A 57671-nucleotide genomic window follows, 5' to 3' on the forward strand; every position below is an offset into this window, starting at 1 on the left:
AGACGAGGCAGATCCGGTCACGCGTCGACGTGATCGTGCGGTGCGCACGGGCCTGGCACGGCGTGCCGGCGGGGGAGTACGTGCTGACGTCCAGCGTCTTGGTGGTCCTGAGCTGCACGGCGTCGCTGTAGACCTCGGCACGGGCCCTGATCGTGACGGCGCGGGAACGGCCGAACGTGAGCTGCCGCGTCTCGCCGTCCGCGGTGACGGTCACCTGCTCGACGCGGACCGGCCTGGTGCCCATCAGGTTCGACAGGCGCACCCGGACCGAGGTGCCGCCCGCCGCGAGGTCGACCGTCGTGCGCACGCTCGGATCCGGCACGGCACCGGAGAGCGTCGGCACGGCCTGCCACACGGGCAGCCAGCGGATCACCTCCGACCGCACGGGCACGCCGGAGGCACCGCAGGCCAGCAGCAACGCCAGCACGATGATCACCCTCACGGGTGAAGTCTGCGGCGGATCAGGCCCTGGTTGCTACAGCCCCGCGGAGGAACTTCAGATCTTCGTGGTCGTCCTCGGTGACGTCCCGGGACTTGAGGAACACCACGAACAGCGCCAGGAGCAGCGCGGCCCGGCCCCACACGCCGATCATCACGGCCTGCGCGGAGAAGCTGTCGTAGATGCCGGCGGGCTGCCCGAACTCGATCGCCCAGAACCAGCGGAAGATGCCGATGCCCATGGCCAGGTCGACCACGAAGTACGCGAAGGCCCACACCAGCCGCACGCGCAGCAGCACCAGGAACGGCACCAGCCACAGCGTGTACTGCGGCGAGTGGACCTTGTGCAGCAGCATGAAACCGCACAGCATCGCGCCGGACACCGCGATCCACGGGTAGCTGCCCTCGCGCCGGAACCGCATCCAGCCGTAGCCCGCGGCGATCCCGAACGACAGCAGGATCGCGATCGGCGAGAGGACCCCGACCAGCGACTGCATCGCGTCGTCGCCGATGAACGGCCGCAGACCCCAGTACCAGATCGAGTTCGTCGTGATGTCGACCCGGCGCAGCTGCTGGAACTCGAACGACGCCGCCCAGCCGTCATAGCCCGCGATCGCGAACGGCAGGTTGACCAGCACGACCGTGATGATCGAGGCGAGACCGACCTTGACCGCGCCGGCGACGTCGACTTTCTTGCCGTCAGGCATCTCCTGGCCGCGCCAGCCACCGGTGGCGACGAAGAGCATCAGCGGCAGCACGAAGGCCGCCGGGTAGACCTTGAACGCGAACCCGAGCCCCAGCAGCACGGAGGCCACCACGGCTCTTTCGACCAGCGGCCGGTTCCAGCGGTGCACCACGAAGACCGCCGCGACCGAGCAGAGCACGACGGGCAGGTCCCAGTTGTGGAACGCGTAGAGGATCAGCGGTGGCCCGATCGCCCACAGCAACGCGCGCCACCGGGCGAGCTTGCCCAGCAGCCAGCCCGTGAGCAGGCCGAACGGCGCCATCAGCAGCGACGAGTAGAGCAGGTACTCCGCGTCGTTGTGCGCGAAGATCGCGCCCGCCCAGATGAGCAGGCCGGAGAGCACCGGGTACTCGACCGTGCCCCCGATGAGGACACCCTTGTCGTTGATGTTGCCGTCGACGTACGGGAAGACGTGCCGGTCGATGTCGCGACCGATCCAGAGGTGCTGGATGTCGGAGTAGCAGACGTCCTGCTTGTTGCGTTCGTCGTAGTCGGGCTGCGTGCGGCCCCACTGGTCGAACGCGGGACCGGTGCAGCGGTCCTTGTTGATGAAGCCCAGCAGCAGCGTGAGCCCGCACAGGAGCACGAGCACGACAGCGGCGGGCTTGCCGAAGCGGGTCGTGAACCGCCCGGAGTCGCCTCGCTCGGGCGTCACGCTCACCACCTCGTGCACGGTGTTCACCGGCCGGCGTGGTCGCGCAGGAAGGCGATGTCGTCGGCCTGGCCCTCGTCCGGTGTCTCCACCACGACGGGACATCCGGCGCTGGCGACCACGGCCGCCAGCTGGTCGGCGTCGATGGTGCCAGTCTTGATGTTGTCGTGCCGATCGCGAGAGGAGCCGAACTCGTCGCGCGAGCTGTTGAGGTGCACGAGGTCGATCCGGCCGGTGATGGCTTTCACCCGGTCGACGATGCCGACCAGGTCCTCACCGGCGGCGAACGCGTGGCAGGTGTCCAGGCAGAAGCCCGCGCCGAACTCGCCGACCGCGTCCCAGAGGAGCTTGAGGGAGTCGAACGTGCGGGCCATGGCGCCGTCGCCGCCCGCGGTGTTCTCGATCAGGACCGGGACCGCGAAGCCGCCCTCGGCGACCTGGCGCTCGAAGAACTTGCGCCAGTTCGCGAAGCCCTCGGCCGGGTCCTCGCCCTTGGTGACGTGGCCGCCGTGCACGATCAGGCCCTGGGCGCCGACGGTCGCGGCGGCCTCCGCGTGCTGGATCACGTTCTTCCTGGACGGAATCCGGATCTTGTTGTTCAGCGACGCGATGTTGATCAGGTACGGGGCGTGGACGAACACCTCGAGATCGGACGCGAGCAGGGCTTCCGCCTGCGGATGAGGTTTCGGCTTCTTCCAGCCCTGGGGATCCGAGAGGAAGAACTGGACGACCTCGGCCCCGCGTTCGGCCGCGGCGCCGACCGGGTCGTCGTCGCGTACATGGGCCCCGATGCGCATACGCAGGAGGGTAGTCGGCGTCCATAACGCCATCGCAGCCGCCGCCGATAGGAGTAATTGGAAAAACTGGGGATGGTCTACGTCACCACCAGGACCTACGGTCGTTACTAGAGAGTAGGAAAGGGGTTCGCATGAGGCTGTTGAGCGTCGCCGCCACGGCGTTGCTGGCCCTGGCGTCCGCGTCGGTGGGCGGGGTCGCGCACGCGGCCGATCCCATCGTGGTCGGCAGTTGCGCCACCACCGTGCAGGGCGCGCCCGGCACCCCCGTCTCTCTGAGTCTTGGCGCAGTGCTCCAGCCTGTGACGGACCTCGTTCGCGCCGTGCCGCTTCTCGGCCCTGAGATCGTCAAGGGTCTTCAGCCGGCGTTTGCGCAGGCCAAGCCCGTTCCAATCGGTGCGATACAGGTAGGTACGACAACCATCAGCGGCGGCACGATCGCCAACGCGGTCATGCCGGAACTGCAGAAACTCCCCTTGCTGGGCCCCGTCCTCGGGGCCATCGACAAGAACCTGCGCACCACGCTCACGGCGGGTTGCCAGCTGACCGTCGTCGGCGTCAACCAGGTCGCCGCGCCCGTTCAGGACGGCGCCAAGGCGGTCGGTGACGCCTCCCAGCAGGCCGTCGGGGGAATCATTCCGGGAGCGCCGAAACCGCCTGGTCAGCAGCCCCAGCCGGGCACGCCGCCCGGTCAGCCCGGCACGCAGCCGGGTGCTCCCGGCGTCCCCGGCGTGGGTGCCGGCGCCCCGAGCAACCGCGACTTCTCGCTCTACCCGATCGGCTCGAACTTCGGTCGCGTGCCGCTGTTCAGCTACGGCTCGCTGCCGTTCGCGATGCCCGGCCTGTACTCACCGTCGCCCGGTGTGCGGTACGGCTCGCAGGTACCCCGCGCGTCCAACGGGACCGGCGTCGAGGGCGATCTGGTGCAGGCCGCCGGTCGCGCCACGGCGTTGCCCAGGCTCAGCGGTCCCGGCGGCGTCGGTGCCCCGGTGCTGGTCGCGGTGCTGATGCTCGCCCTGGTGACGGGCGCGCTGGTGCGGACCTGGGCGCTGCGCCGCACCCCTGCGTAGTCGCCGGACGCGCTCTGTTAACCTTTGTCAGTTGCTGACGCGACGACCCTCCTGCCACGGAAAGCCCGTGGCCGCGAGTCCACAGGAGGTGAGTGGTCCTCATGCGTCATTACGAAGTGATGGTCATCCTCGACCCCAGTCTCGACGAGCGCACGATCGCGCCGTCTCTCGACACGTTCCTCAACGTCATCCGCACCACGGGCGGAAACGTTGAGAAGGTCGAGGTGTGGGGCAAGCGCCGGTTGAGCTTCGAGATCAACAAGAGCAGCGAGGGCATCTACGCGGTGCTCGACCTGACCTCGACGCCTGACGCGGTGAAGGAACTGGACCGCCAGCTCGGTCTGCAGGAGACGGTGCTCCGGACGAAGGTCCTGCGCCGTGAGCCCGCCAAGGCCGCCAAGTTGGCTGCCAAGGCTGCTGCCCGGTCGGAAGCCAAGTCTGCCAAGTCAGCGGCCCGCGCCGCTGCCAGGGCCTGACGAACCTCGATTAGGGGAGCTCCCAAGACATGGCTGGTGAGACGACGATCACGGTAGTCGGAAACCTGACTGCCGACCCCGAACTCCGCTTTACCCAGTCCGGTGCGGCGGTGGCCAGCTTCACGGTCGCCTCCACGCCCCGCACGTTCGACAAGCAGTCGGGCGAGTGGAAGGACGGCGAAGCGCTGTTCCTGCGGTGCAACGTGTGGCGTCAGGTCGCCGAGAACGTGGCCGAGTCGCTCACCCGCGGTTCGCGAGTGCTCGTCTCCGGACGGCTGCGCCAGCGTTCCTTCGACACGAAGGAAGGCGAGAAGCGCACTGTCGTGGAGCTGGAGGTCGACGAGATCGGCCCCTCGCTGCGCTACGCGACCGCGAAGGTCAACAAGGTCAGCCGTGGAGACGGCGGCGGTGGCGGCGGCTTCGGCGGCGGCGGCGGTCAGCAGTCTCGCGGCGGTGGCGGCGGCGCGCCCGCGGACGACCCGTGGGGTTCTGCCCCGCAGGCCGGTTCCAGCGGCGGCTTCGCCGACGAGCCCCCCTTCTAGACCGACTGCACCGGTCATCCAGTACTTCACACCTCGCGTATTCAGGAGTTAGAGACACATGGCCAAGCCGCCTGTGCGCAAGCCCAAGAAGAAGGTCTGCGCCTTCTGCAAGGACAAGAGCGCGTCCCTGATCGACTACAAGGACACGACGCTGCTCCGCAAGTTCATCTCCGACCGCGGCAAGATCCGTGCCCGCCGCGTCACGGGCAACTGCTCGCAGCACCAGCGCGACGTCGCTGTTGCCGTGAAGAACGCCCGTGAGATGGCCCTGCTGCCCTACACCTCGACCGCCCGCTAAGAGAAGGAGACACTGCGATGAAGCTCATCCTCACCGCTGACGTTTCCGGCCTTGGCGCTCCCGGCGACATCGTCGAGGTCAAGGACGGCTACGGCCGCAACTACCTGCTCCCGCGTGGTCTCGCGATCGTCGCGACCCGTGGCGCGCAGAAGCAGATCCAGGTCATCACCCGCGCGCAGGACACTCGCCGCGTGCGCGACCTGGACCACGCCAAGGAGATCAAGACCGCGCTCGAGGGTCTCTCCGTGACGCTCAAGGCCAAGGCCGCCGCCGGCAGCACCAAGCTGTTCGGTTCGGTCACCGCGTCGGACGTGGCGGCTGCCGTCAAGTCCGCCGGTGGTCCGGTCCTGGACAAGCGCGCCATCGAGCTGCCGGGTCACATCAAGACCACGGGCAAGCACTCGGTCACGGTTCGCCTCCACCCCGAGGTCACCGTCGCCCTGCCGCTCGTCGTGACTGCGGGCGAGTAGCTAGGGCTCCGTCGAGGGGCGAGCCCTGCTCGCCGCTAACGCGGCTTCGCAGAGTTCGCCTCCGCGTGTCTGTTGCGGGGGCGACCCCCGCAGACCCCGCGGGCGACCTTATGGCGTTGCATCGTGCGGTAGTGCCGCCACACGTTGGTGGGGATCGCCCACGGTTCGATTTGCTGAAGCGCTGCTCACCCGGAATGCTCCGGGTGGGTGGCGCTTTCGCTCGTTCGGACCAGTGTCGTTCTGTCCACGTCCTGTGGATAAACCACCTTCTCACCGTGGGCGCGACACGCCGACGAGAGTGTTTTCCGCGACACGCCGACGGCGTGCCGCACAACTTTTTCCACAACTTGTACACAGCCACTGAGCTGCAGTTACTTCTGTCACTCCACTGGTTGTCAACAGGTTGTCCCCAGCTCCGCGACCCCTGTGAGCAACCATCCACAGGTTGTCCCCCAGTTATCCACAGGGCGATCCACACGCTGGTTTGCTTGCTCCGGACGGGTCCCTCTAGCGTCGCTGTCAGGGCAAGGCCATCGCACAGCGTGGCCGCCCGAAATTGTCGGTGCCTCGCTGTACAACTAGGGGACTCAGGCACCGTCTCTCGACTCTTCGCAGGGGTGATTCGGCAGTGGCGCTCGTGGACGACCGGGGCATGGCGGAGCCCGCATTCGAGCGTCAGCCGCCCCAGGACCTCGCGGCGGAGCAGTCCGTCCTCGGCGGCATGCTGCTGTCGAAGGACGCGATCGCGGACGTCATCGAGGCGCTCGCGCCGAACGACTTCTACCGCCCGGCGCACCAGGCGATCTACGACTGCATCCTCGACCTCTACGGCCGCGGCGAACCCGCCGACCCGATCACCATCTCGGCCGAGCTCGAACGCCGCGGCGAACTGCTGCGCGTGGGCGGCGCGCCGTACCTGCACACGTTGATCGCGACGGTCCCCACGGCCGCGAACGCCGGCTACTACGCCGAGATCGTGGCCGAGAAGGCGGTGCTGCGCCGCCTGGTCGAGGCCGGCACGCGCATCGTGCAGCTGGGGTACAACGGTGCCGAGGGCGCGGACGTCGACGAGGTGGTCGACCGAGCGCAGGCCGCGATCTACGAGGTCACCGACCGCCGCACCACCGAGGACTACGTCGCCCTCGAGGACCTGCTCCAGCCGACGATGGACGAGATCGACGCGATCGCGTCCCGCGGCGGCATGTCGCAGGGCATCCCGACGGGCTTCGCCGACCTCGACGCCCTGACCAACGGCCTGCACGGTGGTCAGATGATCATCGTCGCCGCCCGCCCCGGTGTCGGCAAGGCGCTGGCCCTCGACACCCCGCTGCCCACCCCGTCCGGCTGGACGACGATGGGCGCCGTGTCCGTCGGCTCGTACCTGATCGGCGCCGACGGCCGCCCGACCAGGGTCGTCGCCGCGACCGAGGTGATGACGGGCCGCCCGTGCTTCGAGGTGGAGTTCTCCGACGGCACCGTGATCGTCGCCGACGCCGAGCACCAGTGGCTGACGGAGTCGTGCAGCGAGACCGGCGGCTTCTGGGCGATCCGCACCACCGCGCAGCTGTTCGAGCGCGTCGGCGTGTGCCGCATGTTCGTCCGCATGTCCGCGGCCTGGGAACTGCCGACCGCCGCGCTACCTCTCTCGCCCCGCGCGCTGGGCCAGTTCCTCTCGGGCCTGGGCGACCTGGAGCTGACGGACGAGGAACAGCGCGTCGCCAAGGAACTGGACCTGGCCGACGACCCGCACATCCCCGCCGCCTACCTGCGCGCCTCGCACAAGCAGCGCGCCGAACTGCTCGCCGCCCTGCAGATCGATGGCCGCTTCGCCCGCCTGCGCCGCGACGTCGACGAACTGATCGCGGGCCTCGGCCGCCACGACCAGGTGGAGATCGTCGCCGTCCGCCCGGTCGCCTCCGTCCCGGTGCGGTGCGTGGAGGTCGACAACCACGACCACCTGTACCTCGCGGGCGAGACGATGATCCCGACCCACAACTCGACGCTGGGCCTCGACTTCGCCAGGTCGTGCTCGGTCAAGCACGGCATGACCAGCGCCATCTTCAGCCTGGAGATGAGCCGCACCGAAATCGTCATGCGCATGCTCTCCGCCGAGGCACGCATCCGCCTCAGCGACATGCGAGGCGGCACCATGAGCGACGACGACTGGACCCGCCTGGCCCGCCGGATGAGCGAGATCAGCGAGGCCCCGCTCTTCGTGGACGACAGCCCGAACCTCACCATGATGGAGATCCGGGCCAAGGCCCGCCGCCTCAAGCAGAGGCACGACCTCAAGCTGGTGGTGGTCGACTACCTCCAGCTGATGTCCTCGGGCAAGAAGACCGAATCGCGCCAGCAGGAAGTCTCGGAGTTCTCCCGAAACCTCAAGCTGATCGCCAAGGAACTCCACGTCCCGGTCATCGCGATCTCACAGCTCAACCGAGGCCCGGAACAACGAACCGACAAGCGCCCGATGCTCTCCGACCTCCGTGAGTCGGGCTCCCTCGAGCAGGACGCCGACATGGTCATCCTGGTCAACCGCCCAGACGCCTGGGAACGAGACGACCCGCGCGCCGGCGAGGCCGACCTGATCATCGCCAAGCACCGCGCGGGCCCGACCGCGACCATCGTCGTGGCGCACCAGCTGCACTACAGCCGCTTCACGGACCTGGCTCAGACGTAAGCCGAGGCGGTGCAGGGTCTGGAACACCGCTGCACCTTCTCGAGAGAACTGCACCTTCCTGTAGTGACCTCGCCGAGGGAGCAGGCGGTCTCACCGGACCTCACGAATGTGGTCTACACGACGGACAACGAACTGGTGTGCGTGGACCGCGCCAGCGTCGTGCGGTGGCGGCACGCGTTCGGCACATTCCAGGAAAAGGTGCGACACCTGGCATGTGCTGGACATGATCACCGGGGCGGTGCTCGCCAGCGCCGAACTGAGCACCGTCGGCCACGGCGGGAACCAGCACCTGATCGACGTCCGCACGGGGGCGCACCTCGGCACCTTCGACGCGCACACCGAGGACGCGTACGCGTGATTCCGGCCGGTGATGGTGCGTAGCTGACGTTCTACGACGGCACGTTCCGCCACCACGTCCGCTGACAGCGCTCGTCAAGCCGCATCGGCCTGTGCGCGGCTACGGCTTGCGGGGTTCGAGCCCTCGCAGCGCCGTGTCCACCACCTGATGCGCGTATTCGCTGGTCAGCGGCGTCGTCCGGTGCAGCCACCGGTTGAGGATCGGGCCCCAGACCAGGTCGACCGCCACCTCCAGGTCCACGCCCTCGGCCAGTTGGCCGGCCTCTTGGGCGGCGCGGAGGCGGGCCTTCTTGATCTCGCGCATCGGGTTGTCGAGGCGGGTCGCGTACTCGGCGGCCAGGGCCTGGTCCAGAACGATCTCGGTGTGCAGGGCGCGCATCGCCTGGTCGAAGCGCGGGTTGTTGAGTTCGTCGACGGTGGCGGCCAGGACCAGTTTCAGGTCTGCCGCCAGGTCGCCGGTGTCCGGGAGGGCCGCTGCTTCGCCGTCGCCTGCCAGGTCGAGGAAGGCGTCGAAGAACAACGCGCCCTTGGAGGGCCACCAGCGGTAGATCGTTTGTTTGCCGACCCCTGCTGACCGGGCGATGCGCTCGATGGTGAGTTTCGCGTAGCCCACCTCACCGACCTGGTCGATGGCGGCGCTGAGGATCGCGCGGCGCACGCCGTCGTTGCGCCGGTTGGGGTCTGGGGCAGCTGTCAGGGACACGGGGGCAATCTAACGCATGACGAGACGAGACGTCTCGTCTTGACACGGGATCGCAGGTCGGGGCATGCTCGCCCTGTCGACGAGACGAGACGTCTCGTCTCGTCTCGTCAGAGCCACAGGGGGAACGAAGATGACTGCCTCAGCCTCATCACGCGTTTGGTTCGTCACCGGTGCGAGCCGCGGCCTCGGCCGGGCCTTCACCGAGGCGGCGCTCGCCGCGGGTGACCGGGTTGTCGGGGTGGCACGCGACCTGTCGCCGCTCGACGAGTTGGCCGCGGAACACCCGGAGCGGCTGCTGCGCCTGCCGCTCGACGTCACGGATCGGGAGGCCGTTTTCGCCGTCACGCAGAAGGCTGTTGAGCGCTTCGGGCGGCTTGATGTCGTGGTGAACAACGCTGGTGCGTTGTTCACGGGGATGGTGGAGGAGTTCACCGAAGCTGAGGCTCGGGCGCAGATGGAGCTCAACTTCTTCGGGGCGTTGTGGGTCAGTCAGGCGGTGTTGCCGCATCTGCGCGCCGGCGGGGGTGGGCACGTGCTGCAGATTTCCAGCATCGGTGCGTTGGGTGGGTTTTCGAGCACTGGGCTGTACAGCGCCAGCAAGTTCGCGCTCGAAGGGATGAGCGAGGCGTTGGCTGCGGAGGCCGCGCGGTTCGGGGTCAAGGTGACCATCGTTCAGCCCGGCGGGTACTGGACCGACCTGTACACCAGCAGTCGGGCGACTGAGCCGAACCCCGTTTACGACGGGTTGCGGGAGGAGTTGCAGAAGCAGTGGGCTGAGGGGTCTGTGGACAGTGAGCCGAAGTTGGCGGCTGAAGCGGTGATGAAGTTGGTCGCCAGTGACAAGCCGCCGTTGAGGCTCCTGCTCGGCAGCATGGTTTACGACGTCGCGTTCGACATCTCTCGGCGGCGGATGGAGACGTGGGCCGCGTGGGAGGAGACCAGTCGTGCTGCGGAGAAGGCTGTTCCGGCGCCTTGACGGAACCGGGCTTGCTTGGATGGTGGCGTGACCGCTTACGACGTGGCTCGTCGCCTGCCTGACATCCCGGAACTGCGCGCGTTGTGCCGTGCGCTGGCCGCGTTGGAGGTGGTGTTGAGTCCCGACCACGATGACCGGTATCACCTCTATGACACCTCTTGGGCGCCTGATGAGGAGTTGGCGTCCATGTACAACGGCTCCGGCGACGAGTACTCGATCGTGTTCACGGCCGCGGGGGCGTACGTGCGCGGTTTTGACCACGAGTCGCCCATGAGTCCTTACGGCACCGACAACGGGAAGCCGTGGCCTGGTGTTCTCGATGCGGTGCCCGAGGTGTTCCGGGCGTGCGTTGAGGAGCCAGCGTTCTCCGACGAGCTCGACGTACCGACGCTGACGGTGTGTCTGTGGCGCGAGCACGGCGACACCGCCTGGCGGCACGGCGACATCGACTTTCCCGGCGATGGTGATGACGGGGCCGACTGGATGTTCGCGTTGCTGATCGACGGCACGCCCGAGGCGTTCCAGAAGTGGGCGCAGGACTACTACGAGATGCCGGTCGACCTCGGCGCGGTGCGGCACGTCTACGCCGGGCAGCCGTTGACCGCCGAGGTCGTGGCCGCGCTCAACCCCGGCACCACCCTGGCCGACGTCGCCGACGAGGTGGCCGAGACCGGCTATCCGGTCCACTGAGGAGAGTCCGAAGAACCCGTGGCGCGCGAGAGCCGGAGCGACAGGGCGCTCACAGCCGCCAAGGTGACTCACCCGAGCGGGTCGCGGTGCTGGTCAAAGGGCCTGGGCTCGGCTAGAACCGGACTGTGCTGCACGACCCGCTGACGGGGCTGCCCGGACACGCGCTGCTGCTCGACCGTCTGGAGCAGTCGCTCATCCGCGCCCGCACGCGCGGCACGCTCGTGACGCTGGTGCTGATCACCGGACCGGACGACGTGCTGGCCGCGGCGAGGGTGTTGCGGCAGAACCTCCGGCCCGACTTCACGGTCGCGCGGTACGGCGACGCGGTGCTGGCGGTGCTGGCCGAGCACGACTTCGGGGACGGGTCGCCGATCGCCGAGCTGATCAGGCAACTGGTCGGCGAGCGGCCGCAGGTCCACTGGGTGACGAGTGACGGTGCCGCACAGCCGGAAGAACTGCTGGTCACAGCACAAACACCCCCCGAACGGCACTGAGCCCCAGCGACACCGTCATGTCGCTGGGGCTCAGTTTCTTACCGGAGGGAGGGTGTTACGTACTGCGGGTGTTGCGGGGGGTGTTGCTTAGAGCGAGCCGGTCACCGTCTGGAACAGGTTGGCCGGGTCGATCATGGCCAGCGCCGGGGCGTTGAACGGCAGCTGCGGCAGCGCGCGCTCGTCGGCCTTCGGGGCCAGGCCCTGGGTCGGGTTCAGGTTCAGACCCGAGATGGAGGCCGGGCCGTCGACGGGCAGCGCGGGCAGCGAACGCTCGGTCGGGAGCGCGGGCAGCTGCACGGGCACCGGCAGGGCCGGGGCGGTCACCGGGAGGGACGGCAGCGAACGCTCGGTGGCGCCGGCCGGGACGAGGTCCTTCGCGGCGTCGAGCAGCTGGCCCAGCGGCAGGCCCTGGACGTTCGGGGTGATGCTGCCGGTGCCACCGTTGATCGGCAGAGCGGAGCGCTCCTGCGCCACACCGGGCAGAGCCGGGGTGGGCAGCTGGCCGGTCAGAGCCGCCAGGTCAGCCGGGTTCGGGAGCTGGTTGACGGGCAGCTTGCCGTCGAGACCGTTGACACCGTCGATGCCGTGGAACGCCGGAACCTCGTTGGCCTTCAGCAGGCTGTCGACACCCTTGGGGAGCTCCAGGCCCTTGAGCTGCGTGGCGCGCAGCGTGCCGTCGGTGTCCTCGCCGGTGAGCTGCGTGTCGTCGCTCGTGCCCAGCGTGGTCGCCTGGCCGACGACCTCGACGGGGATGCGCGCGACCTTGGCAGCCGCCTCGACCGGGACGGTCATCTCGCGGGCGGTCAGCGGTCCGCTGCCCTCCGTGAGCATTTCGCCGCCGGCCTTGGTGTACGAGGCCTTGTCGGTGACCGTCGTCGCGTTGCCGGCGACGGCGACCGCGTCCGCGTACACGCCGGCGAAGGCGTTGGCGGGGACGTGGACCAGGTTGCCGGAGACCGAGGCGTCCTCAGCCGAGGAGTAGCTGTCGGCACCGGACACGACGTTGGTGGAGGACACCACGTCGGAGTTGGTGATGCCGGCCGCCGCGACCGTGTTGCCCGGAACTGCCGGGAGCACGGCCGGCTGCGCGCCGATCAGGTTGCCGGAGACGGCACCCTGGTCACCGTTGCTGTTGACGTCGCCACCGGCGACCGAGCTGAGGTCGTTGGTGGAGAAGGCGTCGACGTTGCTGCCGCCGCCGACCGACCAGCCGAGCACCTGGGTGCCGGTCGCGACCGGAGCCGACACGGCGTTGCCCGCGATGGAGCCCTTTTCGCCGGTGGTGATGGCGTCGCCGCCGGCCTTCATGTCGGTGGCGTTGTCGCCCGTGGTCTCGTTGTTGCCCACCAGGGTGACGCCGTCGGCGAAGACCTGGGCCGGCGTCGAGGTCGGAACCTGGACGATGTTGCCGGACACCGAGCTCTTCTTGCCCGAGGCCAGCGGGTCGTCACCGGCCTTGACGGTGGTGTCGTTCGACGTGTCGGACTTGGTGTTGCCCACCAGGCCGGCGGTGACCGCGAAGACCTGCGGTGCGGCGGCGGTGGGAGCGGTCACGATGTTGCTCGAGACCGTGCCGTTGTCGTCGACGGTGTTCGGCTTGCCGCTGGAGCGGACGTACTTGACCTCGTCGGCCGAGCCGGACGCCTGACCACCGAGCGCCGCCGCGAGGCCGTAGACCTCGGCGGGGGTGGCGAGCGGCGCCGACACGACGTTGCCGCCGACCACGGAGTCGTTGCCGAGCGTGCCCTGGTAGCCGCTGGTCGTCGAGGTGACGTCGTTCTCGCAGGTGCCCGCGGCCTGGCCGGCCAGGGTCGCGCCGTTGCCGCACGCGTCCACGGCGGTGGCCGGCGGGGCGTCGACGAGGTTGCCGGACAGAACCGACTTGTCGCCGTTGCTGTAGACGTCGCCGCCCGCGTTGGACGTCGCGTCGTTCACGTGCTCGGTGGCCGCGTTGCCGACCAGGGACGCACCGTTGCCACCCACGGAAGCGGGGAGCGAGATGGGTGCGCCGGCGATGTTGCCGGAAGCCGTGGAGCCGTAGCCGTTGCTGTTGAGGTCGCCACCGGCGCGCGACGTGTTGGTCGTCTCGCTGACGGCCTTCGAGTTGCCACCTGCGGCGGCGGCGTTGTCGTCGACCGTGATCGGGCCGGCGAGAGCCGGCGCGACGACGTTGCCGGCCAGCGTGGCGGGGTCACCCGTGGTCCACGTCTTGCCACCGGCGTACGCGGTACCGCGCTGGACGGAGTCGGTCGCGGCGTTGCCCGCGGCGGCGGCCGAGTTGCCGTTCACCTCGAACAGCGGTGCCAGCGGGACCGGCACGGCGTTGCCCGAGATCGAGCCGCTGTTGCCGTTGGTCTTGACGACGCCCTTGGACGAGGCGAACGTGTCGGCGGTGGAGTTGGCGTTGGCGATGCCCGCCGCGCCCACACCGTTGCCGGTGATCTGAACCGGGGTCGCACCCTGCTCGGCGACGACGTTGCCGGAGAGCGCGCCCTTCTCGCCGCTGGTGCGGATGTCGCCGCCGGTCGTGGAGACCTGCTCGGCGTCGGTGTTGGTCTCGGCGTTGCCGCCGGCCGCGATCGCGTTGCCGGTCAGCTGGACCGGGAGCACGTGGTTGACGGCGACGACGTTGCCGGCGAGAGCCTGGCCCGCGCCATCCGTGACGATCGTGCCGTCGCGGTGGGTGTGCTGCGAGCAGTCGCCGGACGCCTCGGTGTTCGCGAGGACCGCGATCGCGTTGCCGCAGATGTTGATCGGCACATCGACGTGCGCCTGGATCGTGTTGCCGCGCACCAGGTTCTGGAGCGGGGTGCCCTGCAGGCGCTCGCCGGCCTGACGAACCAGCGGGTTCGCGACGGGAGCGGCGGTGCGGGTCGGCACCGCGCTGGTGACGCGGTCCGTGCTGATCGTGCGGTCCACCTTGGGGACCGTGATCTCCTTGACCGGCGTGGCCAGCTTGTTCTGGTCCGCCTTGAGCGGCACGGAGGCCGCGACGTCGACGGCCGGAGGCGCTGCGTCCGGGTCGACGTTCTCCTGGGCAGAAGCGATGCCCGTACCGAGCATCAGCAAACCACCAGTGACAAACGCGGTCTGAAGTCCGCGCTTTGCCCAGGTCTGCATTAGAACTCCTTCATTGGGTTTCCCGCCAGAAACGACGGGGGCTCAAGGGGGTGGGGCCGAAACGCGCAGGGGAAGGCGCGTCATCACCGGGAGGAGTCGCACGCGGTGATCGACCGAAATGAGCGCAAGAAAAAAGCGCGACGGTCGACTTCCGGACAGCCAGGGGAGGAGGGCTGCCGCGGACCGCGCGCTGGAATCAGTCGGGGTTGATACCGGGCTGCTTGCCCGGCGTCACGGTGACCTCGTCGGTGGACGGCGCGAGAGCGCGCGTCGACGAGATGCCGTGAGCGTCACCGGGTGCAGCGAGAGCAGCGATCAGGCTGCCCTTGGCAGAACCAGAACCGTCGCTGCACGAAGCGCACTGCACCGGCGCGGGGGCCGGGACGGGCAGCTTCGGGAACGGGTTGCTGGGCAGGGACGGACGCTGTTCGGAGGGCACGACAACGTCGTTGTGCTCCAACAGATCCGTCCAACTGCCACCGGACGTGCCGGTGAACTGCGAGACCACCGGTGCCGGCGACTGACCGGCATCGGTGGTGGGGGCCGGGATCTCCGGGAACGTCACGTCCATGGCCCGCTCGGAAGCGGGGCTGCTGGACTGACCGATCCTGGTGACCTGCGGCAGGATTCGAGCGGCGATCGTCTCGACCGCCTGGGAGACCTGCACGTCCGGCAGGGAGGCGCGAGCCTTCTCCTGCTCGGCGCGCAAGGTCTCGTCGAGCTTGTGCACCGCGGTGGCAGCGGGAGCGACGACCGGCAGCTTCTCGTCCGTCTTGGCGACGATCTTGCTGACGACGTCGAACTGCTGCGCGTCCACGGGGGTCACAGCATCCGCCGCGGAGGCGGACGACGTGGTGAGCGCCCAGGCAACGGCCGTTCCCGCGATCGCTCCACCGACGGCGAGCAGCGCTCGGGTGGCGAAGCGGCGCATGCCGTTCGCTCCCGTCTTCGCTCGCTGACCAGTGGAGAACAACGCAGGAAACCTCGCTACTCGGTGCCGCTCAAGGGATTCGCCGACGATCAAGCTGATCAAGTCGACGTCGGCGACTCTGCCAGTCCATCCACCCCGAATGCACGCTCTGAGCGCTCGGTTAACTACATCGTGTGAACGGCATCCCTTGGCTCACACCCGTTTCAGCACGCGTGCGGCACCGGCCGCCGCGGTCGACGCGAGGACCCATCCCACGGCCACGAGCAGCGAAGATATCCATTGCGACGCACCGGTGAACTGCCACTTGCCGTCGTGGCCGAAGTCGATGATCGGGATCAGGAGGTCGAGAGCGAGCAACGCGGCGTTCCACACCGGGTTCTCGTCCTCGTTGAGCTTGACCATGGGGTGCCAGGCGAACCACAGCGCGCCGAAGAGCCAGAAGACGGCGAGCCAGCAGATCGCGAGCCAGGGCCGGTAGCCGTAACCGACCGTCCACCGCTGCACGACGCCCCAGACCCGCCCGGCACGGCCGAGTTCGGAGTAACGACGCCGCTGCTTCTCCAACTGGACCTTCTGCGCGAGCTCCTCCTCACCGCCCTGCTGGTAGACGGCGGCGAGCTGTTCGTACGGTCCGGGCGCGAAGTCGGGCTGCACCTTGAGCAACCACTCGAGCCGGGTCTGCACCGGCACGTCCGGGTCGGCGGTGATGCCGGCGAACTCGAAGTCGTCCACGGCGACGCCGCCCTCGGCGGCCCACAGCCCCGGCCCGTCGGTCACCGACACCGCTTTGAGGCGGCTCAGCACTATTTTCCCCTTGGGCTGCTGGCCCTCGGGGATGTGCAGGCGGAACTGGTGGACGGTGAGCCCGTAGGCGTTGAGCGCGATGTCCGCCGCGGTCGAGCCGAGGTGCGAGTCGCTGAACGTGGCCATCTTGCCGACCTCGCCCAGCCGGATCCGCACGCCGCCGACCGCGGTGAACCCGCGGCTGCACAAGAGGTCCTTGCCGATCGTGATGGCGCGGGCGTCCAGCGACGGCTTCTGCGTGCCGTTCGCCCGGAGCCGCGGGAGGGTCAGCTCGGCGCCGGACATGTCGAGAGTGGAGCCGATGTTCGCGTTCTGCAGCCGGACCGAGCCCTTGGCCTTCAGCTCGCGCAGGAAGAGCGTGCCGCCGACCTGGAGGCGGTCGGCGAACAGGACGTCGATGCCCGGGCCGTGCAACGAGACGCCGGACATGCTGGCGCTGCCCATGATGTGTGCGTTGGAGAGCCGCACCTGGCCGTAGGTGTGCAACGGCTGCGAACGGGCGCCCGCGCCGTTGACCGCACTACGGGCCTCGACGTCGCCACGCACCTGCATGCCGTCCGCGTGCAGGGCGACGGGGATGCGGTTGGTGACGTCGCCGGCGAGTTCCTCGGCGACGTCTCGCGGCCCGATGACCGCGCCGGACAGCCGGAGGTACCCGCCGATGCTCGCGTTGGGCAGCCGGACGGTGCCGGTGCTGGTGAAGCCGTCGTCGAGTTCGAGGTTGCCCTCGACCCGGAGGCGGTCGGCCACGAGCGTCGCGGCCTCGTCGGCGGACCCGTGCGGCAGGACCAGCACCTGGTTGTCGACGCGGTGGGCGGAGTTGAGGCGGGCGCCGGTGAACTCGACGTTCCCGTTGACGCGCGCGCCGTCGAACAGCACCCGTCCGTCCGCGGTGAAGCGGCCGCCCTCGGCGTTGCAGAAGACGTTGCCCACGACGACGATCCCGGACGCGTCGAGCGCGTCCTTGCCGGTGTTGAGCAACCGCGCGCCGCCGAGGTGGACGCTGCCGCCGATCGACGCGCCGCGGAGCCTGACCTCACCGTGCGCGCGCATCGCGATGGCCTGGACCGAGCCGCTGACCCGGATCCGGGCGCCGAGCAACGCGTGGTTCGTGTCGGACCGCAGCACCGCGCCGGCGAGCCTCAACGTGCCGTCGACGGCGGCGTCGGTGAGGTCGACGGTGCCGGTGCAGGTGAACCCGGCTTCGAGAACGAGGTCGCTGAACACCCTGAGGTTGCGGCCTTGGAGTCCGGGCACGCGGGTCCCGCGCAGCCGCAGGCCGATGAGCCGGGCCATGCGGAGGTCGAGCGGCTCTTCGAAGGTGCAGTGGGTGAGGTCGATGACCCGCGTGACGCGGGTGCCCTCGAGTTCGAACTTGCCGGTGATCCGCGCGTTGCGGAGCCTCAGAGCGGGTAGTCCCTTGCGCGGAACGCGGTACAGGCCGGTCAGCAGACCGGTCAGCACCTCACCGCGAGCGCTCTGTCCGGTCAGGTCTATCTCGGTGCCCCCCGCGTAAGCCGCTGCGACCTGGCGCTCGACTTCGGTCAAGTCTTCCGGCTTGATCACTTCGTCCTCCCCTGACGAGTCGGATCATCCCTGGTGGAGTTCCGGCTTGGCGAGGGTCCGAACAGTTAACGTGAGGCACATGAGCACGCCGGAGTCGGAGATCAGCGGCCGCGTCCCGAAGCTGCTGCGCGTGAGTGCGGCGGTGAGCTGGCGCTTCGTCGTCGTGATCGCCGCGTTGTACGTGGTCGCGTACGCGCTGAGCTTCCTGGCGTCGATAGTGATCCCCGTCGCTATCGCGCTGCTGCTGGCCGCCCTGTTCTCGCCAGGTGTGTCGAAGCTCGTCGACTGGCGGGTGCCGCGCGGCGTGGCGGTGACCGTGATGATGATCATCGGCATCGGTGTCCTCGGCGGTGTGCTGACGTTCGTGATCAGCGAGTTCTCCCGGGGCCTGCCGGAGTTGCAGTCCCAGGTGGCGGCGTCGCTCGACACGATCCAGACGTGGCTGAAGGACGGGCCGGCGCACCTGTCGGACGCGCAGCTGCAGAACTACCTCAACGAGATCGTGAAGACGATCAAGGAGAACCAGGCGGAGATCACGTCCGGCGCGTTGACGACCGCGGCGACGTTGGGCGAGCTGCTCACCGGGCTGTTGCTGGCCCTGTTCACGCTGATCTTCTTCTTGCACGACGGTGACGGGATCTGGCGGTTCGTGACGCGTGCGGTGCCTCGGGACGTGCGGCAGCGCGTCGACGTGGCGGGGCGTCGCGGATTCGGCTCTCTCGTTTCTTATGTGCGCGCTACGGCCGTGGTCGCGATCGTGGACGCCGTCGGTGTCGGCGTCGGGTTGGCGATCATCGGGGTGCCTCTGGTCGTGCCGCTGTCCGCGTTGGTGTTCCTCGGTGCGTTCATTCCCATCATCGGCGCGGTGTTCACGGGTGCTGTCGCGGTGTTGATCGCGTTGGTGACCAACGGGCCCATCGCTGCACTGATCGTGTTGGCCGTGCTCATCGGCGTCATGCAGTTGGAGTCGCACGTGCTGCAGCCGTTGCTGCTGGGGCGCGCGGTCAAGCTGCACCCGTTGGCCGTGGTGCTGGCCATCGCCGGTGGGTTGGTGACCGGGGGGATCGCCGGGGCGTTGCTGGCCGTGCCGTTGCTGGCGGTGCTGAACTCCGGGATCCGGTCGCTCGTGTCCGACTCGGACGCCGAGCAGAAGCCGGAGAAGGTGGACGTGCTGAATCCCCAGGACACCGCGCCGAAGGACGACAACAGCGAACGGGTCAAAGAGCTCTAGGCCATCGACACCAGGTTGCGACCGTAGGCCTTCGCCGCCAGCAGCGCCGCGTCGGCCGCGACCAACAGGTCCGGCAGCTCGTACCCGAACCGAGTCGTCGTCGACACCCCTATAGACACTGTCAGCCCGTGCAGCTCGCGGGGCTTCCCGTCCGTGGCCATCGTCGGCACGCGAAGAGCGGCCACGGCCTTGCGCACGCGTTCGGCGACGAACTCGGCCTCGTCCGGTGTGGCCTCGGGCAGCAGCACCACGAACTCCTCGCCGCCGAACCGTCCCACCAGGTCTCCACGGCGCACGGTGCCGCGCAGCAGCAACGAGATCGCGGCCAGCGCGGCGTCTCCTGCCAGGTGCCCGACCTCGTCGTTGACGCGCTTGAAGTGGTCGAGGTCGAGGAGCATGACGGCCATTGGGCGAGTGCGGCCGGAGCCCTTGGTGAGTTCGTAGCGGGCGCGGCTGTCCCAGTGCACCGCGTTGGCCAGGCCGGTTTTGGCGTCCCGCTGGGCCGAGCGGCGCCATTGGGGGAGTTGGGCTGCCCGTTCCAGGAGGGCCAGGGGTGGACCGGCGATCAGGACGTGGATCGCGTTCGACTCCGCCACGCACCCCATGAGGCCGCCGATCGACACCGCGACGATGCCCAGGACGGCGTCGATGGGTTCGCCGACGTTCTCCTCGAAGGTGGCCGAGGGGCTGCGGAGCTTGAGACCGAACGAGATCAGGCCCGCTCGCAGGATCAGGAGCAGGGCCGCGCCCAGGGTGAGGACCAGGAGGTTGGCGTGCGGGTCCGCCCAGCCGAGGACGTAGCGGGTGGCGAAGACGGCCAGGGCGGTGGCGCTCAGGGTGAAGAGCCAGCGGTGGGTCTCCGGGCGCTGGGCCAGCAGGCAGTGCAGGGCCGGGCCGAAGAGCAGCAGGACCAGGAGGTTCGGCGGCAGGGCGAGGATGCCTGCCGTCAGGTAGCAGAGGTGGGCCGCCCACGGGTTGCGCTCGGTCTCGCCCAGGCGGTGGCTGTAGATGGAGCTGCCGATGATCACCGCGCCCGCCGTGCCCGCGATGGCCGCGAACCTGGCGATTTCGGAGGGTGACGGCGTTTCCGACGAAACGATCGCGTGGACGACGGTGGCGAGCGCGACCATGTCGATGAACAACCAGTAGCAGAGCGCGGGCCGCCGCAAAGTCCACACCGGCCAGTGCCGCACCTGCATCAGCCCTCCCCCGAACCCGGAGAGCGTCGCACATTCCTCCGTTCGGCAGAAGACGGCCACCTGGGGGTTAGCCAGCACACGTTCACGCGGCAGGATGGTGTCCGAAGGGAGCACAGAGTGCGCAAAGAGCCTGCCGAACGTGTGACGAAGGTGATCGACGACCCGACCACGCCCCTGTGGCGCGGGACGATTGCACTACGCATAGTCACATTCCTCTTCGCGACGGCGAACATCATCGCGAACCAGTCCAATTACGTACGGCCGTGGCTCGCGTGGACCACGCTCGGGGTGATGGCGCTGTGGTCCGTCTTCACGAGCCGCGCCTACAGCACGACGTGGGGCAGGCGGTGGCCGCTCGTCCTCACCGACCTGGCTCTGACCTGCGGTCTCATGTCCCTTTCGCCACTGATCATGTCCGACCACCAGCTGCTGACCCTGAACGTCCCGCTGATCACGACGATCTGGGCGTGCGTGCCGGCGGTGGCACTGGGTGCGCTGGGTGGGCCGTACGCGGGCTTCGCCGGCGGACTGGCGGTCGGCCTCTCGACCTACCTGTCCAAGGTCAATCCCAGCCTCGACCTCCTGCGTGACGTCGTGTTGCTCGCCGGCGCGGGCATGGTCGTCGGCATGGCGTCGGCCACCGCGCGGCGCAGTGCGGTGCTGCTCGCGCAGGCGTTGAGAGCGGAAGCGGCCACGGCGGAACGCGAGAGGCTTGCGCGCTCGATCCACGACAGCGTGCTCCAGGTCCTAGCCCGCGTGCGCAAACGCGGGATGGAGGTCGGCGGCGAGGCGGCCGAACTGGCCACGATGGCGGGCGAGCAGGAGGTGGCGCTGCGGAACCTGGTCGCCGCCGCCCCTGTCGACTCCACTGTGGATGGAGAGATCGACATGCGGCCGGGGCTGCAGTTACTGGCCACGCCGCGCATCCAGGTGTCCACGCCCGCCACGCAGGTCATGCTGAAGGCCGCGGCCGCGACCGAGCTGACGTCGCTGGTGCGGGAGGCGCTGTCCAACGTGGACAAGCACGCCGGTCAGGACGCACGGGCGTGGGTGCTGCTGGAGGACCTGGGGGAGGAGATCGTGCTCAGCGTCAGGGACGATGGTCCGGGCATCCCGGAAGGCCGGATAGCGGTGGCCGCCGCAGAGGGCAGGATGGGGATCGAGAAGTCGATCAAGGGCCGGGTGGAGTCGCTCGGTGGCACGCTCGAGCTCCAGACCGGGCCGGGGGAGGGCACGGAATGGGAGGTTCGAGTGTTCAGGAAGGGGGCGGCAGGATGACGGTCTCGGTGATGGTCGTGGACGACCATCCGATGTGGCGCGAAGGCGTGGCACGCGATCTGCAGGAGCGCGGCTTCGAGATAGTGGCGACCGCGGGCGACGCGCCCTCGGCCGTGCGGATCGCGAAGGCCGTGCGGCCCAACGTGGTCCTGATGGACCTCAACCTCGGCGAACTCTCCGGGGTCGACGCGACCGCGATGATCACCAGCGAACTGCCGGAGACGCGCGTGCTCGTGTTGTCCGCGTCCGGCGAGCACGACGACGTGCTGCAGGCCGTGAAGGCGGGTGCGTCCGGTTACCTGGTGAAGTCCGCGTCCTCCGAGGAACTGGTCGAAGCGGTGTCGAGGACGGCCGCGGGCGACGCCGTGTTCACCGCGGGCCTCGCGGGCCTGGTCCTGGGTGAGTACCGGCGCATGGCCGCCGCTCCGGACGACTCGGAGGAGAAGCCGCAACTCACCGAACGGGAGACCGAGGTGCTGCGGTTGGTGGCCAAGGGTCTGACCGCACGGCAGATCGCGAACCGCCTCGTGATCTCCCACCGCACGGTCGAAAACCACGTCCAGTCGACTTTGCGCAAACTTCAACTGCACAACCGGGTGGAGTTGGCGCGTTATGCCATCGAGCACGGTCTCGACGCCGATCCGGAGGCAGAGAAATGACAGATGCCAGAGAGTTACGAGTGTCCGACGCGGAGCGTGAGCACGTCGTCAGCCTGCTGAACAAGGCGGTGGGCCGCGGCATGATCACGCTCGACGAGTTCACCGTCCGCACGGACACCGCTCTCGCCGCGAAGACCAGGGCGGACCTCAACGCGGTGCTGATGGACCTGCCCGGCATGGTCAACAACGAGCTGGCCCGCGAGCGCACCGAGCTGAAGAACACGATGAGCACCACGACCCGCAAGGGGCACTGGGTCGTGCCGAACGAGCTCGTCATCCGCAACACCCTCGGCACCACGAACCTCGACTTCACCGCCGCCGAGGTGCCGCCGGTCGTCAACGTCGACCTGGACGTGTCGCTGGGCACCGTGAAGATGCTGCTGCCGGCGGGGGCGTCGCTCAACTTCGACGCAGTCGAGATCACCGCGGGCGAGGTCAAGGACAAGGTCCGCAACTCGGCGGGCACCCCGCACTTCCAGCTCAAGGGCGTGGTGCGCGGCGGGACCGTCGTGGTCAAGCGCAGCAAGCGCTGATCTGCACGCCGACCTGCGAACCAGCAGGATCGAGGCATGCGATGCCTCGTGACCGGCGCGACCGGATACCTCGGCGGACGACTCGTGCCCCGGCTGCTGGCCGAAGGGCACGAGGTCCGCTGTCTGGTGCGGTCGCCGGAGAAGTTGCGCGACGTCCCGTGGGCCGCTGACGTCGAGATCGTGCGCGGAGACGTGCTCGGGGACCTCGACGAGGCGATGCGGGACGTCGAGGTCGTCCACTACCTCGTGCACTCGCTGCAGTCGAAGGACTTCGCCGACGCCGACCGCAAGGCCGCGGAGAACACGGCGCGGGCAGCGGAACGCGCGAGCGTCCAGCGGATCGTCTACCTGGGCGGACTGCACCCCGAAGGCGTCGAGCTGTCACCTCACCTGGCCTCCCGCAAGGAGGTCGGCGAGGTCTTCCTGCGGTCGAGCGTCCAGGCTGTCGTGCTGCAGGCCGCGGTGATCATCGGGTCGGGCTCGGCGAGCTTCGAGATGCTGCGCTACCTGACCGAACGGCTGCCGGTCATGGTCACGCCGCGCTGGGTCCACAACCGGATCCAGCCGATCGCCGTCCGGGACGTCCTGCGCTACCTGGTCGAGGCCACCACGCTGGAAGGCGAGAACCGGACGTTCGACATCGGTGGCCCGGACGTGCTGACGTACCTGCAGATGATGCTCCGGTACGCCGAGGTCGCGGGACTGCCCAAGCGCCGCGTGCTGCCCGTGCCGCTGCTGACTCCGGGTCTGTCGTCGCACTGGGTCAACGTCGTCACGCCGGTGCCGAAGTCGATCGCGAAGCCGCTGATCGAGTCTCTGGTGCACGAGGTGGTGTGCCGTGAGAACGACATCCGCGAGGTGCTGCCGGGCGAGAACACCGGCTACGACAAGGCCGTCGAGCTCGCGTTGTCGAAGATCCGCGACGCCGACGTCGAGACGCGCTGGTCGGGGGCGACGCTGCCGGGTGCGCCGAGCGAACCGTTGCCGACCGACCCCGACTGGTCCGGCGGTTCGGTCTACACCGACGACCGTGAGCAGCGCACGAACGCGACGCCCGAACGGCTGTGGCAGGTCGTGGAGGGCATCGGCGGCGAGCGCGGCTGGTACTCGTTCCCGCTGGCCTGGGCGGTGCGGGGGTGGATGGACCGGCTGGTCGGCGGTGTGGGGCTGCGGCGCGGACGGCGTGATCCGCAACGGCTGTACGTGGGTGAGGCGCTCGACTTCTGGCGGGTGGAGGAGATCGAACGCGGGCAGCTGCTGCGGCTGCGGGCCGAGATGAAGGTGCCCGGCAAGGCGTGGCTGGAGCTTCGAGTGGCGGGCAACGAGGGACACGGGTCCACTTACCGCCAACGCGCCGTGTTCGTGCCCAAAGGGCTCGCCGGGCACCTCTACTGGTGGGCCGTCTGGCCGTTCCACGGCATCGTGTTCGGCGGCATGGTGCGCAACATCGCCAATGAAGCTGAGCTGCACAAGAACTTCAGAAAGTCCTGATGGACTGCACAAGCAGCAAAGGGTGAAACTTCCCGCATGAAGGCTCTCGTCAAGGTCGCCGCTGGGCCCGGCCTCGAACTGACCGACGTCCCGGACCCCACCCCCGGACCGACGGACGTGCTGGTCAGGGTGCTGCGCACCGGTATCTGCGGCACCGATCTGCACATCGACTCGTGGGACGACTGGGCCGCGACCAACATCAAGGCGCCGCTGGTCCTCGGCCACGAGTTCGTCGGCGAGGTCGTCGAGGTCGGCGGCAGCGTCACCGGTGTGAAGGTCGGCGACCTGGTCAGCGGCGAGGGCCATCTCGTCTGCGGGACCTGCCGCAACTGCAAGGCCGGCCGCCGCCACCTCTGCGCGAACACGCGCGGTCTGGGCGTGCACTCCGACGGCGCGTTCGCCCAGTACGTCGTGCTGCCCGAGCAGAACGCCTGGGTGCACCGCACGCCCGTCGACCTGGACGTGGCCGCGATCTTCGACCCGTTCGGCAACGCCGTGCACACCGCGCTGAGCTTCCCCGTCATCAGCGAGGACGTGATCATCACGGGCGCCGGCCCGATCGGCATCATGGCCGCCGCCGTCGCCAAGCACGCGGGCGCGCGCAACGTCGTGATCACCGACATCTCCGAGCACCGCCTCGACCTGGCCCGCAAGGTGGGCGTCGACCTCGCGGTGAACGTCGCCGAGAAGACCATCGCCGACGCCCAGCGCGAACTCGGCATGGCCGAGGGCTTCGACATCGGCATGGAGATGTCCGGCAAGCCGGTCGCGATGCGCGACATGATCGCGAACATGGCCCACGGCGGCCGCATCGCGATGCTCGGACTGCCCGCGGACGAGTTCTCCGTCGACTGGAGCAGCGTCGTGCTGAAGATGCTGCACATCAAGGGGATCTACGGCCGCGAGATGTTCGAGACCTGGTACTCGATGACCGTGCTGCTGCAGCGCGGCCTCGACCTCGCGCCGGTCATCACGCACCGGTTCGACCACACGCAGCACGCGGAGGCCTTCGCCACCGCGCGCGAAGGCAAGTGCGGCAAGGTCATCCTCGACTGGACGGGAGCCTGATGTACGGCGAGCTGAAGAACGACCTCCTCAAGACCATCGAGGAGATCAGGGAGGCCGGGCTCTACAAGTCCGAACGCGTCATCGCCACCCCGCAGAACGCCGCCGTCCGCGTCGGTTCCGGCGACGAGGTGCTGAACTTCTGCGCCAACAACTACCTCGGCCTCGCCGACCACCCGACGTTGATCGAGGCCGCGAAGAAGGCCTTGGACGACTGGGGCTTCGGCATGGCCTCGGTGCGGTTCATCTGCGGCACCCAGGAACCGCACAAGGAACTGGAGCGCAAGCTCAGCGAGTTCCTCGGCACCGAGGACACGATCCTCTACAGCTCGTGCTTCGACGCGAACGGCGGCCTGTTCGAGACGCTGCTCGGCGCCGAGGACGCGATCATTTCCGACGAGCTGAACCACGCCTCGATCATCGACGGCGTGCGCCTGTCGAAGGCTCGCCGGTTCCGCTACAAGAACCGCGACATGGACGACCTGGAGCGCCAGCTCAAGGATGCCGCCGACGCCCGCTACCGCCTCATCGCGACCGACGGCGTCTTCTCGATGGACGGCTACCTCGCGCCGTTGGACGAGATCTGCGACCTGGCCGAGCGCTACAACGCCCTGGTCATGGTCGACGACTCGCACGCCGTCGGCTTCACCGGCCCGACCGGCCGCGGCACCCCGGAGCTGTTCGGCGTGCAGGACCGCGTCGACATCGTGACCGGGACCCTGGGCAAGGCGTTGGGTGGCGCGTCCGGCGGTTACACGTCGGGCCGCAAGGAGATCGTCGAACTGCTGCGCCAGCGTTCGCGCCCGTACCTGTTCTCGAACTCCCTGGCGCCGTCGATCACCGCAGCCGCCATCGCGACGCTGGACATGCTGTCTTCCTCGTCGGAGCTGCTGGTGCAGCTGCGGTCGAACACCGAGCTGTTCCGCCGGCGGATGACCGAGGCGGGCTTCGACCTGCTGCCCGGCGAGCACCCGATCATCCCGGTGATGATCGGCGACGCGGCGGAGGCGGCGAAGCTCGCGGACCTGTTGCTGGAGCAGGGCGTGTACGTCATCGGGTTCTCGTACCCGGTCGTGCCGCACGGCAAGGCTCGTATTCGCACGCAGATGTCGGCTTCACACACGACCGAGGACGTCAACCGGGCGGTGGACGCGTTTATCGCGGCACGCGAAAAGATGTAAAGGTAGGACTTGTACCGGCTCCAAGTAATTACTTCTTTCGAGGAGAAGCTGGAGCCGGTACGAAACTTTCTTCTAGCTTTTCGGTATGCCAAGAAGAAAGTCCAGCGTGGTGGGGCGCGAGTTCGGCGAGGGCGTCCGGTACGCCATCGAGCAGACCAAACTGACTCACCGCAAGATCGCTGAAGAACTCGGCTGGGATGAAGCCGAACTCTCCGATCTCGTGCGGGGCAAGGGCGGCGTGACTCAGGCCGCCCTGGAACGACTGATCGGCTACTGCCACGTCCCACCGCTCGAAGCCAGACACCTGATCTCCAGGCCGCCGACTACACGCGCGCCGTTATCGCCGGAGCCGCTCGCACCAAGTCGACTGCGAGAAAGTGATTGCGGCGAAGCTAGAACGCCACAAGCTCCTCCATGCTGATCTGAGGAGGCGTTCCACGTGTCGACCTGACGCAAGAGTTCCTACAGCGAAGACTCGAGTGACTGCGTCGAGGTCGGGCACGGCATCGGCATCCGGGACAGCAAGGCGCCGGCCACGCACCTCCCCGTGTCGGGCGAGGCGTGGTCCGCGTTCCTCCGCGATGTGACCCGCGTCACTCACCGGTAAGAATCGGCCCGGTCGGCACACTTCTTCACGTGGAGGACTTCTCGGCGGTGTACCGCGAGTGCTACCCGCGGGTGCTCGCTTATGCGGCGAGCCACGCGGGGCTGCGGCTTGCCGAGGACATCACCAGCGAGACCTTCACGATCGCGTGGCACAAGTCCGACCAGATGCCGTCGAACGCGCTGCCGTGGCTGCTCGGCATCGCCCGCAACCTGGTGCGTTCGGCTCGGCGGCAGACGACGCACATCGAGCTCACCGACTTCCCCGCCGAGGACGACTTCGCGGTGATCGAGCTGCGGGCTGCCCTGGCGAGCCTGTCCGAGGCGGACCAGGAGGTGCTGACGCTCATCGCGTGGCACGGACTGGCCGCGGCCGAGGCCGCGCAGGTGCTCGGGTGCACGACCGCGACGTTCTTCGTGCGGCTGCATCGGGCTCGACGGCGGTTGCAGGCCGCTCTCTGGACTCCGAACTTCGACCGTGCGAGGGCGTCGTGGAAGACATCCTGAAAGACCTGGCGCAGGCCAAGCCGCCGACGCCCGAGGTCGACCCCGAGCGGATGGAACGGGACCTCGCACGCATCGTCACGTTGCCGCGAGAGAGGCCGGCGCGGAGGCAGTTCGTGCGGCGGTTCGCGCCGTTGGTCGTCGTCGCCGCTGTGATCGCCCTTGCGGTCGTGGTGCTGCCTGAGCCTTCTCAGCCCGTGCAGCCTGCTGCCGCGCCTCAGTGGTGGCGGGTGTTGCGGCAGCAGTCTTCGTTGATGGTCGTCGGGGAGCCGACGAAGTCGTTCGTCGTGCGGTTCGACTCCAAGACCGATCAGTGGCAGGCCGGGAAGCGCGAGATCGCGGTGGTGCAGAAGGACGGTGAGGTCGAGCCGTTCTCGAGGGACGACGACACCGCGTGGGAGGCCGCAGGTCGACCGGAGGTCGTGCCTCAACTCGGCGGCAGCCGGTCGGTGCGCATCGGTCCGATGGCACCGGCGGTGCAGGAGTCCTACGTCAGCGGGCTCTCGCTGACGTCGGCCTACTGGGAGCGGCTGGAGTCGTTCGACGACCTGCCCGCGGACCCGGCGGGCATGAAGGCGAAGCTGCAGCCCGAGGAGAAGGGCGCCTACGAGCTCGCGGACCTCGTCATGGCCGTCGTGATCGCGGACGTGCGCGACGACCAGCGGCGGGGAGCGTTCGAGCTGCTCAAGTCGCTCGACCGGGCGCGGTACCTCGACCGCGTGCCCCTGCCCAACGGGGGCGTGGGCGTCGGGGTGACGATCCCCGCGCCGCCGCAGTTCCAGTTCAGCGACGTCGAGACCGAGTTCGTCTTCAACCCCGCCACGGGCAAGCCGATCTTGAAGCGGAACGTCATCACGACGGCCCAGCACGGCCTTCCCGCGAAGACCTCGATCGCGGAGGAGCAGTACCTCCTGCTGGAGGGGACGAACACCGAGCCGATCCTGCCACTGGGCGCCGCCGTGAACGGCGGAGTGGAATCCCCCATCATTGAGCGGTGATCGACCCACGACGGCTCCGCGTGCTGCGCGCGCTCGCTGACCACGGCACCGTGACAGCCGCAGCCGCCGCGCTGCACCTCACGCCGTCAGCGGTGTCGCAGCAGCTTGCAGCCCTGGAGTCCGAGGCAGGGCATCCGTTGCTGCTGCGCAAGGGACGGCGTGTGTCGCTGACGCCGGCCGGTTCGTTGCTCGTCGCGCACGCCCACGTCGTGGCCGCCGAACTGGAACGTGCACAGGCCACTTTGGACGCTCTCGCCTCCGGTACGGCCGGACGCGTGGCGGTGGCGGCGTTCGCGTCGGCGATCACGCAGGTCGTCGCACCGGCGCTGGCGGCGTTGAAGGAACGCTCGATCGAACTCTCCGTGCGCGACGCCGAAGGGCACGAGAGCGTCCGGCTCCTGTTGGACGGCGAGATCGACGTGGCGATCACCGAGGAACACCGGACGACGGACCGCTTCACCCGGTTCCCGCTCTACACCGAGCCTTTCGACGTCGTGCTTCCGCCGGAGTACCCGGTGTCCGGACCGGTGGACCTGGCGTCGCTCGCCGACGAGGACTGGGTGGTGACGCTGCCCGGCAACCCGCTGCGGGACGTCGTGGAGATGGCGTGCGCGCAAGCCGGGTTCACGCCGCGCATCAGGCACACCTCTGACGACTTCCGCGCGATCGAGGCACTGGTGGCGGCGGGTGCGGGAGTGGCGTTGGCACCCCGGAACGCCGTCGGCGGGGTGCGGGTCGGTAGCGCGGTGGCGGTACGACGGGCCGTGTCGGGCGTGGCGCCGTTGCGCCGGGTCGTCGCCGCGGTGCGCCGTGGGTCCGAGGACCACCCGCTGATCAGGGCTGTTCTCGACGAGCTTCGCCCGCGTTAGGGATCGTCACGCTCAGCTTGGCCGCGATGCGGGTCAGCGCTTGCCGGTCGGCGGCGGACAGCGGGTCGAGCACGAACTGCCGGACCGTGCGCACGTGCGTGGGCGCGGCGGCCTCGACCACCTCGTAGCCCTCGTCGGTGAGGAAGGCGACGGTGTAGCGGCCGTCGTCGGGATCAGGCGACCGCACCACCCAGCCACGCTGCTCGAAGCGCTTGACCACGTTGGACAGCCGCGACAGCGACCCGTTCGCCAGGTGCGCGAGTTCGCTCATGCGGATGGTGCGGTCCGGCGCCTCCGAGACGTGGCTGAGCACCAGGTAGTCGAAGAGGCTCAGCCCCGACTCCTGTTGCAGCGGCGCTTCCAGCCGGCCCGGCATGAGCAGCAGCATCGAGACCAGCCCGGTCCAGGCGTCCTTCTCCTCGGCGTTCAGCCACTCCATGCGCGGCAGCTTACTTCACGCTTGAAGTCATGTACGGTTGACTTCAAGCATGAAGTCAACGGAGGGACAAGAGATGAGCAAGCCGGAGTTCTTCGCCACCCCTGGATACGGCGAGACGCAGCTGAAGAACATGCGCTACAGCCAGGCGGTCCGCATCGGCGACCGCGTCGAGATCTCGGGTCAGGGCGGCTGGGACGACGAGTTCGAGTTCCCCGCGGCGCTGGAGGACGAGATCGTGCGGGCGTTCGAGAACGTCGAGCGCACACTCGCGACGGCGGGCTCGTCGTGGGCGGATGTCGTGCACGTGAACTCGTACCACGTGCTCGGCGACGACTCGTTCGACGACCACAACCGTGTGATGGTGGAGCAGTTCCGTGCGCGCATGGGCGAGCGTACGCCGATCTGGACCGAGAGCGGGGTCACCGCCCTCGGTCACCCGAAGATGCGCATTGAGATCCGCGTGACCGCGATCGGCTAGTGCGGGGCGCGGGCCGCCAGCTTGGCCGACGCCGGGTCGCCCGCCGCCAGTGCGCCACGGGCCGCGAGCTGGCAGATGTCCATGCTGGACGTCGCGAGCCTCGCGCCGACGCCGGAGAGCGCGGTGTGGTTCATCGACAGCGAAGTGACGCCCATGCCGATGAGCACGCACGCGAGCAGCGGATCGGCCGCCGCCTCGCCGCAGACGCCGACGGGCTTGCCGGTGGCGGTGGCCGCCTCGCCCACCAGGGCGATCAGGCGCAGCAACGCGGGCTGCCACGGGTCGTTCAGGGCCGCGACCCCGCCGAGCTGGCGGTCGGCGGCGAAGACGTACTGGGCCAGGTCGTTGGTGCCGATGGAGATGAAGTCGACGACCTGCAGGATCTCTTTCGCGGACAAAGCCGCGGACGGGACCTCGACCATCACGCCGACGCGGGTGATGCCGGCGGCGCGGGCGCGCTCGACGAACCACGCGGCCTCGGCTGCGGTGGCGACCATCGGGGCCATGACCGAGACGTCGGCACCGGAGGACTTCGCCGCGGCGGCGATCGCTTCGAGCTGGCGGTCGAGGACCTCGGGGCGGTCGAAGGCGACGCGCAGACCGCGGACGCCCAGGGCCGGGTTGGGCTCGGGGTCCGGGCTCAGAAACGCCAGCGGCTTGTCCGCACCCGCGTCGAGGGTGCGCACCACAACGGGTTTGCCCTTAAACGGCGCCAGTACGGCCTCGTAAGCAGCAGTCTGCTCAGCAACGGTCGGTTCCTCAGCTGCGTCCAGGAAGCAGAACTCCGTGCGGAAGAGGCCTACGCCCTCCGCGCCCGCCTGAGCAGCGGCTTTGGCGTCCGCAGGGGAGCCGACGTTGCCGAGGACCTTCACCCGCAGGCCGTCCTTGAGGACACCCACACCGTTCCACTCGGCCTTCTTGCCGGTGCCGGCCGCGCGGACCTTGCCATCCGACTCGCGGACCTGGCCCGTGTCGCCGTCGACGTCGAGAGAGGTGCCTTCGAACGCGAGGATGCCGCGGCACGCGACGATGGCCGGGATGCCCAGCGAACGGGCGAGGATCGCGGTGTGCGAAGTGGGTCCGCCCTCTTCGGTGACCAGGGCGAGGACCTTCGACGGGTCAAGGCCCGCGGTGTCGGCGGGCGCGAGGTCGCGGGCCACCAGCACGGACGGCGACGCGAGGTCGGGCACGCCGGGCGCGGGCAGGCCGAGGAGCTCGGCGACCACGCGGTCGCGGACGTCCTGGACGTCGCGGGCGCGTTCGGCCATGTAGCCACCGGCGGCCTGCAGCGCGGTGATGAACTTCTGGGCCGCCTGGTGCACGGCGCGGGCGGCGGGCAGCGACTCGTCGGCGACGAGCTTCTCGGCGGACTTGATGAGCGACGGGTCGCCCGCCATCGCGGCGGTCGTCTCCAGCACGGCGCGGGCGTCACCCTCGACCGTCTTCGCGCGCTCCATCAGGCGCTGCGCCACGGCTTCGGTCGCCGGACGGATGCGCGCGGCCTCGGCTGTTGTATCCGCAGGTCGCGGACCGACAGGAGGTTCGGGCAAGGCCTCGGCGACCCTGACCACGGGGCCGGAAGCCCGGCCGCTGCTGACACCGACACCGCTGAGCCGCGTGCTCGACATGGTCTAGACCATACCCTCCGACCGGAAACCCAGGACAGTTCAGTGTGACCAATTCAAAGCCTGCGCGCGGACTGGGCCGAACGGAGCAGTACGGTCACCAGCCGTGCACCTACCGTCCGTCCTCACCGCAGTGCTCCTGATCGCCGGATGTTCGGCGGTGCGACCGGACCTCGGTTCCGAGATCGTCGTCCCGGCGCAGCTGAGCACCATCCAGGCCGCCGTCGACGTGGCGCGGGAGGGCACGACCATTCTCGTCGCGCCCGGCGTCTACGAGGAGTCGGTGCAGATCAGGACCAAGGGCATCACGATCAGGGGTGCCCGGCGCGGCAGCGTGATCATCGACGGCGAGGTCAAGCGCGCCAACGGGATCGTGGTCGCCGCGTCCGAGGTGACGGTGCAGAACCTGACGGTCCGCAACCACACGTCCAACGGTGTGCTGATCTCGGCGCAGCGCGACTTCCGCGTCTCCTACGTGACGGCGAGCAACAACGCGTTGTTCGGCATCCACGCGTTCGACGCCCAACGTGGTGTCATCGAACAGAGCTACGCGAGCGGCAGCGCGAACGGCTTCTACGTCGGCCACTGCAAGCCGTGCGACGTCGTCGTGCGCGGCAACGTCGCCGAACGCAACGCCGTCGGGTACGAGGGCGCGCACGCGTCCGGTGGGATGTTCGTGCTGGGCAACAGGTTCAGCGGCAACCGCGTCGGCCTGGCCGCGAACGTCCAGCGGGAGGACGACGTCACGTTCGTCGGCAACCTGGTGTCGGACAACGACGAGGCGTTGTCGCCGGCGAAGGCCGACGGGGCGTTCGGGCTGGGCATGAGCATCACGGCCAGCCCGCGGACCGTGTTCCACAACCTCGTCACCGGCAATCCCGGGGGCGACGTGGTCGTCGGTCCCGTCAAGAAGGCCAAGTCACCGCGCGGAATCCCGTTCACCCAGGTCGCCGCGCCGCCCGTGCAGCCGGAGATGCCGGACGGGCCGTTGCCGGACAGGACGCCGAACGTCGAGAGGTACACGCTGCCGGACGAGGACCTGTTCGACGACCGCGCGGCGGTGCGGACGTAGGTCAGCCGATCTCGGCTGCGGTCGGGTAGGACGGCTGCGCGCCCGCCTTCGTGACGGACAGCGCGGCGACCTTAGCGGCGTAACGTGCGGCCTGCACCAGGTCGTCGCCCTCGGCGAGCCGGGCGGACAGCGCACCGGCGAACGCGTCACCGGCGCCGGTCGTGTCGACCACCTCGTCGACCTGGATCGACGGCACCTCGACGACACCGGACCTCTCCACCACGGCGGCGCCGCGCGAGCCCAGGGTGATGATCGCCGAGGCCGGGCCCAGGTCGAGCAGGCCGTTCCAGTCCGCGGCGAGTTGTGCGGCCTCGTGCTCGTTCACGATCAGAACGCTGAGCTGCCGCAAGGTCTCCGCGGGCAGTTCGGCGACCGGCGACAGGTTGAGCACCGTCCGGACTCCGGCTTTCGACGCCACGCCGATCGCGTGGACCACCGTCTCCAGCGGCACTTCCAGCGAACAGGTCAGCACCCGCACGCCGTCGAACGACAGCGCGTCCACATCGGACAACGCCACGTCGGCGTTGGCGCCGGGGGAGACGACGATCGAGTTCTCGCCGTCCGGCGTCACGGTGATGTACGCGATCCCGGTGGGGCGCTCGGAAGTCTTCACCAGAGCAGTTCCGACACCGGACGACTCCAGCGACTCGCGCAGCAGCGAGCCGTACCCGTCGCCACCGACGGCGCCGACCAGCGAGACGGACGCTCCGACGCGCGCGGCCGCGACGGCGGTGTTCGCGCCCTTGCCGCCGGGCAGCACGACGGTGTCGCCGCCGAGCACGGTCTCACCGCCGGCGGGCCGCCTGCCGACCTCGACCACGAGGTCGGCGTTGGCGGACCCGAGAACGAGCAGAGTCTGTGTCACTTGACGAACTCTGCCACGTTCTTCGCGGTGATGACCTTGACCTCGACGTCCACGACCTGCTGGACCGGCTCGCCCTTGGCGGCGTGCACGGCCTGTTCGACGGCCTTGGACCCGAGCAGCTTCGGCTGCTGGGCGACGGTCGCGGCGAGCGTGCCGTCCTGGATCGCCTTGAGGCCGTCCGGCGTGCCGTCGAAGCCGACGACCTGGACGTCCTTGCCGGCGCGGGCGCCGAGGGCCTTGATCGCGCCGAGCGCCATCTCGTCGTTCTCGGCGAAGAGGCCCTTGAGACCGGGGTGGCCCTGCAGCAGGTTCGTGGTCTCGTTGAGGCCCTTGGCGCGGTCGAAGTCGGCGACGGCGGAGGCGACGACCTTGATGTTGCCGCTGTTCAGGCCCTGTTCGAAGCCCTGGCCGCGGTCACGCGACGCGGACGCGCCCGGGATGCCCTTGAGGTGCGCGACCTCGCCGGACGTGGCGCGGCCGAGCTCGATGGCCGCGAGGCTGCCGCCCGAGACGTTGTTCGAGGCGACCTCGGCGGCGACCTTGCCCTCGACGGCGCGGTCGACCGAGATCAGCGGGATGTTCGCGGTCTCGGCGGCCTTCGCGGCGGGCGCGGACTGCTTGGAGTCGACCGGGTTGAGGATGATCGCCTTGACGCCCTGGGTCACCAGGGTCTGCACCTGGTTGACCTGGTTCGTCGCGTCGTTCTGCGCGTCGACCACGGTGAGCTTGGCACCGAGCTTGTCCGCCATCTCCTGCGCGCCCTGCTGCAGCTCCACGAAGAACGGGTTGTTCAAAGTGGACACCGCGAGGCCGATGGTGATGTCTCCGGACGCCCCAGTTCCGCTGCAGCCGGTCGCCACGAGAGCAGCGGCACCGAGCGTCAGCGCGATCCGTCGGGTCACCTTCATTGGTGTCTTCCTTACCTGTTGCGGGTTTTCTCAGCGACGGCGAAGTGAGTCGAGCAACGCGGCGAGAGCGATCACCGCGCCGATGACGACCTGCTGCCAGAACGGCGGGACCTGCAGCAGGTTGAGGCCGTTGCGCAGGACGGCGAGCACGAGTGCGCCGACCAACGTCCCGGTGGCGCGGCCAACACCACCGGACAGCGACGCACCACCGATGACGACAGCGGCGATGGCGTCGAGCTCGTAGCCGACCGCTGCCTGCGGACCGGCGGACCCGAGCCGTCCCGCGAGCACGAGGCCCGCGGCGGCGGCGAACAGGCCGGAGAGTGCGTAGATCCAGAGCTTGTTGCGGCGCACGTCGATGCCGCTGAGCTTCGCGGCCTCCTCGTTGCCGCCGATCGCGTACATGCGACGGCCGAGGTTGGTGCGCGTGAGGATCAGGCCGGTGATGCCGAAGAACGCGAGCATCAGCAGCAGTGGCAACGGAACCATCGGCGCGAGGTTCGAGCCGAGGAACGTGACCAGCGCGTCGGTCTCGTGCGGCTGGCCCTCGGAGAACACCAGCGTGAGACCTCGGGCGACACTGAGCATGGCCAGCGTCGCGATGAACGGCGGCAGCTTGCCGTAGCTGATCAGCGCGCCGTTGACGAGTCCGCAGAGCGCGCCGACCAGCAGTCCGACCGGGCCCGCGGTGAGCGCGCCGACCATCGCGGCCAGCGCGGCGATGCTGCCGACCGACAGGTCGATCCCGCCCGCGACCACCACGAACGTCATGCCGAACGCCATGATCGCGATGACCGCGGCCTGCACACCGACGTTGAGCAGGTTCTGGGCGTTGAGGAACGCCGGCTGCATGATCGCGATGACCAGGGCGAGGATCAGGAGTCCCGCGAGGGCTCCGTTCTCACTTGCGTACTTGCGGATGCTGATCGTGCTCACGCTGAAATCTCCTGCACGGCGAGTGCCATCACCTGGTCTTGGGTCGCGCCCTTGGGCAGCTCACCGGCTATCCGGCCGTGCGCCATGACGACGACCCGGTCGCTCATCCCGATCACCTCGGGCAGGTCGCTGGACACGAGCAGCACGGCCCGGCCCTGCGCGGTCATGCGGTTGATCAGTTCGTAGATCTCGACCTTGGCGCCGACGTCGACGCCCCTGGTCGGTTCGTCGAGGATCAGCACCTTCGGGTCGGCCAGCAGCCACTTGCCGATGACGACCTTCTGCTGGTTGCCGCCGGAGAGCTCCTTCACCGGCTGCTCGACGCGGCCCTTGATCCGGAGCTTGCCCGCGATGTCGTGCAGGCGTTTCTGGTCGCGGTTGTCGAGCGTCACGAGTTCGAGGTTCCGGCCGACGGTGGCGGTGAGGACGAGGCCCTGGCCCTTGCGGTCCTCGGGGACCAGGCCGAGGCCTGCCCTGATCGCGGCCTGGACGTCGTGGCGGCGCAACGGTGTGCCGTCGACCTCGACCTTGCCGTGGTCGTAGTCGTCCACGCCGAACGCGGCGCGCGCGACCTCCGTCCGTCCTGCTCCGACCAGGCCCGCGATGCCGACGACCTCGCCCGCGTGGACCTCGATGGTGATGTCCTCGAAGACACCGCGCTTGGTGAGGCCCGAGATGCTCAGCAGCGGCTGGCCCGGACGTTGTCGCGCGCGTGGGTACTGCTCGTCGATCGGGCGGCCGACCATCAGCTCGATCATGTGCTGGGTGGTGGCACGCGGGCCGAGGACACCGACGCTTCGCCCGTCGCGCAGGACGGTGATGCGGTCGGCGACGCGCTGGATCTCGTCGAGGTGGTGGGTGATGAAGACGAGGCCGACGCCGTTGTCGCGCAGCTGGGCCATGATCTGCAACAACCGGTCTGTCTCGGTCTCGGTGAGCACGGCGGTCGGCTCGTCGAGGATCAGCACGCCGGCGTTCTTGTCGAGTGCACGGGCGATCTCGATCATCTGCTGCTGGGCGATGCCGAGGTCCTTGACCTTGGCGTCCGGGTCGACGTCCAGGCCTACGCGGTTCAGGAGCTCCGGTGCCCTGCGGCGCATCTCGGCGCGGTCGACGAAGCCGTACTTCCTCGGCAGCCGGTTCAGGAACAGGTTCTCGGCGACGCTCAGTTCCGGGACCAGCGCCAGTTCCTGGTGGATGACGGCCAGGCTGGAGTGGCCCTCGATCGTGCCGGCGTCGTGGCCGTGGATGCCTGCGAGGACCTTGACCAGCGTGGACTTGCCCGCGCCGTTCTCGCCGAGCAGGACGTGGACCTCGCCCGCGTTGATGTCGAGGTCGACGCCGTCCAACGCTTTGGTGGCGCCGAAGTGCTTGGTGATGCCACGGGCCGTGATGAGGGTGTTCACAGCTCGGCCTCCCCGAGGGAACCGCGCAGCACGAGCTTCGCGGTGAGGCGGACGTCGTCGGGCTGCCGGCCGTCGATCAGGGCGAGGAGGCTGCGCGCGGCGGCCTTGCCCATCTCGACGGTGGGCTGCGCGATGACCGTGATCGGTGGGTCGAGCAACGGGAACCACGGCTGGTCGTCGAACACCGCGAACGCGATGTCGTGCGGGATCTGCAGGCCGCGGGCCCGGATCTCGCCCAGCGCACCGAGGCCCATGAGGTTGTCCATCGCGATGAGGGCGGTGACGCCGTCGTCGATGAGCCTCGCGGCGGCCTGGCTACCGCTCTCCTGGCGGAAGTCGCCGTGCACGACCTGCGCGAGGCCGCCGAGCGAGCCCGTGAGCACGTCGGTTCGTTCTCTTCCAGTGGAGGTGTTCGGCGGACCCGCTATCACTCCGATGCGGGTGTGGCCGGCGCCGACGAGCCGCCGGGCGAGCGCGGTCAACGCCTCGCTGCCGTCAGCGCGGACGACGGGGCATGTCGCGCCCCTGACCGTCCGGTCGAGCAGAACCAGTGGCACGCCACCTGCGCTCACTTCGCGAACCAGACTCGGGTCGTCGGTCGCGGGGCACAGCAGGAGGCCGTCCACCCGGCGGTCGAGCAGGGTGCGCACGTAGGTGGCCTCCTGCTCGAAGTTCTCGTCGGCGTTCCCGATCACGACGCAGTAGCCCTGTGACCGGGCTTCGTCCTCGACCGCTCGGGCGATCTCGGCGAAGAAGGGGTTCAGCAGATCGCTGATGACCAGACCGAGGGTCTGGGTGCTGGTGGTCCTGAGGGAACGCGCCAGGGCGTTGCGCCGGTAGCCGAGCTCCTCGATCGCGGCGAGCACGCGCTCACGGGTCTCGGGCGTCGGCGCGGCATGCCCGTTGAGCACGCGCGACACGGTGGCGGTGGAGACGCCGGCGTGCTGCGCAACGTCCTTCATGGTCGTCACAAGGTCGTAGTTAATCGATTACACATGGATGTAGTCAAGCCGAGACCAGTGGATGAGTAGGTGTACGGATGTAACTGGGGGTGCGCTGCCTCACTCTGATCACATGGACGGACAGGATCGCCTCGGAGACGAGCAGCGCCTCGCGCTGGAGCTCGCGGCCATCGGGCAGCGGCTGACGACGATCAGCACGGAGATGCGTGAGCGCTCCGCCTCGACCGCGACGGCGGTCCTCGAGGCACCTGAGGTGGCACGGCCGGTCGCGGTGCCGCAGCCACCGGCCACGACCGTCCCGACTCCGCCGACCGGAGCGCCGCAGCAGGCACCCATGGGTGCGCCGCAGCAGCAACCTGTCGGTGCACCGCAGCAGGCGAACCCCTGGTCACAGCAGGCCGCGGCCTCGTCCCAGCTGCCTCCGCCGCCTCCTCCTGGCCCGCAGTTCCCCGGCCAGCAGCTTCCGCCGCCTCCCGGCCCGCAGTTCCCGCAGCCGGGACCGCAGTTCCCGCCCCCTCCCGGTCAGCAGTGGCCCCACCCGCAGCAGCAGCCGTGGCCCCAGCAGCCGCGCGAGACCCTGTTCGAGAAGCTCGGCAAGGACGGCGCCGGCGCCAAGCTGCTGGCGTGGGTCGGTGGCGCGATCACCGTGCTCGGCTTCGTGTTGCTGCTGGTCCTCGCCGTGCAGCGCGGCTGGCTCGGCCCGTTGCCGCGCGTGATCGGCGGCGCGGTGTTCAGCGGCGCGATGGTCGGCATCGGCATGTGGCTGCACCGCAACCCCTCCGGACGCACCGGGGCGCTGGCACTGGTGTTCACCGGTTTCGCCGGGCTCTACCTGGACGTGCTCGCCGCAACCAGCCTCTACCACTACCTGCCCGAGAGCGTCGGCCTCGTCGTCGGGCTCACCGTCGCGGCAGCCGGTGTCGTGCTCGCGCTGAAGTGGGAGTCGCAAGCGCTCGCGGTCACCGTCGTCGCAGCGTGCGCGGTGTGCTCGCCGATCATCACTGAAGGCTTCACGGTCCTGCTCGTCGGCTTCCTGCTGGTGCTCAAGATGGCCAGCACGCCAGTTCACATCCGGCGCAACTGGCCGGGTCTCGCCATCGCCGGTGGCTTCCCGCCGATCCTCGCCTCGCTGCTCACCACCGCCAACGCCATCCCGCGCTCCTACGAGTGGACCGTGGTCGGCGTCGCGGCGGCCACGACCGTCGTCGGCATCGCGGTCGCGTTCCTGACGATCCGCAAGCGTCCCGACGACTTCGTCGCGGTCGCGTTGATCGCGGGGTCGGCACTGCCGGCGATGTTCGCGACGACGCTGCTGAAGGACCCGGTCAACTCGATCCTCGCCGGTGCGGTCGCCGCCGTGCTGCTGGCGATCTGGATGGTCCCCGACCTGCCCCGCGCGTTCACGACGGCGGCCGGTGCGACGGGCATGCTCGCGTTGTTCCAGACGACCGTCATCGCTCTGGACGGCAACGTGCGGACGGCGATCGTGCTGGCCGAGGCGGTGCTGCTGGCGTTCCTCGCGGCCCGCCTGAACAAGAAGAGCGCGCTCGTGGGCTCGATCGCGTTCGGCTTCGTCGGGTTCATCATGACGATCGGGATCGCCGTGCCGATCACGTGGCTGCTGGACGAGCCGCGCTTCTTCAACAACGTCGAGGCCGGCGACTACGCGGCGGGCCTGGTGACGGCGATCGTGCTCGGCGTGTTCGCGGCCGTGCTGCCGTGGGCCGCGCTGAAGATGCAGGTGCTGCGCGAGCCGGCCAGGCACCCGTTCCCGTGGATCGTCTCGGGGATCGTGCTGCTCTACGGCGCGGCGGGTGCGGTGCTGTGCGCGGCGCTGCTCGTGTCGCCGGACGAGACCGGGTTCCTCTTCGGACACTCCGTCGTCACGGTGTCGTGGACGATCGCCGCGTTGTTCCTGCTGGTCAGGGGGATCAACAACAAGGCGCTGCGGATCTCCGGCCTGATCCTGGTCGCCGCCGCGGTCGTGAAGCTGGTGCTGTTCGACCTCTCCGCGCTCGACGGTGTCGCCCGCGTGCTGGCGTTCCTCGGAGCCGGTCTGGTCCTGCTCACCGCGGGCGCTCGTTACGCCAAACTGGTGATATCCGCGAAGAATCCCCAGTCATATGAATCCAAACCAGTGGCTCCGCCCTCTTACTGATCGTGCTGCCGTGGTCCGCACCGCCGTCGCGGACCACGGCAGTACTACATCCAGGCATAGATTTCCCTCGGTCGAGTGACTGAAGTGGATCGAAGCCACCCGGAAGTGTTCCCATCGGCCGTATGGCAAAGCCACGCCTCGTGGCCGCGGTTCTAGCGCTCTCAGCGGCCTTCGCGGCGATGGGTGTTCACCAAGGGCACGAGTACACGACCACTTCTTCCGCATCGGTGGCACCGCTTGCGTACGTGGTGGGGAAGTCCGGTCTCGTCCAGGTCGTGGACACCCGCAACGGTGCCGTCCTGGTGCAGGCCGACACCGGGGGCCGTGCGACGGGTGTCGCGGTGTCGCCCGACGGGCGGCGGCTCTACGTGATCAACGGGTGGACCGGCGCGATCACCGTCGTCGACCCTCGGAGCGGTGCGATCGTCGACCGGCTCTTCACGCAGGTCCAGCTCTCGCACGCGGCGATGCGCCCGGACGGCCAGCGGCTCTACGTCTCGGCCAGCGGCGGCGTCGCGGTGGTGGATCCCCAGGACTTCCGGATGGTCGCCGTGATCAAGGCGGGCGGGCAGCCGCAGGGCCTCGCCGTCCACCCGGACAACAAGATCCTCTACGTCGCGAACTCCCAGGACGGCACGATCGGCCTGGTCGACACCGCGACGGCGTTCCAGACCACGACGGTGCAGGTCGGCGGGCTGCCGCAGCACGTGGCGATCTCGCCGGACGGCAAACGCCTCTACGTGAGCAGCATGCGCCTCGGCCAGAAGACGCCCGGCACGCTGTCGGTGATCGACACGACCACGAACCAGGTCGTCGGCACGGTGGAGGTCGGCAGGGGAGCGGGCAGCATCGCCGTCACCCCGGACGGTCGCACGGTCTACCTGACGCTGCCGAAGGAACGTTCCGTCGCGGTCGTCGACACGGCGTCCATGACGGTGCGCGAACGTCTGTCCATCGACTCGCCGAGCGTCGCCATCGCGCCGGGTGACACGAGGGTCTTCCTCGCCACCGGCGCGACGACGACGGTCCTGGACAGCACGAACGCGGTGCTCACCACGTACCTGATGAAGACGGGTGAGTTGGAGGCGAGGCCGCGCCTGTTCGACGCGGCCCTGATCGCCTTCCCGCCCGGTCAGCCGACGGAGACGGGCCTGCGGACCTCGTCGTCGAAGTCGTCGAGGTCGTCCACCGGCTCGTCGTGAAGCGCCAGGCGTTCCTGGATCTTCTTGAGCGGGCCGGGTGACCACCACGCGGCGTTGCCGAGCAGCTTCATGACGGCGGGCACGAGCAGCATCCGGACCACGGTGGCGTCGAGCGCCAGCGCGAGGATCATGCCGACGCCGACGAACCGCATCATCGCGACCTGCGAGAACGCGAACGCACCGGTCACCACGATCAGCAGCAGCGCGGCCGAGGTGATCACGCGGCCGGTCTTGGCGAGGCCGGTGGTCACCGCCTCCTCGGTGGTCGCGCCCTGACCGCGAGCCTCGACCATGCGGGACAGCAGGAAGACCTCGTAGTCCGTCGACAACCCGAACACGATGGCGGCCATCAGCACGACGATGCCGGACTCCAGCGGCCCCGGCGTGACACCGAGCCAGCCGGCGCCGTGACCGTCCTGGAAGATCCACACCAGCACGCCGAACGTGGCGGACAGCGACAGCGCGCTCATCAGCACGGCCTTGATCGGCAGCACGACCGAGCCGAACGCCAGGAACATCAGGATCAGCGTCGCGCCGACCAGCAGCGTGACCATCAGCGGCAGTCCGTCGGCGATGGCGTCGAGAGAGTCGCTGACCGTCGCGGTGTTGCCGCCGACCAGCACCTCGGCGCCGGCAGGGGGTTCGAGGGCGCGGACGTCCTTGAGCGCCTGCTTGGACTCCTCGCTCAGCGCGTCGTTGTCGAGACCGGCGGACGCGGCCGTGACGCCGTTGCCCGCACCCGTCGGCTGGACCTCGCCGACGCCCGGGACGTCCTTGACCTTGCCCAGGTAGGCCTGGACCGCGGCCTCGTCGCCGCCCTTGACGACGATCTTGAAGCCGGTGTTGGAGAGCGCCGAGAAGTTCTGGTTGATGTTCTCGGTGGCCACGCGCACGGCGTTGCCCTCGGGCAGGACCTTCTCGGTGACCTGGCCGAACTGCACGCCGAGGAACGGCGAGCCGAGCGCGAGCAGCACACCGACGATCGGCACGGCGATGAGCACGGGCCGCTTCATGACCTTGCCGCTGAGCTTGCGCCAGCCGCGTTCGCTGGGCTCCTTCTTCCGCCACGGCATCGCGAGCTTGTCGACTCGGTGGCCGAGCACGCCGAGCAACGCGGGCAGCAGCGTGATCGAGACCAGCGCCGCGATCGCGACCGAGGCCACACCGCCGTAGGCGAGGGACTTCAGGAAGCCGTGCGGGAAGAGCAGCAGCCCGGCCAGCGCGATGACCAGCAGCGTCGCACTGAACACGACGGTGCGGCCGGCGGACGCGACCGTGCGTCCGACAGCTTGTTCGATCGTGCGGCCTTGAGCGATCTCTTCGCGGAACCGTCCGACCATGAACAGGCCGTAGTCGATCGCCATGCCCAGGCCGAGCAGCGAGGCGACGTTGACCGCGAACGAGTTGACCTCGGTGACGAGGGCGACGCCGTGCAGCACGCCGAGCGCGCCCATGATCGCGAGCCCACCGACGACGACGGGCAGGCTCGCGGCGACCAGGCCGCCGAAGATGATCACGAGCAGCAGCAGGACCAGCGGCAGCGAGAACATCTCCGCGCGCGTCAGGTCCTCCTGGGACATGTCGTTGATGGCCTTCTGGGTGGGCACGAGCCCGCCGACCTGCTCGGTGAAGCCGTCGATCTTCAACTGGGACTGGACGTCCTGGAACTGCTTGATCTGCTCGTTCGAGTCACCACTGCTCAGCGTGATCGCGACGAGAGCCTGCTGCCGGTCGTCGGACGGCACCGGCCCGACGGCCTTGAGCACGTCGTCCTTGGGGAAGCCGCTGATGTGGTCGGCGACCTTCTTGAGCTCGAGCGGGTTCGCGAAATCGCCGCGATAAATGACGATCACGTCACCGTTCTGCCGCCCGAACGCCTCCTCGGCTACTTTGTCGGCCCGCGCAGCCTCACTGGAAGGAGCCTCGTAACCACCCTGGCTGAGCTTGTCGAACACGCCGATGCCCCACACACCGCCGACGACCGCGAGCAGTACGGTCGCGATCAACACCACCCACCGGCGGCGATATGCGATAGATCCCCACTTCGCGAACATCGACGACCGGCCTCCTGGGTTACCGTGCTGTAAATCCCGTGAACTCTTGTAAACACCGTTCACTGAAAACCGTACGGGTCAGTGGGCGGGGTCTACAACCCGATGGAGTGACATATGACCGAGGCCACTCGCCGAGAACGACTCCGCGCCGAGACCGAGCGTGAGATTCGGCAAGCGGCCCGCACTCTTTTGGTGGAGAGCGGCCGCGACGCGGTTACCCTGCGTGCGATCGCCCGCAAACTAGGCATCACCGCACCAGCCCTGTACCGCTACTACGACTCGCACGACGCGCTGCTGCGCCAGCTCTGCGACGACATCTGCGCCGACATGGCGGCAGCGCTGTACGCGGACCTCGCCGCGGACACGTCAGGCCTGGTGGGGTGCAAGGTGCGCGCTGTCTGCCACGCGTTCCGCCGCTGGGCGCTGGCCCACCCGCAGGAGTTCGCGCTGGTGTTCGCCTCGCCGCGCGACCCCCTGGGAGCCGACCAGTTCGGCTCGGTGTTCCTGCAGCTGGCCGGGCCGCTGATCGCGTCCAACGAGGACGCGAACCACGTGGGCGAGGAGGTGCCCGCGGTGCTGCACGAGGACCTGGTCCGTTTCCAGCAGGTGCTGCGGGACGCGGTGGCGGCGCACGGCGTGACGCTGGCGGACGAGGTCCTGAACCTGGGCAAGATCTACCACGTCGTGCAGTCGTGGGTGCGGCTGTACGGGCACGTGGCGCTGGAGGTGTTCGGGCGGTTCCCGTTCGCGGTGAGCAACCCGGAGCCGATGTTCGACAGCATGCTGGACCAGATGTTGACGGACATCGGGTTCCCGGAGGACTCTCCGATCCGCTGATGTAGCGCGGAGCGGGTGTTCGGCGACAAACGAGCATGGTCGACGCCCAGAACCCGGCACCCTCCCCAGAACTGCCTGCCACCGTCGAGGAACCGGAGTCGTCGGGCGGAGCGGGCCAGGCCATCCTCGACCTGGTGGACAAGGCCATCGGCCTGCAGACGGGGATGGTGCGCAAGAACATCGCCCGTGCCCGTCAGCGCAACCCGGAGGCGACGCCGGAAGAGGTCATCGGCACGCTGGAGAAGATGTACGTCAGCGCACTGACGAGCACGGGCGCCGCAGTCGGAGGGGCCGCGGCCGCGCCCGGCGTCGGCACCGGGATCTCACTGGCGCTGTCAGCGGGCGAGGCGCTCTCGTCGCTCGAACTGAGCACCCTGTACGTGCTCTCGGTCGCCGAGGTCCACGGGGTCCCGCTCGACGAGATCGAACGACGCCGGACTCTCGTCCTCGGGATCCTGCTCGGCGAGTCCGGCTCCAAGAGCATCGGCAAGGTCGCCGAGCGCACCGGTCAGCACTGGGCCCGTCAGCTCGTCAGCGCGGTACCCACGGCGACGTTGAAGCAGATCAACAAGGTCCTGGGCAAGAACTTCGTCACCAAGTACGGCACCAAGCAGGGGATCATCGTGCTCGGCCAGGCGGTCCCGTTCGGCATCGGTGCCGTGATCGGGGGCGCTGCCAACGCCACCGTCGCCGCACTGGCCGTCCGTGCCTCCCGGCGCGCATTCGGACCGGCACCGGAGGCGTGGCCCACCGAGATCGAGCCGGCGCAGCCGTAGCCACGCCGGCTCCTCTCGTCACTACAGAACGATGTTCACCAGGCGACCGGGGACCACGATCACCTTGCGCGGCTCGCCACCGGCGACCAGTTCGGCGATCTTCTCCTCCGCCAGGGCGGCGGCCTTGATCTCGTCCTGCGCCGCGGACGCCGAGACGACGACGCGCGAGCGGACCTTGCCGTTGACCTGGATCGGGTACTCGACCGTGTCCTCGACCAGGTACTGCTCGTCGGCCTTCGGGAACGGGCCGTGTGCCAGCGAGCCGTCGTTGCCCAGCTTCGACCACAGTTCCTCGGCCACGTGCGGGGCCTGCGGAGCCAGCATCAGCACCAGGGCCTCGGCCAGCGCGCGGGGCGTGCCGGACGAGTAGTGCTTGGTGACGTAGTTGTTCAGCTCGATCAGCTTCGCGCCCGCCGTGTTGTAGCGCAGGTTCGCGTAGTCGTCGTGGACGCCGGCGATGGTCTTGTGCAGCAGGCGCAACGCTTCCACCGAAGGCTCTTCGGCGGTGACGCGCAGCGAGCCGTCTGCCTCGTTGACCAGGTTGCGCCACAGGCGCTGCATGAAGCGTTGCGCGCCAACGACGTCCTTGGTCGCCCACGGACGTGACACGTCCATCGGGCCCATGGACATCTCGTAGAACCGGAAGGTGTCGGCGCCGTACTTCTCGCACATCTCGTCCGGCGTGACGACGTTCTTCAGGCTCTTGCCCATCTTTCCGTACTCACGGCGGACTTCCTCGCCGTTGTACGTGTACTTGCCGTCCTGCTCGACGACCTCGTCGGCCGGCACGTAGACGCCTCGCGGGTCGACGTACGCGTACGCCTGGATGTAGCCCTGGTTGAACAGGCGGCGGTACGGCTCGTCGCCGGACAGGTGGCCCAGGTCGAACAGGACCTTCTGCCAGAAGCGCGAGTACAGCAGGTGCAGGACCGCGTGCTCGACGCCGCCGATGTACAGGTCGACGCCGCCGGGGTCGGTCGCGCCGTGCTCGGCCGTGCGCGGGCCCAGCCAGTACCGCTCGTTCTCCGGGTTGACGAACCGCTCGGTCTCGACCGGGTCGACGTAGCGCAGCTGGTACCAGCACGAACCCGCCCAGTTCGGCATGGTGTTCGTGTCGCGGCGGTACGTCTTCAGGCCGTCGCCCAGGTCCAGCTCGACGGTCGTCCACTCGGTCGCGCGCGACAGCGGCGGCGACGGCTCGGTGTTCGCGTCCTCCGGGTCGAAGGTGCGCGGCGAGTAGTCGTCGACCTCGGGCAGTTCGATCGGCAGCATCGACTCGGGCAGCGCGATGGCGGTGCCGGCCTCGTCGTAGACGACCGGGAACGGCTCGCCCCAGTAGCGCTGGCGGCTGAACAGCCAGTCGCGCAGCTTGAACTGGACGGTGCCGTGACCGTGGCCGTTGTCCTCCAGCCAGCCGATCATCGTCTTCTTGGCTTCGTCGATCGCCATGCCGTCCAAGCTGAGCCCGTTTTCTTGGCGCGAGTTCACCGCGGGGCCGTCGCCGGTGTAGGCGTCGCCCTCGAAGCCGTCCGACGGCTGGACCGTGCGGATGATCGGCAGGTCGAACTTCTTCGCGAAGTCCCAGTCGCGCTGGTCCTGGCCGGGCACGGCCATGATCGCGCCCGTGCCGTAGCCCATCAGCACGTAGTCGGCGATGTAGACCGGGATGTCCTTGCCGTTCACCGGGTTCGTGGCGTACGCCCCGATGAAGACGCCGGTCTTCTCCTTGTTCTCCTGACGGTCCAGTTCGGACTTCAGGGACGCTGCGCGCCGGTACGCGGCGATGTCTGCCACGCGATCGGGCGTCGCAATCTGGTCCACCAGCTCGTGTTCCGGTGCCAGGACCATGTAGGTCGCGCCGAACAGCGTGTCCGGACGGGTCGTGAAGACCTCAATGTTCTCGCTTCCCACCGCAAATCGGACTCGGGCACCGTGCGAGCGCCCGATCCAGTTGCGCTGCATGGCTTTGACCTTGTCCGGCCAGTCCAGCCTGTCCAGGTCGTCGATCAGCCGGTCCGAGTACGCGGTGATGCGCATCATCCACTGGCGCAGGCTTTTCCTGAACACCGGGAAGTTGCCACGCTCACTGCGACCGTCCGCGGTGACCTCTTCGTTCGCCAAGACAGTACCCAGTCCGGGACACCAGTTGACGGGCGCCTCCGACATGTAGGCCAGGCGGAATTCGCCCAAGATCCTTTGCTGGTCGGCAAAAGACAGCTCAGACCACGTGCGGCCGCCCTCGACGTCGCGCTCGCCAGACTCGAACTGCGAGATCAACTCGGCGATCGGACGAGCCTTGCCGGCGTCCGCGTCGTACCAGGAGTTGAAGATCTGCAAGAAGATCCACTGAGTCCACTTGTAGTACTCGGGATCGATCGTCGAGATGCGACGGCGCTCGTCGTGACCCAGCCCCAGCCGGCGGATCTGGCGCAGGTAGGTGTTGATGTTGTCTTCGGTGGTCTTGCGCGGGTGCTGACCCGTCTGCACCGCGTACTGCTCCGCGGGCAGGCCGAACGCGTCGAAACCCATGGTGTGCAGCACGTTGCGGCCGTTCATGCGGTGGTACCGCGCGAAGACGTCCGTGCCGATGAAGCCCAGCGGGTGACCGACGTGCAGGCCGGCACCGCTCGGGTACGGGAACATGTCCTGCACGAACAGCTTGTCCGCGGGCACGTCACCCTTGAGCGCGCCAACGGGGTTGGGCGCGTGGTAGGTGCCGTGGTTCTCCCAGTACCGCTGCCACCGCTCCTCGATCTGGTTCGCCAGCTCGGCGGTGTAGCGGTAGGCGGGAATCTCCGCCGCGTCCGTGCTCATTTCAAGGTCCCTCTCACGTCTGTTCCTGCCCCTGACATGACGAAACCCCCCAGCCCAGACGGGCATGGAGGGTGGCCGCGCCGACCGTCTCTCGAAGAGGTCGTCGCGGCTAGATAAGGAGCAGGCGGGCCGTGCTCATGCCCTCAACGGTATCAGCGCAGGGCAAGCACGATGAACCGGGCGGTGGCCTGCGGCACATCAGACCGGGGTGAGCGTGAGGTGAACAACGGTTCCGTCTTACCCTCATGGAGTGAACATCGTGCTGTCGGTCGTCCTGGGTGTGCTCGGCGTCGCTCTCGGCGCGGTCGGTCTGCTGGGTCTGCAGGGCAAGCTGCGCCGCAACCGCTTCGTCGGCGTGCGCACCGCCGCCGCCGTGCGTGACGAGGAGACGTTCGCGCTGGCCAACCGAGTCGCGGGCGTGCCGAACGTCGCCGCCGGTGTCGTCGCCGTCGTGTCCGGCGCGATGGCGTTCGTGATGGCCGACCTGGCCGTGACCGCGGGGATCATCGGGCTGATCGGCGCGCTGACGATCGCCTTCGCCGGTGGCGTGATGGGCAGCCGGGCCGCCGCGCTGGTGCCGGAGCCGGTCAAGCCGAAGGGCTGCGGTGGCTGCGCCTGCGGTGGTGGCGGTTGCTCGCCGCTCGCGGGCCTCTGAGGCCTCTCTCGAACGACAGGCCGGATCGCTCGACGGTCCGGCCTTTTTCGTGCCTACGTTTCACGTGAATCAGTTGTCCTTGGGGTCGTTCGGGTAGGTCGACAGCAGGGCGAGCGGCATGCCCTGCCGGCGCAGCACCCTGCCCCACAGATCGGCCTTCGCGCCGACCAGCACGTCGTCGGCCAGTCCGGTCACGACGAACCAGTCGCCGCGGTCGATCTCGCCCTGCAGCTGGCCCTCGCCCCAACCGGAATAGCCCGCGAACACCCTCAGGCCGCGCACCAGCGGCATCAGGTCGTCCGGTTCCGCGTCGAGGTCGACCAGGGCGACCGGGCCCTGCACGCTGACCAGACCCTCCACGGCGGACGGGTCGGTGCCCGCCTTCAACGCTGCGAGGCACAACGCCGTCTTCTGCTCGACCGGGCCGCCGATGTAGATGCACTGCGGCTTCGTGACGTGTGAACCCCACGGCGGCAGCACGTCGTGCACTGCCACCTCGGAGGGGCGGTTCAGCACGACGCCGAGGGTCCCCTCTGGACGTTGATCGATGATGTAGACGACGGTGCGCTTGAAGTTCGGGTCGTTCAGGCTCGGAGCAGCTACCAAGAGGGAACCTGGCTCGACTTCGACTTCGTCATCGGGACGCACGTCACCATGAAATCACCCGTGATCGCCGGAACAACTCAGGCCCGCGTCCCGTTAGACTGAGGTGTCGGATGTCTTTGTGTCCCCCGGGCTCAACAGACAACCGCCCTTGCGGAATACCGTTCGGCTGGAACCGCTTGGTGCACCGCGCCGTGAGGCGACCTGGCATCCGGCACCAGGGGAGCCGGACCGCGAGGTCCGGCTTTCGTGGTTTTCACCACCACGCGCTTAGAGTGCAACGGTGACAACGCTTGCGGTGGAGAAGCACCACTGGGGATCACGCCGGTTCCTCGGCATCCCCGCCTACCGCAGACTTCTCGCCACCCGCCTCGCGTCCCAGTGGGGTGACGGGCTCTTCCAGGCCGGACTCGCCGGGGCCGTGCTGTTCAACCCCGAGCGCCAGGCCGATCCCGCGGCGATCGCGGCCGGGTTCGCGGTGCTGCTCCTGCCGTACTCGCTGATCGGACCGTTCACGGGTGCTCTGCTCGACCGATGGGACCGCAAGCGGGTCATCGTCGTCGCGAACATCCTGCGCGCCACGTTCGTGCTGCTCACCGCGCTCGCCGTGGGCGCTGGGCTGAGCGGGGTGCCCCTCTACGTCTCCGCGCTCGTCGTCATGGGCATCGGCCGGTTCGTCGGGTCCGGGCTTTCGGCGTCACTGCCGCACGTCGTCGACGAGGACCACCTGGTCGAGGCGAACGCGCTGGCCACGACGGCCGGCGCGGTCATGGCCGTGATCGGTGCGGCCTGTGCGATCGGGTTCCGCACGCTGCTCGGCGCCGGGGACGGCGGTTCGGCGTGGACCACCAGCATCGCCGTGGTCGGGCTGCTGCTCAGCGCGTTCATCGCCAGCCGCTTCAAGGCGGGCGTGCTCGGGCCGGACGAGGTCGACGAGCCGAACCACGCCATCACGGCCGTCGCCCGTGGCCTGGTCGACGGGGCGAAGGCCACCTGGCGCACGCCGAGCGTGACGGCCGGGCTGGCCGCGTTGCTGGCGCACCGGGCGGCGTTCGGCATCAGCCTGATGATCACGCTGCTGCTGATGCGCTACAGCCTGGAGGACGTCGGCATCCTCAAGGCCGGCATCGGCGGGCTCGGCGAGGTCGCCGTCGCGGGCGGTGCCGGTGTGCTGCTCGCGGGCATCCTGACCGACCGGATCGTCGACCGGTTCGGCACCAAGCGCACGATCTGCGGTGCGTTGCTGCTGACCGCCGCGGCCCAGGTCGGACTCGGGCTGCCGATGACGCTGCCGACCATCCTGCTGGCCAGTTTCGTGATCATCTTCGCCGGTCAGATCGTCAAGCTCTGCGTGGACACCGCCGTGCAGCACGACGTCGGTGACGAGGTGCGCGGGCGCGTGTTCGCCCTCTACGACACCCTCTTCAACATCGCGCAGGTCACGGCGGTGTCCATCACCGCGATGGTCGTCCCGCTGAACGGGCGCTCGCACGCCCTCATCCTCGTCGCCGCGTGCCTCTACCTGGTCGGGCTCGCCGCCTACCTGTTCCTGTCAGCGCGGGAACGGCAGGTGCAGCATCCCGGCCTCGTGCGCGAAGACGACGGCAGCCACCCGATCGGGTAGATCCAGCCTCCGCAGGATGTCGGCCACCTCGTCGGCCACCCGCTGCGGCGCGAAGCGGAGCACGCGCGCGATCTCGTGGTCGGCGTGACCACGTGCGAGACACCTCAGCACGGCTCGTTGGTCGTCGGTCAGCACGTCCAGGTCCCGTACGGCAGGACCTGCGGAAAGTCCCCACACGATCATCTGCACCACCCCCATGCGCCCCCCTGGCGCACTTCCCATGGTGCACCCCGGCGCTGACATTTCGCTCACACCGGGATTCCGTTCACTCACAATGAGTCACCGCGCGGGCGGAGTGATCCCCTGTTCGCGCGCCCAGTCGAGCAACGCGGCCTCGGCGTCGTCGCGGTCCAGCGGTCCCCGGTCGAGCCTGAGCTCCTTGAGGAACTTCCACGCGGCACCGACCTCACGCCCCGGCGCCAGGCCGAGCAGCTTCATGATCTCGTTGCCGTCGAGGTCCGGACGCACGCGCGCGAGGTCTTCTTCGGCCCCGATGCGCGCGATGCGTTCTTCGAGAGAGTCGTAGGTCCGGCGCAGCAGGTTCGCCTTGCGCTTGTTACGGGTCGTGCAGTCCGCACGGACGAGCTTGTGCAACCGCGTCAGCAGGTCACCGGCGTCCGTCACGTACCGGCGCACGGCTGAGTCGGTCCACTCGCCGTTGCCGTACCCGTGGAAGCGGAGGTGCAGGTAGACGAGCTTCGCGACGTCCTCGGTGATCTCCTTCGAGTACCGCAACGCCCGCAAGCGCTTGCGGACCATCTTCGCGCCCACGACCTCGTGGTGGTGGAACGAGACGCCGCCGCCGGACTCGAACTTCCGCGTCGCCGGCTTGCCGATGTCGTGCAGGAGCGCGGCGATCCTCAGCACCAGATCGGGTGACTGATCAACTTCTTCAAGATCAATTGCCTGTTCCAGCACAACCAGCGAGTGGTCGAAGACGTCCTTGTGCTGATGATGTTCGTCGATCTCCAGCTTCATGGCCGTGAGCTCGGGCAGCACGACGTCGGCCAGCCCGGTCTCCACCATGAGCTCGATGCCGCGGCGGGGGTGAGCCCCGCACAGGAGCTTCGAGAGCTCCACCTGCACGCGCTCCGGCGTGATGCGGGCGAGTTCGCCTGCCATCGACCGCATCGCCTCGATCACGCGCGGCGCGGCCGTGAAGCCGAGCTGCGAGACGAACCGGGCGGCGCGCAGCATGCGCAGCGGGTCGTCGCCGAACGACTCCTGCGGCGTCGCGGGGGTGTCCAGCACGCCCTCGCGCGCCGCCTGCAGGCCACCGGTCGGGTCGACGAACTGCGAGGCGGCGATGTCGAACGCCATCGCGTTGACCGTGAAGTCACGCCGGACCAGGTCGCCGTCGATGGAGTCGCCGAAGGTCACCTCGGGGTTGCGGGTCACGCCGTCGTAGACGTCCGCGCGGAAGGTCGTGATCTCGATGATCTCGCCCTTCTTCGACGCGCCGACCGTCCCGAAGGCGATGCCGGTGTCCCACTGCGCGTCGGCCCAGCCGCTCAGCAGTTTCTGGATCTCCGCTGGTCGCGCGTCCGTGGTGAAGTCGAAGTCGTTCGTCGGGCGCACCAGCACGGCGTCGCGCACACTTCCACCCACGAGGTAGAGGCGCTTGCCCTCGGCTGCGAACCGAGCGGCGAGCTCAGCGACGACTGGTGTGATGGTGGGCTTTTCCACCACCGCATTCTGCTGGAGCGATCGAGACACGAGAAACCAGCGTACTCAAGGTTCGTAAGTACGATCGGCCGTATGCCGCCGTCAGCCGCACGTTCCGGGAGCCCCAAGCCGGGGCGCCGGAAGCGCCGCCGGGGCCGCAGGCTCGAGACCGTCGACGAGACGTCGGCCGGCGGCCTGGTGCTCGACGCAGAGCAACGGGCTGCGGTGATCGGCAGACTTGACCGGCGAGGCCGGTTGCTGTGGTCTTTGCCCAAGGGTCACATCGAGTCCGGCGAGACCGCGGAACAGACCGCGGTGCGCGAGGTCGCCGAGGAGACCGGTATTCATAGCAGGGTGCTGCGCCCGTTGGGGTCGATCGACTACTGGTTCGTCGCAGACGACCGCCGGGTGCACAAGACGGTTCACCACTTCCTCCTCGAAGCGACGGGGGGAGAGCTTTCCGACGAAGACGTGGAGGTCACCGAGGTGGCGTGGGTGCCACTCGGCGAACTGGACGAGCGACTCGCGTATGCCGACGAGCGCCGACTGGTCCGCCGAGCCGCCGAACTGCTCTCCGACCGCTGCCGGAACGGGGCGGAGTCGGCGTGAGCCTGAGGAAGTTCGTCTGCACAGCCGCCGTCACCGCGTTCGTGGTGCTGACCGCGCCGCCCGCCGGCGCCCAGCAGTCACAACCGGACGAGATCGACGCGCTGCCGTTCATGCCCGCTCCCGCCACCCAGGTGTGGGCGACCAGATCTCTCTCCGCCCAGCCCGGTACGGCGCAGCCGCAGTTCCTGCGGCTCGACATCGACCAGCTCACGCCCCGGTTCGTCACGAGCGACTCGCCGGGGACCGTCAAGATCACCGGCAAGATCGCGAACGTCGGCGACCGCAAGGTGTTCGACATCGTGCTGCGACTGGAGCGCGGTGAGCCGCTCGGCACCGAGGACGACCTGCGCAAGGCGTTGCGGGAGCCGGCGGCGGCCGAGGCCGTGCAGCCGAGGTTCACGCCGGTCGCCGGCGAGCTCGAGCCCGGTCAGCAGAAGGACTTCACGCTGGAGGTGCCGCTGCGCGGTACCGACCCGACGTCGCTCGAGGTCGAGCAGCCGGGCATCTACCCGATCCTCGCGAACGTCAACGGCAGGCCGGACTACGGCGGCCAGGCACGGCTCGCGGCGCTGTCGACGCTGCTCCCGGTGCTGGGCGTGCCCGGCGGCGAGACCAAGGGCAAGCCGGGCGCCGCCGCGAAGATGACGGTGCTGTGGCCGATCGCGGACCGCCCCCGGCTCGTCCGGCTGGGCGGCGAGGGCCAGTCGGAGCTGATCGACGACGAGCTCGCGTCGTCCCTCTCGGTCAACGGCCGGCTGTACGGCCTGCTGGACGCCTACGAGGAAGCGGTGCCGGCGATGAGCACGGCCATGTGCCTGGCCATCGACCCGGACCTGCTGCGCACCGTGCAGGCCATGAGCACCGGCTACAAGCTGCGTGGCGGTGCCGAGGGCAAGGGCAGGATCGAGGCGAAGCTGTGGCTCGACCGCCTCAAGCTCGCGGTCACCGGCCGGTGCGTCGTCGCGCTGCCGTACGCCGACGCCGACCTCGTGGCGTTGAACCGGGCGAAGCTCTCCACCATGCGCACCCTCGCGGTGACGGACGGCCCCAAGCTCATCCAGGACGTCCTGTCCGTGCGGCCGCTGCCCGACCTGGTGTGGCCCGAGGACGGCGTGCTCGACCAGTCGACGTTCGACGAGCTGGTCACCCCGCAGCCGGACAAGGGCTACCCCGGCGCGAAGTCGTTGCTGCTCGACCCGACCGGACTCGCCGACGCGCCGGGCACCGCGCCCGTCGGTGTCGGCGGCAAGACCCCGGTCACCGCCGTGAAGATCGACTCGATGGTCTCGGACGCGCTGCAGGGCAGTGAGTCGCGGCCACGCACGTTGTCCGGCGTGACCACGCCCGTCGAGAGCCAGCCGGTGTCCGTGCAGAACGCGCTGGCGGTGCTGGTGTTCCGCGCCGGCTGGCAGGGCGACGGCCGCAACGTGCTGGTCGCGCCGCCGCGCCGCTGGCACGCGCCGGTCTCGGAGATGACCGAGTTCCTCACCACCGCCCAGAAGCTGCTGACCAGCGGCTACGCGTCCCAGGCCGGGCTCGAGGAGCTCACCGGCACCACCCCCGCGGTGACGAACGCCAAGATCGCCTACCCGCCGGAGGCCGGTGCGCGGGAGATCTCGCCGATCATCTCGGACTCCGTGACGAACCAGAGCGTCGAACTCAACGGCCTGGTCGCGGCCATGCAGCAGGAAGACAGCGCGCACGCGTCACCCGGCGACCTGGCCGACCCGCTGTGGCTCGGGCTGCTGCGGGCGATGTCCGGCGCGTGGCGGGGCAACGAGCAGGGCGCCCGGTCCGCGGCCGAGGTCAGCCAGAGCGAGCTCAACGCGCTGACCGGCATGGTCGGCGTGACGCAGCCGAACAGCCCGATCCTGCTCGGCTCCGGCGACAGCCCGATCCCGGTCACGATCACGAACAAGCTCGACGTCCGCGTGACGGTCCGGATCACCCTGGCCGACACCCCCGGCATCCGGAAGCTCGACCTCGCCGACCAGGTGCTTCCCGCCCGCGGCGAACGCGTCGTGCGGGTGCCCGTCGAGGTGCTGAGGTCCGGCCGGTTCCCGGTCAGCGTCCGGCTGACCACTCCCGAGGGCGTCGCTCTGGGTGACACTGTCAAGCTGGAGGTGTCGTCGTCCGCCTACGGCACCATCACGGTGATCATCACCGTGATCGCCGGGATCGCGCTCGTCCTGCTCTCCGGACGGCGCATCTACAAGCGGGTCCGTGCTCGCAACGGCGAGAACGGCGGCGCACCGTCCATCGAGAACGTCAAACCGGAGAAGTCGAGCGCGTGAGCGAGACAGCCACGACCACCCAGCCAGAGCAGCAGAAGCAGGGACCGTCGGTCGCCAGGGCCAGCGGGTCGATGGCGATCGCCACGATCGTCAGCCGGGGCACCGGTCTGCTGTCGAAGGTGCTGCTGATCGCCGTGATCGGCGCCGAGACGCTCGGTGACTCGTACCAGGCGGCGTCCACGCTGCCGACCATGATCAACGAGCTGCTCCTCGGCGGCGTGCTGACCAGCGTGGCGATCCCGCTGCTGGTCCGCGCCGAGAAGGAGGACGGCGACGGCGGCGAGTCCTACGCCCAGTGGCTGATCACCATGGGCACGCTGATCCTCGGCATCGGCACGGTCCTGGCGATGGCCTGCGCGCCACTGCTCACCGACATCTACGTCTCCGACTCGCCGGAGGCGAACCCGGCGCTGGTCACCGCGTTCGCGTACCTGGTGCTGCCGGGCATCGTGTTCTACGGCCTGACAGCGCTGCTCAGCGCCGTGCTCAACGCACGGCACGTGTTCGGCATCCCCACCTGGGCGCCGGTGCTGAACAACATCGTCGTGATCGCCGTTTTGGGTGTCTACGCGTTGCTGCCGGGGGAGCTCACGCTCAACCCCGTGCGCATGACCGACACGCACCTGCTGGTCCTCGGCCTCGGCACCGCGCTCGGCGTGCTGGTGCAGGCCTCGGTGCTGTTCCCGGCGCTGAAGAAGACCGGCTTCCGCTTCAAGTGGCGGTTCGGCTGGGACTCGCGCCTGTCGGAGTTCGGTGGCCTCGCGTTCTGGGTGCTGCTCTACGTCGGTCTCGGCCTGGCCAGCATGACCGTGCTGACGAACGTGGCCACGAGTGCCAAGGGTGCGCTGACCGCGTTCAACTACCAGTGGCTGGTCGCCCAGGTGCCCTACGGCGTCCTCGGCGTCTCACTGCTGACCGCGCTGATGCCGAAGATGAGCAGGGCGGCCGCGAACGACGACAAGGAGTCGATCGTCCGCGACCTGCTGTTCGGCAACCGGATGTCGGCGATCCTGCTGATGCCGTTCAGCGCGCTGCTGACCGTGTCCGGCCTGTCGATCGGTCTCGGCATCTTCGCCCTGGGTGCCTCGGGCATCCCCGGCGGCACGAGGATCGGTCTGTCGCTGGCGCTGTCGGCGTTCGGTCTCGTGCCCTACGCGATCACGCTGCTGCAGCTGCGGGTCTTCTACGCGATGAAGGACGCACGCACGCCGACGCTCATCCAGGCGTTGATCGTGGCGGTGCGCATCGGGTTGCTCTACCTGTTCCTCGGCATCTCCACGCCGGGTGACGCCGAACAGCTCGCCGTCGGCGTGTCGCTCGCGATGTCGCTGAGCTTCGTCTTCGGCGCGATCGTCGGTCAGGTGTGGCTGCGGTTCCGCCTCGGTCGGCTGCGCACCGGCTTCACCATCTGGACCGTCTGCCTCACCGTCGTGGCGTCCTCGCTGGCCTTCGGCGTCGCCAAGGGCGTGAACTGGCTGGTCCAGGGCCTGTTCGACTTCTCCAGCGTGTACATGTCCAGCTGGGTCGAGCTCGTCCTGGTGACGCTGATCGGCCTGCCGCTCGCGTTCGGCCTTTTGGCGGCGTTCCGGGTGCCCGAGATGAAGCCGGCGATCGCCAAGATCAACCGTTTGGTGCGGCGAAGGTGACTCCAGTCCGTGAGCGCCTTCCCGTAGCCTGGTGTCCGTGAGTAGCGGAGTTCACGCCGCCCTGAATCCCGGCGGCGTCATCGGCAATGGCCGCTACCGGCTGCTCGCGAAATCCGGCGCGGACGCCAGGTCCAACGCGGAGTTGTGGCGAGCGAGGGACGGTCAGCTCAACCGGGACGTCGCGCTGACGGTCCTGCTGGGCAACCTCGCGGACAACGAGGCAGCCGGTCGTGCCCGCCGAACGGTCGAACGCGCGATGCACGCGTCGTCGTTCACGCACCCCGGTGTGTCGAGGGTGATCGACGTGTTGACGCCCGGCACCGGCATCCGTCCCGACGAGGGCATCCTCGGCATCGTCATCGCCGAGTGGACCCAGGGCACCGACCTGATGGACCTCATCGCGGAGGGCCCGCTGCCGGCGGGCGCCGCGACCCGCCTGCTCGAACCGCTCGGCGCCGCCATCGAGGGCGCGCACCACGCCGGCCTCGTGCTGGGCGCCGACCACCCGCAGCGCATCCGGGTCACCTCGGACGGCCGCCTGCGCCTCGCGTTCCCCGGTCCGCGGCCGGACGCGATCGCACGCGACGACGTCAAGGGCCTCGGCGCGATCCTGTACCTGCTGCTCA

General features: G+C 68.9%; 50 protein-coding genes and 3 pseudogenes (2 of these 53 only partly in view). 34 read left to right on the forward strand and 19 right to left on the reverse strand.

Annotation, left to right across the window (positions count from 1 at the left end; translation table 11 throughout):
• The 3 genes in view from PV646_RS10355 to PV646_RS10365 are tightly spaced (at most 23 nt apart) and all read right to left on the reverse strand, a layout consistent with a single transcriptional unit that may run on beyond the window.
• On the reverse strand, nt 1-442 hold the beginning of the coding sequence (locus PV646_RS10355) for a GDSL-type esterase/lipase family protein (RefSeq protein WP_500341209.1). 566 nt of this gene lie to the left of the window's left edge; the window shows 442 of its 1008 coding nt (coding positions 1-442); the start codon lies at nt 440-442; its stop codon lies beyond the left edge, outside the window.
• A 19-nt stretch (nt 443-461) separates the two neighbouring features.
• Nucleotides 462-1838, reverse strand: a complete 1377-nt coding sequence (locus PV646_RS10360) for a glycosyltransferase family 87 protein (RefSeq protein ID WP_500341210.1) — start codon at nt 1836-1838, stop codon at nt 462-464.
• Nucleotides 1839-1861: 23 nt separating this feature from the next.
• On the reverse strand, nt 1862-2632 hold the full coding sequence (locus tag PV646_RS10365) for a deoxyribonuclease IV (RefSeq protein WP_500341211.1): 771 nt from the start codon (nt 2630-2632) through the stop codon (nt 1862-1864).
• A gap of 131 nt (nt 2633-2763) precedes the next feature.
• On the opposite strand from PV646_RS10365, the gene PV646_RS10370 reads away from it, so the two are divergent.
• The 7 genes and pseudogenes from PV646_RS10370 (at nt 2764) to PV646_RS10400 (ending at nt 8523) form a co-directional block, all read left to right on the forward strand.
• Nucleotides 2764-3699, forward strand: a complete 936-nt coding sequence (locus PV646_RS10370; RefSeq protein WP_500341212.1) for a hypothetical protein — start codon at nt 2764-2766, stop codon at nt 3697-3699.
• A 101-nt stretch (nt 3700-3800) separates the two neighbouring features.
• A pseudogene (gene rpsF, locus PV646_RS10375) lies at nt 3801-4082 on the forward strand (30S ribosomal protein S6); the annotation flags it as partial.
• A 122-nt stretch (nt 4083-4204) separates the two neighbouring features.
• Complete coding sequence (locus tag PV646_RS10380; RefSeq protein WP_084401535.1) at nt 4205-4717, forward strand: single-stranded DNA-binding protein; 513 nt, start codon at nt 4205-4207, stop codon at nt 4715-4717.
• Nucleotides 4718-4775: 58 nt separating this feature from the next.
• Entirely contained in the window at nt 4776-5015 is a 240-nt protein-coding gene (gene rpsR, locus PV646_RS10385; RefSeq protein WP_030480165.1) for a 30S ribosomal protein S18, read from the forward strand.
• 17 nt (nt 5016-5032) lie between these two features.
• Nucleotides 5033-5485 carry a 50S ribosomal protein L9 gene (gene rplI / locus PV646_RS10390; RefSeq protein WP_319964794.1) on the forward strand — a complete coding sequence of 151 codons (453 nt, stop codon included), beginning with the start codon at nt 5033-5035 and terminating at the stop codon, nt 5483-5485.
• A 721-nt stretch (nt 5486-6206) separates the two neighbouring features.
• Complete coding sequence (dnaB, locus tag PV646_RS10395) at nt 6207-8165, forward strand: replicative DNA helicase (RefSeq protein ID WP_500342355.1); 1959 nt, start codon at nt 6207-6209, stop codon at nt 8163-8165.
• A gap of 223 nt (nt 8166-8388) precedes the next feature.
• Entirely contained in the window at nt 8389-8523 is a 135-nt protein-coding gene (locus PV646_RS10400) for a hypothetical protein (RefSeq protein WP_500341213.1), read from the forward strand.
• Between the two features lie 99 nt (nt 8524-8622).
• Here PV646_RS10400 and PV646_RS10405 read toward each other — a convergent pair whose 3' ends face one another.
• Entirely contained in the window at nt 8623-9225 is a 603-nt protein-coding gene (locus tag PV646_RS10405) for a TetR/AcrR family transcriptional regulator (protein WP_500341214.1), read from the reverse strand.
• Nucleotides 9226-9289: 64 nt separating this feature from the next.
• On the opposite strand from PV646_RS10405, the gene PV646_RS10410 reads away from it, so the two are divergent.
• The 3 genes from PV646_RS10410 (at nt 9290) to PV646_RS10420 (ending at nt 11385) form a co-directional block, all read left to right on the forward strand.
• A complete protein-coding gene (locus PV646_RS10410) occupies nt 9290-10201 on the forward strand; it encodes an SDR family oxidoreductase (protein WP_500341215.1) in 912 nt (303 codons plus the stop codon).
• A gap of 27 nt (nt 10202-10228) precedes the next feature.
• Nucleotides 10229-10891 (forward strand): hypothetical protein, encoded by a 663-nt coding sequence (locus tag PV646_RS10415; protein WP_500341216.1) that lies wholly within the window; start codon nt 10229-10231, stop codon nt 10889-10891.
• Between the two features lie 125 nt (nt 10892-11016).
• The gene (locus tag PV646_RS10420) at nt 11017-11385 is read left to right on the forward strand and encodes a nucleotidyl cyclase domain-containing protein (RefSeq protein ID WP_500341217.1); all 369 of its coding nucleotides are present in this window, start codon (nt 11017-11019) and stop codon (nt 11383-11385) included.
• An 87-nt stretch (nt 11386-11472) separates the two neighbouring features.
• On the opposite strand, the gene PV646_RS10425 is transcribed toward PV646_RS10420, so the two are convergent.
• From PV646_RS10425 to PV646_RS10435, 3 genes are all read right to left on the reverse strand, one after another.
• Nucleotides 11473-14505: a beta strand repeat-containing protein gene (locus PV646_RS10425; RefSeq protein WP_500341218.1), complete on the reverse strand. Its 3033-nt coding sequence runs from the start codon at nt 14503-14505 to the stop codon at nt 11473-11475.
• Between the two features lie 196 nt (nt 14506-14701).
• Nucleotides 14702-15436 (reverse strand): hypothetical protein, encoded by a 735-nt coding sequence (locus PV646_RS10430; protein WP_500341219.1) that lies wholly within the window; start codon nt 15434-15436, stop codon nt 14702-14704.
• 192 nt (nt 15437-15628) lie between these two features.
• Entirely contained in the window at nt 15629-17806 is a 2178-nt protein-coding gene (locus tag PV646_RS10435) for a translocation/assembly module TamB domain-containing protein (protein ID WP_500341220.1), read from the reverse strand.
• Nucleotides 17807-17885: 79 nt separating this feature from the next.
• Here PV646_RS10435 and PV646_RS10440 point away from each other — a divergent pair, with 79 nt between their 5' ends.
• Complete coding sequence (locus PV646_RS10440) at nt 17886-19037, forward strand: AI-2E family transporter (RefSeq protein WP_500341221.1); 1152 nt, start codon at nt 17886-17888, stop codon at nt 19035-19037.
• On the opposite strand, the gene PV646_RS10445 is transcribed toward PV646_RS10440, so the two are convergent.
• Nucleotides 19034-20236: a GGDEF domain-containing protein gene (locus PV646_RS10445; RefSeq protein ID WP_500341222.1), complete on the reverse strand. Its 1203-nt coding sequence runs from the start codon at nt 20234-20236 to the stop codon at nt 19034-19036. The genes PV646_RS10440 and PV646_RS10445 overlap by 4 nt on opposite strands.
• A 117-nt stretch (nt 20237-20353) precedes the next feature.
• On the opposite strand from PV646_RS10445, the gene macS reads away from it, so the two are divergent.
• From macS to PV646_RS10500, 11 genes and pseudogenes are all read left to right on the forward strand, one after another.
• The gene (gene macS, locus PV646_RS10450) at nt 20354-21514 is read left to right on the forward strand and encodes a MacS family sensor histidine kinase (protein ID WP_500341223.1); all 1161 of its coding nucleotides are present in this window, start codon (nt 20354-20356) and stop codon (nt 21512-21514) included.
• On the forward strand, nt 21511-22173 hold the full coding sequence (locus PV646_RS10455) for a response regulator (protein WP_500341224.1): 663 nt from the start codon (nt 21511-21513) through the stop codon (nt 22171-22173). The genes macS and PV646_RS10455 overlap by 4 nt, the downstream gene beginning before the upstream one ends.
• A gap of 20 nt (nt 22174-22193) precedes the next feature.
• A complete protein-coding gene (locus tag PV646_RS10460) occupies nt 22194-22706 on the forward strand; it encodes a DUF1707 SHOCT-like domain-containing protein (RefSeq protein WP_500341225.1) in 513 nt (170 codons plus the stop codon).
• Between the two features lie 36 nt (nt 22707-22742).
• Nucleotides 22743-24197, forward strand: a complete 1455-nt coding sequence (locus PV646_RS10465; protein WP_500341226.1) for an SDR family oxidoreductase — start codon at nt 22743-22745, stop codon at nt 24195-24197.
• Nucleotides 24198-24233: 36 nt separating this feature from the next.
• The gene (gene tdh, locus PV646_RS10470) at nt 24234-25265 is read left to right on the forward strand and encodes an L-threonine 3-dehydrogenase (protein WP_500341227.1); all 1032 of its coding nucleotides are present in this window, start codon (nt 24234-24236) and stop codon (nt 25263-25265) included.
• Nucleotides 25265-26443 carry a glycine C-acetyltransferase gene (locus tag PV646_RS10475; RefSeq protein WP_500341228.1) on the forward strand — a complete coding sequence of 393 codons (1179 nt, stop codon included), beginning with the start codon at nt 25265-25267 and terminating at the stop codon, nt 26441-26443. The genes tdh and PV646_RS10475 overlap by 1 nt, the downstream gene beginning before the upstream one ends.
• A gap of 85 nt (nt 26444-26528) precedes the next feature.
• Nucleotides 26529-26864 carry a helix-turn-helix domain-containing protein gene (locus PV646_RS10480; protein WP_500341229.1) on the forward strand — a complete coding sequence of 112 codons (336 nt, stop codon included), beginning with the start codon at nt 26529-26531 and terminating at the stop codon, nt 26862-26864.
• Between the two features lie 42 nt (nt 26865-26906).
• Nucleotides 26907-27050: pseudogene (locus PV646_RS10485) on the forward strand (DUF397 domain-containing protein); the annotation flags it as partial.
• A gap of 29 nt (nt 27051-27079) precedes the next feature.
• The gene (locus PV646_RS10490; RefSeq protein ID WP_189157492.1) at nt 27080-27553 is read left to right on the forward strand and encodes an RNA polymerase sigma factor; all 474 of its coding nucleotides are present in this window, start codon (nt 27080-27082) and stop codon (nt 27551-27553) included.
• Nucleotides 27538-28548 carry a hypothetical protein gene (locus PV646_RS10495; RefSeq protein ID WP_500341230.1) on the forward strand — a complete coding sequence of 337 codons (1011 nt, stop codon included), beginning with the start codon at nt 27538-27540 and terminating at the stop codon, nt 28546-28548. The genes PV646_RS10490 and PV646_RS10495 overlap by 16 nt, the downstream gene beginning before the upstream one ends.
• Nucleotides 28545-29417, forward strand: a complete 873-nt coding sequence (locus PV646_RS10500) for a LysR family transcriptional regulator (protein WP_500341231.1) — start codon at nt 28545-28547, stop codon at nt 29415-29417. The genes PV646_RS10495 and PV646_RS10500 overlap by 4 nt, the downstream gene beginning before the upstream one ends.
• On the opposite strand, the gene PV646_RS10505 is transcribed toward PV646_RS10500, so the two are convergent.
• Nucleotides 29383-29856 carry a MarR family winged helix-turn-helix transcriptional regulator gene (locus tag PV646_RS10505; RefSeq protein WP_500341232.1) on the reverse strand — a complete coding sequence of 158 codons (474 nt, stop codon included), beginning with the start codon at nt 29854-29856 and terminating at the stop codon, nt 29383-29385. The two genes, PV646_RS10500 and PV646_RS10505, sit on opposite strands and share 35 nt — an antisense overlap.
• A gap of 73 nt (nt 29857-29929) precedes the next feature.
• On the opposite strand from PV646_RS10505, the gene PV646_RS10510 reads away from it, so the two are divergent.
• A complete protein-coding gene (locus tag PV646_RS10510) occupies nt 29930-30334 on the forward strand; it encodes a Rid family hydrolase (protein ID WP_500341233.1) in 405 nt (134 codons plus the stop codon).
• On the opposite strand, the gene ptsP is transcribed toward PV646_RS10510, so the two are convergent.
• Complete coding sequence (ptsP, locus tag PV646_RS10515) at nt 30331-31962, reverse strand: phosphoenolpyruvate--protein phosphotransferase (RefSeq protein WP_500341234.1); 1632 nt, start codon at nt 31960-31962, stop codon at nt 30331-30333. The two genes, PV646_RS10510 and ptsP, sit on opposite strands and share 4 nt — an antisense overlap.
• A gap of 103 nt (nt 31963-32065) precedes the next feature.
• Between ptsP and PV646_RS10520 the strand changes: the two genes are divergently transcribed.
• Entirely contained in the window at nt 32066-33031 is a 966-nt protein-coding gene (locus PV646_RS10520) for a right-handed parallel beta-helix repeat-containing protein (protein WP_500341235.1), read from the forward strand.
• Between the two features lies 1 nt (nt 33032).
• Here PV646_RS10520 and PV646_RS10525 read toward each other — a convergent pair whose 3' ends face one another.
• From PV646_RS10525 to PV646_RS10540, 4 genes and pseudogenes are all read right to left on the reverse strand, one after another.
• Complete coding sequence (locus tag PV646_RS10525; protein ID WP_500341236.1) at nt 33033-33896, reverse strand: ribokinase; 864 nt, start codon at nt 33894-33896, stop codon at nt 33033-33035.
• Nucleotides 33893-35740, reverse strand: a pseudogene (locus PV646_RS10530) (ABC transporter permease/substrate-binding protein). The gene PV646_RS10525 and the pseudogene PV646_RS10530 overlap by 4 nt, the downstream one beginning before the upstream one ends.
• Nucleotides 35737-37146, reverse strand: coding sequence for a sugar ABC transporter ATP-binding protein (locus tag PV646_RS10535; RefSeq protein ID WP_500341237.1), 1410 nt, complete (start codon nt 37144-37146; stop codon nt 35737-35739). Before PV646_RS10535 ends, PV646_RS10530 begins: the two are co-directional and overlap by 4 nt.
• Nucleotides 37143-38117 (reverse strand): LacI family DNA-binding transcriptional regulator, encoded by a 975-nt coding sequence (locus PV646_RS10540; RefSeq protein ID WP_500341238.1) that lies wholly within the window; start codon nt 38115-38117, stop codon nt 37143-37145. The genes PV646_RS10535 and PV646_RS10540 overlap by 4 nt, the downstream gene beginning before the upstream one ends.
• A 103-nt stretch (nt 38118-38220) precedes the next feature.
• On the opposite strand from PV646_RS10540, the gene PV646_RS10545 reads away from it, so the two are divergent.
• Nucleotides 38221-40266 (forward strand): DUF2339 domain-containing protein, encoded by a 2046-nt coding sequence (locus tag PV646_RS10545; RefSeq protein WP_500341239.1) that lies wholly within the window; start codon nt 38221-38223, stop codon nt 40264-40266.
• Between the two features lie 122 nt (nt 40267-40388).
• Nucleotides 40389-41468 carry a beta-propeller fold lactonase family protein gene (locus PV646_RS10550; protein ID WP_500341240.1) on the forward strand — a complete coding sequence of 360 codons (1080 nt, stop codon included), beginning with the start codon at nt 40389-40391 and terminating at the stop codon, nt 41466-41468.
• Here the strand turns inward: PV646_RS10550 and PV646_RS10555 are convergent.
• Nucleotides 41399-43522, reverse strand: a complete 2124-nt coding sequence (locus PV646_RS10555) for an MMPL family transporter (RefSeq protein WP_500341241.1) — start codon at nt 43520-43522, stop codon at nt 41399-41401. The two genes, PV646_RS10550 and PV646_RS10555, sit on opposite strands and share 70 nt — an antisense overlap.
• Nucleotides 43523-43636: 114 nt before the next feature.
• On the opposite strand from PV646_RS10555, the gene PV646_RS10560 reads away from it, so the two are divergent.
• The gene (locus tag PV646_RS10560; protein WP_500341242.1) at nt 43637-44359 is read left to right on the forward strand and encodes a TetR/AcrR family transcriptional regulator; all 723 of its coding nucleotides are present in this window, start codon (nt 43637-43639) and stop codon (nt 44357-44359) included.
• 35 nt (nt 44360-44394) lie between these two features.
• Nucleotides 44395-45135 (forward strand): hypothetical protein, encoded by a 741-nt coding sequence (locus PV646_RS10565; protein ID WP_500341243.1) that lies wholly within the window; start codon nt 44395-44397, stop codon nt 45133-45135.
• A gap of 21 nt (nt 45136-45156) precedes the next feature.
• Here the strand turns inward: PV646_RS10565 and leuS are convergent, their stop codons facing one another.
• A complete protein-coding gene (gene leuS, locus PV646_RS10570; RefSeq protein WP_500341244.1) occupies nt 45157-47949 on the reverse strand; it encodes a leucine--tRNA ligase in 2793 nt (930 codons plus the stop codon).
• A 250-nt stretch (nt 47950-48199) separates the two neighbouring features.
• Here leuS and PV646_RS10575 point away from each other — a divergent pair, with 250 nt between their 5' ends.
• Nucleotides 48200-48604, forward strand: coding sequence for an SdpI family protein (locus PV646_RS10575; protein WP_500341245.1), 405 nt, complete (start codon nt 48200-48202; stop codon nt 48602-48604).
• Between the two features lie 69 nt (nt 48605-48673).
• Here the strand turns inward: PV646_RS10575 and PV646_RS10580 are convergent, their stop codons facing one another.
• Nucleotides 48674-49252, reverse strand: coding sequence for a YqgE/AlgH family protein (locus PV646_RS10580; RefSeq protein WP_500341246.1), 579 nt, complete (start codon nt 49250-49252; stop codon nt 48674-48676).
• A gap of 238 nt (nt 49253-49490) precedes the next feature.
• On the opposite strand from PV646_RS10580, the gene PV646_RS10585 reads away from it, so the two are divergent.
• Complete coding sequence (locus PV646_RS10585; protein ID WP_500341247.1) at nt 49491-50831, forward strand: MFS transporter; 1341 nt, start codon at nt 49491-49493, stop codon at nt 50829-50831.
• Here the strand turns inward: PV646_RS10585 and PV646_RS10590 are convergent.
• Both PV646_RS10590 and PV646_RS10595 read right to left on the reverse strand, forming a co-directional pair.
• Nucleotides 50760-51029: a LuxR C-terminal-related transcriptional regulator gene (locus PV646_RS10590; RefSeq protein ID WP_500341248.1), complete on the reverse strand. Its 270-nt coding sequence runs from the start codon at nt 51027-51029 to the stop codon at nt 50760-50762. The two genes, PV646_RS10585 and PV646_RS10590, sit on opposite strands and share 72 nt — an antisense overlap.
• Before the next feature lie 81 nt (nt 51030-51110).
• Nucleotides 51111-52517, reverse strand: coding sequence for a CCA tRNA nucleotidyltransferase (locus tag PV646_RS10595; protein ID WP_500341249.1), 1407 nt, complete (start codon nt 52515-52517; stop codon nt 51111-51113).
• A gap of 72 nt (nt 52518-52589) precedes the next feature.
• Between PV646_RS10595 and PV646_RS10600 the strand changes: the two genes are divergently transcribed.
• The 4 genes in view from PV646_RS10600 to PV646_RS10615 are tightly spaced (at most 37 nt apart) and all read left to right on the forward strand, a layout consistent with a single transcriptional unit that may run on beyond the window.
• The gene (locus tag PV646_RS10600; RefSeq protein ID WP_500341250.1) at nt 52590-53105 is read left to right on the forward strand and encodes an NUDIX hydrolase; all 516 of its coding nucleotides are present in this window, start codon (nt 52590-52592) and stop codon (nt 53103-53105) included.
• The gene (locus tag PV646_RS10605) at nt 53102-55399 is read left to right on the forward strand and encodes a DUF6049 family protein (RefSeq protein WP_500341251.1); all 2298 of its coding nucleotides are present in this window, start codon (nt 53102-53104) and stop codon (nt 55397-55399) included. The genes PV646_RS10600 and PV646_RS10605 overlap by 4 nt, the downstream gene beginning before the upstream one ends.
• Nucleotides 55396-57045 carry a murein biosynthesis integral membrane protein MurJ gene (gene murJ / locus PV646_RS10610; RefSeq protein WP_500341252.1) on the forward strand — a complete coding sequence of 550 codons (1650 nt, stop codon included), beginning with the start codon at nt 55396-55398 and terminating at the stop codon, nt 57043-57045. The genes PV646_RS10605 and murJ overlap by 4 nt, the downstream gene beginning before the upstream one ends.
• A 37-nt stretch (nt 57046-57082) precedes the next feature.
• On the forward strand, nt 57083-57671 hold the 5' end (the start) of the coding sequence (locus PV646_RS10615) for a protein kinase family protein (RefSeq protein WP_500341253.1). The gene runs 929 nt beyond the window's last position; 589 of the gene's 1518 nt are visible here — the first part of the coding sequence; the start codon lies at nt 57083-57085; its stop codon lies beyond the right edge, outside the window.

Source organism: Streptomyces sp. ID05-26A (assembly GCF_033794685.1).
GTDB lineage: Bacteria > Actinomycetota > Actinomycetes > Mycobacteriales > Pseudonocardiaceae > Lentzea.

Coding starts and splice junctions, on each gene's coding strand:
- PV646_RS10590 (WP_500341248.1), bottom strand. CDS start 51,029: ATGGGGGTGGTGCAGATGATCGTGTGGGGACTTTCCGCAGGTCCTGCC.
- PV646_RS10465 (WP_500341226.1), top strand. CDS start 22,743: ATGCGATGCCTCGTGACCGGCGCGACCGGATACCTCGGCGGACGACTC.
- PV646_RS10600 (WP_500341250.1), top strand. CDS start 52,590: ATGCCGCCGTCAGCCGCACGTTCCGGGAGCCCCAAGCCGGGGCGCCGG.
- PV646_RS10480 (WP_500341229.1), top strand. CDS start 26,529: ATGCCAAGAAGAAAGTCCAGCGTGGTGGGGCGCGAGTTCGGCGAGGGC.
- dnaB (WP_500342355.1), top strand. CDS start 6,207: ATGCTGCTGTCGAAGGACGCGATCGCGGACGTCATCGAGGCGCTCGCG.
- PV646_RS10410 (WP_500341215.1), top strand. CDS start 9,290: ATGCTCGCCCTGTCGACGAGACGAGACGTCTCGTCTCGTCTCGTCAGA.
- PV646_RS10545 (WP_500341239.1), top strand. CDS start 38,221: ATGGACGGACAGGATCGCCTCGGAGACGAGCAGCGCCTCGCGCTGGAG.
- PV646_RS10475 (WP_500341228.1), top strand. CDS start 25,265: ATGTACGGCGAGCTGAAGAACGACCTCCTCAAGACCATCGAGGAGATC.
- rplI (WP_319964794.1), top strand. CDS start 5,033: ATGAAGCTCATCCTCACCGCTGACGTTTCCGGCCTTGGCGCTCCCGGC.
- PV646_RS10455 (WP_500341224.1), top strand. CDS start 21,511: ATGACGGTCTCGGTGATGGTCGTGGACGACCATCCGATGTGGCGCGAA.
- PV646_RS10565 (WP_500341243.1), top strand. CDS start 44,395: ATGGTCGACGCCCAGAACCCGGCACCCTCCCCAGAACTGCCTGCCACC.
- rpsR (WP_030480165.1), top strand. CDS start 4,776: ATGGCCAAGCCGCCTGTGCGCAAGCCCAAGAAGAAGGTCTGCGCCTTC.
- PV646_RS10505 (WP_500341232.1), bottom strand. CDS start 29,856: ATGGAGTGGCTGAACGCCGAGGAGAAGGACGCCTGGACCGGGCTGGTC.
- leuS (WP_500341244.1), bottom strand. CDS start 47,949: ATGAGCACGGACGCGGCGGAGATTCCCGCCTACCGCTACACCGCCGAG.
- PV646_RS10380 (WP_084401535.1), top strand. CDS start 4,205: ATGGCTGGTGAGACGACGATCACGGTAGTCGGAAACCTGACTGCCGAC.
- PV646_RS10370 (WP_500341212.1), top strand. CDS start 2,764: ATGAGGCTGTTGAGCGTCGCCGCCACGGCGTTGCTGGCCCTGGCGTCC.
- PV646_RS10425 (WP_500341218.1), bottom strand. CDS start 14,505: ATGCAGACCTGGGCAAAGCGCGGACTTCAGACCGCGTTTGTCACTGGT.
- PV646_RS10560 (WP_500341242.1), top strand. CDS start 43,637: ATGACCGAGGCCACTCGCCGAGAACGACTCCGCGCCGAGACCGAGCGT.
- tdh (WP_500341227.1), top strand. CDS start 24,234: ATGAAGGCTCTCGTCAAGGTCGCCGCTGGGCCCGGCCTCGAACTGACC.
- ptsP (WP_500341234.1), bottom strand. CDS start 31,962: ATGTCGAGCACGCGGCTCAGCGGTGTCGGTGTCAGCAGCGGCCGGGCT.
- PV646_RS10400 (WP_500341213.1), top strand. CDS start 8,389: ATGATCACCGGGGCGGTGCTCGCCAGCGCCGAACTGAGCACCGTCGGC.
- PV646_RS10510 (WP_500341233.1), top strand. CDS start 29,930: ATGAGCAAGCCGGAGTTCTTCGCCACCCCTGGATACGGCGAGACGCAG.
- PV646_RS10550 (WP_500341240.1), top strand. CDS start 40,389: ATGGCAAAGCCACGCCTCGTGGCCGCGGTTCTAGCGCTCTCAGCGGCC.
- PV646_RS10440 (WP_500341221.1), top strand. CDS start 17,886: ATGAGCACGCCGGAGTCGGAGATCAGCGGCCGCGTCCCGAAGCTGCTG.
- PV646_RS10555 (WP_500341241.1), bottom strand. CDS start 43,522: ATGTTCGCGAAGTGGGGATCTATCGCATATCGCCGCCGGTGGGTGGTG.
- PV646_RS10445 (WP_500341222.1), bottom strand. CDS start 20,236: ATGCAGGTGCGGCACTGGCCGGTGTGGACTTTGCGGCGGCCCGCGCTC.
- PV646_RS10430 (WP_500341219.1), bottom strand. CDS start 15,436: ATGCGCCGCTTCGCCACCCGAGCGCTGCTCGCCGTCGGTGGAGCGATC.
- PV646_RS10365 (WP_500341211.1), bottom strand. CDS start 2,632: ATGCGCATCGGGGCCCATGTACGCGACGACGACCCGGTCGGCGCCGCG.